At 37.9% G+C, this 57,671-nt stretch carries 49 protein-coding genes, 4 tRNA genes, 2 riboswitches and 1 other annotated feature; of the genes, 14 read left to right on the top strand and 39 right to left on the bottom strand.

From position 1 onward, the window contains the following. Positions 1 to 249 precede the first annotated feature (249 nt). Positions 250 to 2,889: a hypothetical protein gene (locus EKM69_RS12500; RefSeq protein ID WP_225423860.1), complete on the top strand. Its 2,640-nt coding sequence runs from the start codon at positions 250 to 252 to the stop codon at positions 2,887 to 2,889. A gap of 92 nt (positions 2,890 to 2,981) precedes the next feature. Here the strand turns inward: EKM69_RS12500 and pnuC are convergent, their stop codons facing one another. From pnuC to mscL, 7 genes are all read right to left on the bottom strand, one after another. Then, on the bottom strand, positions 2,982 to 3,701 hold the full coding sequence (pnuC, locus tag EKM69_RS07430) for a nicotinamide riboside transporter PnuC (RefSeq protein ID WP_125709710.1): 720 nt from the start codon (positions 3,699 to 3,701) through the stop codon (positions 2,982 to 2,984). 117 nt (positions 3,702 to 3,818) lie between these two features. After that, entirely contained in the window at positions 3,819 to 4,778 is a 960-nt protein-coding gene (locus EKM69_RS07425; RefSeq protein WP_225423859.1) for a phosphatase PAP2 family protein, read from the bottom strand. Between the two features lie 467 nt (positions 4,779 to 5,245). Continuing rightward, positions 5,246 to 5,623: a hypothetical protein gene (locus tag EKM69_RS07420; RefSeq protein WP_125709708.1), complete on the bottom strand. Its 378-nt coding sequence runs from the start codon at positions 5,621 to 5,623 to the stop codon at positions 5,246 to 5,248. A 244-nt stretch (positions 5,624 to 5,867) separates the two neighbouring features. Beyond that, complete coding sequence (locus EKM69_RS07415; protein WP_125709706.1) at positions 5,868 to 6,113, bottom strand: hypothetical protein; 246 nt, start codon at positions 6,111 to 6,113, stop codon at positions 5,868 to 5,870. A gap of 301 nt (positions 6,114 to 6,414) precedes the next feature. Beyond that, entirely contained in the window at positions 6,415 to 7,794 is a 1,380-nt protein-coding gene (argH, locus tag EKM69_RS07410) for an argininosuccinate lyase (RefSeq protein WP_125709705.1), read from the bottom strand. Next, positions 7,794 to 9,020 (bottom strand): argininosuccinate synthase, encoded by a 1,227-nt coding sequence (locus EKM69_RS07405; RefSeq protein ID WP_125709703.1) that lies wholly within the window; start codon positions 9,018 to 9,020, stop codon positions 7,794 to 7,796. Before EKM69_RS07405 ends, argH begins: the two co-directional genes overlap by 1 nt. 159 nt (positions 9,021 to 9,179) lie before the next feature. Next, a complete protein-coding gene (mscL, locus tag EKM69_RS07400; protein ID WP_125709701.1) occupies positions 9,180 to 9,572 on the bottom strand; it encodes a large-conductance mechanosensitive channel protein MscL in 393 nt (130 codons plus the stop codon). A gap of 224 nt (positions 9,573 to 9,796) precedes the next feature. Here mscL and EKM69_RS07395 point away from each other — a divergent pair, with 224 nt between their 5' ends. Continuing rightward, positions 9,797 to 10,144 (top strand): hypothetical protein, encoded by a 348-nt coding sequence (locus tag EKM69_RS07395; protein WP_125709698.1) that lies wholly within the window; start codon positions 9,797 to 9,799, stop codon positions 10,142 to 10,144. 571 nt (positions 10,145 to 10,715) lie between these two features. Here EKM69_RS07395 and EKM69_RS12320 read toward each other — a convergent pair. The 11 genes from EKM69_RS12320 to EKM69_RS07345 all read right to left on the bottom strand — a co-directional run bounded on the left by EKM69_RS12320 (position 10,716) and on the right by EKM69_RS07345 (position 20,443). Continuing rightward, positions 10,716 to 10,853, bottom strand: coding sequence for a hypothetical protein (locus EKM69_RS12320; protein WP_164505891.1), 138 nt, complete (start codon positions 10,851 to 10,853; stop codon positions 10,716 to 10,718). A gap of 309 nt (positions 10,854 to 11,162) precedes the next feature. Continuing rightward, positions 11,163 to 11,486, bottom strand: a complete 324-nt coding sequence (locus tag EKM69_RS07390) for a hypothetical protein (protein ID WP_125709696.1) — start codon at positions 11,484 to 11,486, stop codon at positions 11,163 to 11,165. Between the two features lie 13 nt (positions 11,487 to 11,499). Beyond that, positions 11,500 to 12,792, bottom strand: coding sequence for a Y-family DNA polymerase (locus EKM69_RS07385; RefSeq protein ID WP_125709694.1), 1,293 nt, complete (start codon positions 12,790 to 12,792; stop codon positions 11,500 to 11,502). Next, entirely contained in the window at positions 12,773 to 13,075 is a 303-nt protein-coding gene (locus tag EKM69_RS07380) for a hypothetical protein (RefSeq protein ID WP_164505890.1), read from the bottom strand. Before EKM69_RS07380 ends, EKM69_RS07385 begins: the two co-directional genes overlap by 20 nt. Positions 13,076 to 13,392: 317 nt before the next feature. Next, positions 13,393 to 13,593: a cold-shock protein gene (locus EKM69_RS07375; RefSeq protein ID WP_125709690.1), complete on the bottom strand. Its 201-nt coding sequence runs from the start codon at positions 13,591 to 13,593 to the stop codon at positions 13,393 to 13,395. 222 nt (positions 13,594 to 13,815) lie between these two features. Then, entirely contained in the window at positions 13,816 to 14,052 is a 237-nt protein-coding gene (locus EKM69_RS07370) for a P8 family protein (RefSeq protein ID WP_125709688.1), read from the bottom strand. Between the two features lie 129 nt (positions 14,053 to 14,181). Beyond that, complete coding sequence (locus tag EKM69_RS07365) at positions 14,182 to 16,056, bottom strand: hypothetical protein (protein WP_125709685.1); 1,875 nt, start codon at positions 16,054 to 16,056, stop codon at positions 14,182 to 14,184. A gap of 220 nt (positions 16,057 to 16,276) precedes the next feature. After that, positions 16,277 to 17,509, bottom strand: coding sequence for a hypothetical protein (locus EKM69_RS07360; protein WP_125709683.1), 1,233 nt, complete (start codon positions 17,507 to 17,509; stop codon positions 16,277 to 16,279). Continuing rightward, positions 17,451 to 17,789 carry an Ig-like domain-containing protein gene (locus EKM69_RS07355; protein WP_164505889.1) on the bottom strand — a complete coding sequence of 113 codons (339 nt, stop codon included), beginning with the start codon at positions 17,787 to 17,789 and terminating at the stop codon, positions 17,451 to 17,453. Before EKM69_RS07355 ends, EKM69_RS07360 begins: the two co-directional genes overlap by 59 nt. A 48-nt stretch (positions 17,790 to 17,837) precedes the next feature. Further along, positions 17,838 to 18,314 carry a hypothetical protein gene (locus EKM69_RS07350; RefSeq protein ID WP_125709679.1) on the bottom strand — a complete coding sequence of 159 codons (477 nt, stop codon included), beginning with the start codon at positions 18,312 to 18,314 and terminating at the stop codon, positions 17,838 to 17,840. A 197-nt stretch (positions 18,315 to 18,511) separates the two neighbouring features. Then, positions 18,512 to 20,443, bottom strand: coding sequence for an Ig-like domain-containing protein (locus EKM69_RS07345; RefSeq protein WP_125709677.1), 1,932 nt, complete (start codon positions 20,441 to 20,443; stop codon positions 18,512 to 18,514). Positions 20,444 to 20,659: 216 nt separating this feature from the next. On the opposite strand from EKM69_RS07345, the gene EKM69_RS07340 reads away from it, so the two are divergent. The 3 genes from EKM69_RS07340 to EKM69_RS07330 all read left to right on the top strand — a co-directional run bounded on the left by EKM69_RS07340 (position 20,660) and on the right by EKM69_RS07330 (position 22,888). Continuing rightward, entirely contained in the window at positions 20,660 to 21,604 is a 945-nt protein-coding gene (locus EKM69_RS07340) for a DHH family phosphoesterase (protein WP_125709675.1), read from the top strand. Between the two features lie 114 nt (positions 21,605 to 21,718). Further along, on the top strand, positions 21,719 to 22,030 hold the full coding sequence (locus EKM69_RS07335; RefSeq protein WP_125709673.1) for a hypothetical protein: 312 nt from the start codon (positions 21,719 to 21,721) through the stop codon (positions 22,028 to 22,030). A 90-nt stretch (positions 22,031 to 22,120) separates the two neighbouring features. After that, positions 22,121 to 22,888: an SDR family NAD(P)-dependent oxidoreductase gene (locus EKM69_RS07330; RefSeq protein WP_125709671.1), complete on the top strand. Its 768-nt coding sequence runs from the start codon at positions 22,121 to 22,123 to the stop codon at positions 22,886 to 22,888. 404 nt (positions 22,889 to 23,292) lie between these two features. On the opposite strand, the gene EKM69_RS07325 is transcribed toward EKM69_RS07330, so the two are convergent. Further along, the gene (locus EKM69_RS07325; RefSeq protein ID WP_263853850.1) at positions 23,293 to 24,600 is read right to left on the bottom strand and encodes a dihydrolipoyl dehydrogenase family protein; all 1,308 of its coding nucleotides are present in this window, start codon (positions 24,598 to 24,600) and stop codon (positions 23,293 to 23,295) included. A gap of 849 nt (positions 24,601 to 25,449) precedes the next feature. On the opposite strand from EKM69_RS07325, the gene EKM69_RS07320 reads away from it, so the two are divergent. Together EKM69_RS07320 and EKM69_RS07315 are read left to right on the top strand one after the other, a co-directional pair. Then, entirely contained in the window at positions 25,450 to 26,910 is a 1,461-nt protein-coding gene (locus EKM69_RS07320; protein ID WP_125709667.1) for a catalase, read from the top strand. 284 nt (positions 26,911 to 27,194) lie between these two features. Continuing rightward, entirely contained in the window at positions 27,195 to 27,629 is a 435-nt protein-coding gene (locus EKM69_RS07315; RefSeq protein ID WP_125709665.1) for a GNAT family N-acetyltransferase, read from the top strand. Between the two features lie 506 nt (positions 27,630 to 28,135). Here EKM69_RS07315 and EKM69_RS07310 read toward each other — a convergent pair. Further along, positions 28,136 to 28,219 (bottom strand) — tRNA-Leu (locus EKM69_RS07310). A 58-nt stretch (positions 28,220 to 28,277) separates the two neighbouring features. Here EKM69_RS07310 and EKM69_RS07305 point away from each other — a divergent pair. Further along, positions 28,278 to 29,126, top strand: coding sequence for an NAD(P)H-hydrate dehydratase (locus EKM69_RS07305; RefSeq protein WP_125709663.1), 849 nt, complete (start codon positions 28,278 to 28,280; stop codon positions 29,124 to 29,126). A 123-nt stretch (positions 29,127 to 29,249) separates the two neighbouring features. Here the strand turns inward: EKM69_RS07305 and EKM69_RS07300 are convergent, their stop codons facing one another. From EKM69_RS07300 to EKM69_RS07290, 3 genes are all read right to left on the bottom strand, one after another. Beyond that, on the bottom strand, positions 29,250 to 30,845 hold the full coding sequence (locus tag EKM69_RS07300) for a putative polysaccharide biosynthesis protein (protein WP_164505893.1): 1,596 nt from the start codon (positions 30,843 to 30,845) through the stop codon (positions 29,250 to 29,252). 764 nt (positions 30,846 to 31,609) lie between these two features. Further along, entirely contained in the window at positions 31,610 to 34,027 is a 2,418-nt protein-coding gene (leuS, locus tag EKM69_RS07295; protein ID WP_125709659.1) for a leucine--tRNA ligase, read from the bottom strand. Positions 34,028 to 34,065: 38 nt separating this feature from the next. Continuing rightward, positions 34,066 to 34,278, bottom strand: a binding site (T-box leader). Then, complete coding sequence (locus EKM69_RS07290) at positions 34,277 to 35,680, bottom strand: glucosaminidase domain-containing protein (RefSeq protein ID WP_125709657.1); 1,404 nt, start codon at positions 35,678 to 35,680, stop codon at positions 34,277 to 34,279. (Overlaps the previous feature by 2 nt.) A 79-nt stretch (positions 35,681 to 35,759) precedes the next feature. Between EKM69_RS07290 and EKM69_RS07285 the strand changes: the two genes are divergently transcribed. Next, positions 35,760 to 36,428 (top strand): phosphatase PAP2 family protein, encoded by a 669-nt coding sequence (locus EKM69_RS07285; protein ID WP_125709655.1) that lies wholly within the window; start codon positions 35,760 to 35,762, stop codon positions 36,426 to 36,428. On the opposite strand, the gene EKM69_RS07280 is transcribed toward EKM69_RS07285, so the two are convergent. Beyond that, entirely contained in the window at positions 36,348 to 37,844 is a 1,497-nt protein-coding gene (locus EKM69_RS07280) for an MDR family MFS transporter (RefSeq protein ID WP_125709653.1), read from the bottom strand. The two genes, EKM69_RS07285 and EKM69_RS07280, sit on opposite strands and share 81 nt — an antisense overlap. A gap of 72 nt (positions 37,845 to 37,916) precedes the next feature. Beyond that, positions 37,917 to 39,122, bottom strand: coding sequence for a methionine adenosyltransferase (gene metK, locus EKM69_RS07275; RefSeq protein WP_125709651.1), 1,206 nt, complete (start codon positions 39,120 to 39,122; stop codon positions 37,917 to 37,919). Further along, positions 39,120 to 39,201: riboswitch (SMK box riboswitch) on the bottom strand. It overlaps the preceding gene by 3 nt. 91 nt (positions 39,202 to 39,292) lie before the next feature. On the opposite strand from metK, the gene EKM69_RS07270 reads away from it, so the two are divergent. Next, complete coding sequence (locus tag EKM69_RS07270; RefSeq protein ID WP_125709650.1) at positions 39,293 to 39,967, top strand: hypothetical protein; 675 nt, start codon at positions 39,293 to 39,295, stop codon at positions 39,965 to 39,967. A gap of 304 nt (positions 39,968 to 40,271) precedes the next feature. Further along, the gene (locus EKM69_RS07265; protein ID WP_125709648.1) at positions 40,272 to 40,790 is read left to right on the top strand and encodes a hypothetical protein; all 519 of its coding nucleotides are present in this window, start codon (positions 40,272 to 40,274) and stop codon (positions 40,788 to 40,790) included. A 117-nt stretch (positions 40,791 to 40,907) separates the two neighbouring features. On the opposite strand, the gene EKM69_RS07260 is transcribed toward EKM69_RS07265, so the two are convergent. Beyond that, a tRNA-Val gene (locus EKM69_RS07260) sits at positions 40,908 to 40,980 on the bottom strand. 6 nt (positions 40,981 to 40,986) lie between these two features. Further along, a tRNA-Glu gene (locus tag EKM69_RS07255) sits at positions 40,987 to 41,058 on the bottom strand. 105 nt (positions 41,059 to 41,163) lie between these two features. Here EKM69_RS07255 and EKM69_RS07250 point away from each other — a divergent pair. Beyond that, on the top strand, positions 41,164 to 41,802 hold the full coding sequence (locus EKM69_RS07250) for a DNA-3-methyladenine glycosylase (RefSeq protein WP_125709645.1): 639 nt from the start codon (positions 41,164 to 41,166) through the stop codon (positions 41,800 to 41,802). Here EKM69_RS07250 and EKM69_RS07245 read toward each other — a convergent pair whose 3' ends face one another. From EKM69_RS07245 to lysA, 11 genes are all read right to left on the bottom strand, one after another. Next, positions 41,803 to 43,602, bottom strand: a complete 1,800-nt coding sequence (locus tag EKM69_RS07245) for a heavy metal translocating P-type ATPase (RefSeq protein WP_191988688.1) — start codon at positions 43,600 to 43,602, stop codon at positions 41,803 to 41,805. A 157-nt stretch (positions 43,603 to 43,759) separates the two neighbouring features. Then, positions 43,760 to 44,470 (bottom strand): hypothetical protein, encoded by a 711-nt coding sequence (locus EKM69_RS07240; RefSeq protein ID WP_125709643.1) that lies wholly within the window; start codon positions 44,468 to 44,470, stop codon positions 43,760 to 43,762. 597 nt (positions 44,471 to 45,067) lie between these two features. Continuing rightward, on the bottom strand, positions 45,068 to 46,132 hold the full coding sequence (locus EKM69_RS07235) for an aspartate-semialdehyde dehydrogenase (RefSeq protein WP_125709641.1): 1,065 nt from the start codon (positions 46,130 to 46,132) through the stop codon (positions 45,068 to 45,070). Between the two features lie 46 nt (positions 46,133 to 46,178). Then, positions 46,179 to 47,366 carry an aminotransferase class I/II-fold pyridoxal phosphate-dependent enzyme gene (locus tag EKM69_RS07230; RefSeq protein ID WP_125709639.1) on the bottom strand — a complete coding sequence of 396 codons (1,188 nt, stop codon included), beginning with the start codon at positions 47,364 to 47,366 and terminating at the stop codon, positions 46,179 to 46,181. 35 nt (positions 47,367 to 47,401) lie between these two features. After that, positions 47,402 to 48,598: an aminotransferase class I/II-fold pyridoxal phosphate-dependent enzyme gene (locus EKM69_RS07225; RefSeq protein WP_125709636.1), complete on the bottom strand. Its 1,197-nt coding sequence runs from the start codon at positions 48,596 to 48,598 to the stop codon at positions 47,402 to 47,404. A gap of 17 nt (positions 48,599 to 48,615) precedes the next feature. Further along, the gene (locus EKM69_RS07220) at positions 48,616 to 49,815 is read right to left on the bottom strand and encodes an aminotransferase class I/II-fold pyridoxal phosphate-dependent enzyme (RefSeq protein WP_125709634.1); all 1,200 of its coding nucleotides are present in this window, start codon (positions 49,813 to 49,815) and stop codon (positions 48,616 to 48,618) included. A 17-nt stretch (positions 49,816 to 49,832) separates the two neighbouring features. Continuing rightward, the gene (gene dapB / locus EKM69_RS07215) at positions 49,833 to 50,609 is read right to left on the bottom strand and encodes a 4-hydroxy-tetrahydrodipicolinate reductase (protein WP_125709632.1); all 777 of its coding nucleotides are present in this window, start codon (positions 50,607 to 50,609) and stop codon (positions 49,833 to 49,835) included. Then, positions 50,606 to 51,493, bottom strand: a complete 888-nt coding sequence (gene dapA / locus EKM69_RS07210; RefSeq protein WP_125709630.1) for a 4-hydroxy-tetrahydrodipicolinate synthase — start codon at positions 51,491 to 51,493, stop codon at positions 50,606 to 50,608. Before dapA ends, dapB begins: the two co-directional genes overlap by 4 nt. Before the next feature lie 11 nt (positions 51,494 to 51,504). Next, a complete protein-coding gene (locus EKM69_RS07205) occupies positions 51,505 to 52,653 on the bottom strand; it encodes an N-acetyldiaminopimelate deacetylase (protein WP_125709628.1) in 1,149 nt (382 codons plus the stop codon). A gap of 2 nt (positions 52,654 to 52,655) precedes the next feature. Beyond that, positions 52,656 to 53,360, bottom strand: coding sequence for a 2,3,4,5-tetrahydropyridine-2,6-dicarboxylate N-acetyltransferase (dapD, locus tag EKM69_RS07200; protein WP_125709626.1), 705 nt, complete (start codon positions 53,358 to 53,360; stop codon positions 52,656 to 52,658). A gap of 15 nt (positions 53,361 to 53,375) precedes the next feature. Continuing rightward, a complete protein-coding gene (gene lysA, locus EKM69_RS07195) occupies positions 53,376 to 54,677 on the bottom strand; it encodes a diaminopimelate decarboxylase (RefSeq protein WP_125709625.1) in 1,302 nt (433 codons plus the stop codon). Between the two features lie 104 nt (positions 54,678 to 54,781). Continuing rightward, a riboswitch (Lysine riboswitch) is annotated at positions 54,782 to 54,963 on the bottom strand. 163 nt (positions 54,964 to 55,126) lie between these two features. Here lysA and EKM69_RS07190 point away from each other — a divergent pair. Both EKM69_RS07190 and dapF read left to right on the top strand, forming a co-directional pair. Further along, the gene (locus EKM69_RS07190) at positions 55,127 to 56,500 is read left to right on the top strand and encodes an aspartate kinase (protein ID WP_125709623.1); all 1,374 of its coding nucleotides are present in this window, start codon (positions 55,127 to 55,129) and stop codon (positions 56,498 to 56,500) included. 2 nt (positions 56,501 to 56,502) lie between these two features. Next, positions 56,503 to 57,483, top strand: a complete 981-nt coding sequence (gene dapF, locus EKM69_RS07185; RefSeq protein ID WP_125709621.1) for a diaminopimelate epimerase — start codon at positions 56,503 to 56,505, stop codon at positions 57,481 to 57,483. A 96-nt stretch (positions 57,484 to 57,579) separates the two neighbouring features. Here the strand turns inward: dapF and EKM69_RS07180 are convergent. After that, positions 57,580 to 57,670: transfer RNA gene (locus EKM69_RS07180), tRNA-Ser, on the bottom strand. Between the last annotated feature and the right edge of the window lies 1 nt (position 57,671).

Raw genomic sequence — 57,671 nt, 5'->3', positions numbered from 1 at the left:
TAACCTGTTACAAATAATTTGATAAATAAAATTGTGAGATCCAATCAAATTTATCAACGAGGATATCGTTTCCAACAGTATCCTTTTTTTAGTACCCTCAATCACATTTTCCTCTGATTAAATTACTAATTAAAAAATACCTAATACAAAACCCGTCATTTCAGAAACAAAATCATATCTTTTTTTAGCAAAAACTGCCTGAATTAATTTGATAACCTACTAAAGTATGTTTTAGGGACGGGGGAAAATATGTTACTAATTACAAAGCTAATAACATTAGCGATTATTTGTGTTGCCTTTATTTTAGGGGTTGGTAGTGCAAATACAGCAAACGCAACAGAACTATCTACGACTGCTCATATAACCAACTTAAATAACGAAAATGACAGTTTCGATATCTTGGTGAATGCATCATTTAAAGATAAGCACAAATTACTGATAATCAATTCACCACAGTACAAAAATATTTCAATAGAAAAATTAAAACAAGATCTTGGTGAAAAGAATGTCGTTGAAGATATCGACTTTGACCAAGTAACTGTGAATTTGAAAGACTCAAACACAAACGATCTCCATATCCATTTCAATGACACAGATCTTGCCACGATAAATATTTATGACATAAAGCAAAATAAATTGGCTGCAGAATCATTTTCAAATCCTACTTACTTCACAGAAAACTCTCGAGCTGATCCATATGCATGGTCCAAACGTGATAAGTTAAAAGTCAGTTATGGGAATCCAATCAAAAAACAATCTGATGGTTCGGTTTTGAAACCTGTCATTTATTTTGGATCTATTACAAAAGCTTTGAACCAATTTTCAGTGAATGAATCAACTAAACGAGATAACTTGCATTCATCGCGAAAAAATAATATTACCGCAGCAAACTCTGGTATTTTGGTGTTAAACAATACAGAAAAAAATATTACTAACAACACCTTTTTTACTAATACTAGTGGCGATGGTCTTCAGGTAAACGGCTCTAATGGTGTTGATGATAACCGTCAATCTATTAATAATATCGTCACATCTAATTTATTCAATTATCGAGAAAAAGTAACTGATCAAACACCAAATATTGCAGGTCCCGATTATCGCCTAAGCAGCAATAATTTTAATACCAGCATGAATAAAAATACCGCATCCTTTTGGACTAGAATATCCAAAGACACGGGACTAGAAGAACAGAGAATGATCTTCGAGCAGAAGTATGAAATCATCGATTGGAACCCTCTTTCTAAAAATCTTGAATACAAGGTTCAAGTCGAAATAATTCAACGATTTACTAAAAATAATGTAGTTCAAACTGAAATCACATATAAAAATATTGGAAATCAAAATCTCAATAATTTTGTCGGCTACAGTTTCAGAAATATTACCTTTAATAATTCCATAAATGGTAAAGATTCAACTAATGCTGCTGATATTCATTCTTTAGGCAACAATCATGGATTGTACGCCTTCAACAAGGATCTGGGTGCTGATATTGAATTTGATTTATCATCTCACAAAGATTCGCCCTTTGCTTGGAAACTATCATCAAACAAGCCATCCTATTTTGGAGGATCAAATTTTGTTTATCAAAAAAATAGCGATGCACATTTTGAGAACGTTGCTGACCAAGGATATAAAACTGCATTAGATCCGGGAGCCGGCCATTTCTTCCCCAATAAAAACTTAAAAACATTGATGATGGCAACAAAAAACACGCCACTAAATATCAACGATAAAACTTATTTAGCTTATTCCACTAAATTTGATGTCATCGGTAAAATGAATCCTAATATTAGCATCAAAGAAAATACATCCAATCAAGACCCAATAGTTGTTGAAAACCATCATGAAAAAATTAAGTTAGAAGGCTCTTGGTTTGACTATCAAAATAACAACATCGATTTAATGTATACCATCGACAATGCAAACATGGATAAATCTGATTTACTACTGCATGACTCCCAAACGGAAGCAGACAGACTAGCTGGAACTACACACAACTGGAAAGAATTTATTGATATATCAAAGTTAAGCCCAGGTACACACAAGATAAGAATTTTTGCACGAGGTTTCGTCGAAGACAAGAATGGTGTAAGAACTGAACATCGTTCAGAAATTCATAAAATTGATATTTTTATCAAGCCTGCGGCTGAAGTTATTCCTGATATCTCGATACTAAGCCCTTCTTCAGATTCAACAATTCAAGAACCATTCGAGATAAATTCTGACACAATTAATCTTTCAGGAATCTGGTATGATGCAGATAGTCCCAAAGTGAATTTATATTACAGTTTTAAACAAGGAGAGAAAATTTTATTTTCTAAAGGTGCAGAAAATAAAACTCCTGGTCGAGCAAACAAATGGGTCTTAAACAATTTATCCCTAAAAAATATTACCGATACAGATCTGCATACACTTGTAATCTATGTTGAGGATGTTAATTCGAAAACTCCCAGCAATGAAGGAATTGATCTTTTCTTCTTTCAAAGAGTCAACGGGACATTCAGAATAATTGCCCCTCAAAGCATTAACTTCGGCGTCGTTCACGCAATAAACAAACAACAATATAGTTGTCAGGCTAAATTACCGGGTAAATTGAGTATCGTCGATTCTCGACTGAACAAAAAAAATCCTTTGACATTATCTTTGGAGACCGGCGAATTATCTTCAAACGATTCTGCTTCATTACAATCGGCATTGACTTATAAAAATCAATTCGTAGCAAGTGGCGGAAAAATCATTCTTGGTACTACTAAGATAAAACCTGGTTCTTCCGCAATCGACTGGACTGACTTTACTGATCACGTGGAAAAAGAATTGAGATTTCATTTTAGGCATCCGCACCGAAATAAAACATCTTCAAATCACGTAACTAAATACTCCAGCCAATGAAAATTTGTCGTAAGCGAAACCGACTCAATTTAATCGTTTCTTTCTAAAACCATCAAAAAAAGGATCCCAACAAATTCGGGATCCTTTTTGTATTATTCAGCTGTTTCCATAACTTTTTCTTTGCGTTCTGCACGAGACCAAGTCATCCAACCTACTAAATCATTTAACATGTAAATTACATACATGAAACCTAGTGGGCTCAACAAACCTGTTCCGGCTAACATTGATGCTCTGATCCAGAGGACCATTGAAACGATTCCTTGAACGAACCAGAAAATGAATTGGGTCTTGATTCTCTTAACACAGAGGATCGATGCAATCATACCGATCGAAAATCCTAGTGCATCAACTACTGGTTGAGTATCACCGAATTGTTTTAACAAGACGTATGATACGGCCCAAATAGCCAACATACCAACGATTGCATATGCCCATTGCTTGAATCCTTGAAGTGGCTTAGAAACTTCGGCGTTTCCTGTACCATCTTCATGCTTAGTCCAAGCTACTAAAACAGGAATATCTAGTACGAAAATATATGCAAATTGCAACAATGCGTCTGCGTATACTTTGTTGATCATCGCATTGACGATAATGATAATAGCGGAAATAATTCCGAAGATACCATTACTTGCCTTACGATTACTGATCATGAGGACACAAGTTACACCCAACATGGCCCCTAAAACTGTTACTAAATTCATGGCTGAATAATTACCAGAACTTATTAAAATAATTAATTGCATTACAATTCCTAGTGCAAGTAATCCGTAACTGGATTTGCTCCAGCCTTTAAAGTCGTTAATAACCATCATTCTCAATACACCCTCTAAACGTTAAAAATAAAAACGACAAAGATTAGTGTAGCATTGAGAAAATATTAATTCCACTATTTTTTACATATATATAGTGATAAATGAGCTATGAAAGCACTATATATTGTGGTCTGACAGTATCGGATCTTTTTTCCATTCGACCAAATGCATTCCGGTGATACTTAGAACAATGAAGAAAACAAACCAAACTGTCCAAAGACCTGAAGTAGCATCTGTCAAGAAGTGAGCACCGACACGGACACGTGAAGCCCACATTAGAATACAATATGCTAAGCCAAGCCAAAATGTGATCTTTTGAAGTTTGACATTAGCCCGATCAACGAACATTGGTAGCAACATGATACCAGCTGCTGCCGTTGTATGTCCAGATGGGAAACTCATGTGATCATTAGCTCCATTAGGTTGGAACCAGTTCGTGAAGTTAACGTGATTGCCAGCTAATTCATAAGGTCTCCATCTGCCCCAATAAGTCTTCATGGCACTATTCATGTCATTAGCAACGATTGCTGCTAAAGTTGCAACAACAGCGACCTTGACTAAGTAGTCCATTTGCTCATCTGACTTATGAGAAAGCCAAATTTGTGTTAAGAAGAAAATAACTAAATAAATAATAATCCAAATGGCAAAATTACCTAAAAATGATAAGTGTAAATTACCACCATCACTATTAGCTTGCCCCACTGGTAAGCCTTTTTTGATATTGTCATTTAAAGTTAAGGCATAATAAACTGTAGTCTTTAAATAATTAGCCCACAATTGCCAACCTGACAAGACAAAAGCCCCAAGGATCATGCTACAACGAACAAACCACGGCATAGTTTTACTCCGCCAAGCATAGTTAATAATTACCATGGAACTCAAAATAATAATAAATGGAATTGGCCACAAGCCAAAATCTTGGAAAATAGTACCAAACCAAGAATTTTGATCCATAATAGCCTGTGAAATCTGCCAATCAAATCCAGTACCGATCAGCATGATAACAATAATCGTCAACGCAGCCGTATAAAAAACCTTGCTGGGAGACGACATGAACTTACTTACTTTTGCACTCAAAGTACACCCCTCCTATAACAAAATTAATACGCTATTCATAATAACATTAGTTAGGAAAAGTAATCATAAAATTATCCTTTCTTAAGAATTAAAAATATATAATGTGTTTATTGGAATATTCTTAATGAATGCACAGAAACTCAGTCTGATATGCTTTACTGGGCTAAAAAAGTTATTAGAATCAAAAAAGACATTTGAATAAATTCAAATGTCTTAAATCTTATACACTATTATTTAAAATTAATTCCGCCAGGTGTAAATGGAGCTGGACTTTCATATGGATATGGAACAGTCATGTAGCCAAAGGTAAAACCAGCGTAATTCCATTCAGCTGGTGCAAAGTGCACATCTTTATTTCCATCAGCAAGCCCTCCACCGGATGTAGCTTTCTTCCAAATCCAAGATTCTGTTTGAGATCCATCCGCGGTTACTGCTGAGAAGTCGGCATATACAACGCCATCAACTCCCTAGGTGTTTTTTGTATAGTAAGAAACATTAAACGTAGAATTATCCTTCCGATATCCCACTAACGCCAGCGTAGCAACACCCGTTGGAACAGATCTATTTGTTTTACTAACTAAAGGAACAGAAATTACTTTAGTCACAATGTCACTATCATTAATTCCCGGATTCTGTTCTTTTATAGCAGAGACTTTCTCGTTCAAAAGCCCAATGCTAAAATAATCGGAATTGCTCATAAGGTCCGTTATACTTGGATCCTGATAATTAATATCAGCAGTAAGCTCAGCTTTACTAACATCTTGAGCTTTGACAACTCCTCCATTGATAAGGAACGCAATTGCAATTATTAACGATGTTAATAATGTAATGTGTTTCTTTTTCATTAAATAATCCTCCTTAAGATAAGTTACATTCAAGAGTATACCTCACTTTGTGAACCTTTTCACTAATTACTTAATAAAGTTATATAACCCAAGCAAGATATATCTCAAACATGGATATGATTAACTCTCAGTGACACAGTAATTATTTGATTGCGTGACAACGTCATCAAATGATTTAACAAAACATTACGATATAAAACATAACTAATTATAAACAACCATTCGAATCAGAAAATCATAAACGTCATCTACCAAATAAACGGGCAATGGCTTTAATGACCATTGTAAAAAAATGAAAAATATCTGGACCAAAGTCCACCGGACCTTCGATTTTATCTTTCGTATCATAATATTTATTAAACAGTTTTACCATGACATCAAAACGCTTAAACAAAGCAAATACGATACACAATATCACTGCCGCCACTAACACAAATGTATAAATACCACGATCAGCTTCTGTGACGTAAACAATTGCCAAATTTTTCAAGTAAATATCCCCCATTATTTATTAAAAAAATCGGTTATTTTCTCTTATTAACATCAGTATATCAACTTCTCTATCTTAAGCCAATTACAAAAAGGCCCTACTCCTTCGAGTAGGACCGAACCCTGATTAAAAATGGAAAATGAACTATATTCGGGAAAGATTAAGTAAGTATAGCAAATACCGGGCCAGTAATTTGCTATATATCATATTATATACTTCGGTCCATTTTTTGAAATACACAATACTAAAAAAGTGTCCAACAACTTTCAGCTTTTTCTGAAAATTATTGGACACTATTTAATTAGTGCAATTCTTTTTTCGCGTCAGCGATTTGTTTTCTTACGGAAGCAAATCCTGTTCCACCGAGAGAATTTCTTCTTTCAACAGCAACTTCTGACTTCAAAACTTCATAAACGTCTTCATCGATCTTTGGTGAGATCTCTTTGAACTCATCCATCGTGATGTCTTGAAGATTCTTATGCGTTTGTAATCCTTGGAGAACTAATTGTCCAACGATTCCGTGGGCTTCTCTAAATGGAATACCCTTAGTTGCTAGATAATCGGCCAATTCGGTTGCATTTGAAAAATCATTTTCTGTGGCATGACGCATGTTTTCTTTTTTAGGCTTAAGCGTTGAGATCATTCCATTGAACACTTTCAGGGCTGGCAAGAGCGTTTTGACGGTATCAAAGGTACCTTCTTTATCTTCTTGTAAGTCTTTGTTGTAAGCCAATGGCAATGACTTCATCGTTGATAATAAGCCGATCAAATGACCGTAAACACGTCCACTCTTACCTCTGATCAACTCAGCCATGTCAGGATTTTTCTTCTGTGGCATGATCGAGCTACCAGTTGTGTATTTGTCAGACAATTCCACGTATTGGAATTCGTAGCTGACCCACATACTGATCTCTTCACAAAAACGTGATAGATGCATCATCAAGATTGAAGCATTACTCAAAAATTCCAATGCAAAGTCACGATCAGAAACAGCATCCAACGAATTACTGTAAATATCGCTGAATCCGAGCTCTTTAGCAGTGAACTCCCGATCGATTGGGAAAGTTGTTCCAGCCAATGCTGCAGCTCCTAAGGGGCTAATATCGGCATGTTTATTATTGAACTCGAAACGTTCAACGTCTCGTTTGAACATTGAATAATAAGCCATCAAATAATGTCCATACGAAATAGGTTGGGCATGTTGAAGATGCGTATAACCTGGCATGATCGTTTCGACATTTTCTTCAGCCAATGAGACTAAAGTTTGTTGGATAGTCTTAATTTCTTCAATGATCTTAGGCAAACGATTCTTAACGTACAAGTGAAAATCAGTTGCCACTTGGTCGTTTCTAGAACGTCCAGTATGTAATTTACCGGCGACCGGTCCGATCTCATCAGTTAAAATACTTTCGATATTCATATGAATATCCTCGTTTTCAACTGTGAAATTAAGCTTCCCATCGTGGAGTTCTTGACGAACATTTTCAAGGCCAGCGATGATCTTATCGCAGTCTTCAACTGGCAAAATACCAGTTTTCTTTAACATTTTAACGTGTGCTAAAGAACCCTCGATATCTTCGTCAGCCATGAGTTGATCAAAACTTATTGATGCACCGAATTCGTCGACCCAAGCTTCAGCTTGAGCTTGAAAACGGCCACCCCATAATTTTTTGGTACTCATTATTTGCCCTCATTTACTGGATTCTTTGCATTTTTAGCATCGACTTGAGCTTGTACTTGAGTTGGAAGACCCCAAAGTTTGATAAATCCTTTGGCAGCTTCTTGATCAAATGAGTCAGCTGATGTGTATGTAGCAAGATCTTTATCGTACAATGAAACTTCTGATTTACGCCCAAGGATCCAAATATTACCCTTGAATAACTTCAATCTGATTTCACCAGTAACGTTCTTTTGACTTTCTTTCAAGAAGGCCAAAATTGAGTCCATCAATGGTGAGAACCACAAACCATTGTAGATAATCTCTGTAAGTTCTTTTTCGATAACTGGTTTGAAGTGACCTAAGTCACGTTCTGTTGTCAAATCTTCGAGCTCTTTGTGAGCTGTGATCAATACCATTGCAGCTGGGCATTCGTAAATTTCACGTGACTTGATACCAACTAATCTATTTTCAATATGATCGATTCTACCAACACCATGCTTACCAGCAATTTCGTTAAGTTTCTCGATCATAGTTGCAAATTTCATTTCTTCGTCGTTGATAGCAACGGGAACACCCTTGTTGAACTTGATTGTCATTACTTCTGGTTCATCAGGTGTTTTTTCGATTGGGTTTGTTAGGCCAAAAGCATCTTCTGGTGCTTCTACCCATGGGTCTTCAAGAACACCGGCTTCATTAGCACGGCCCCAAATGTTGGCATCGATTGAGTATGGTGAATCAAGATCGATAGGAACTGGAATGTTGTGTTTCTTAGCGAAGTCAATTTCTTCTTCACGTGACCAGTGCCAATCTCTAACTGGACTCAAAACTTCCATGTCTGGTGCTAAGGCGTGAATACCAACTTCGAAACGAACTTGGTCGTTACCCTTACCAGTACATCCGTGAGCAATAGCTACGGCATTATTCTTTTCAGCAACTTCAACTAATTTTTTAACTATCAGTGGTCGGGATAAAGCAGAGAGTAATGGATAGCTACCCTCATAGAGAGTGTTACCTAGTAATGAAACTAATGCATATCCATCAGCAAATTCATCTTTTGCGTCGATTGTTTCGGCTGAAACAGCGCCTGCGTTGATGGCCTTCTTTTCGATAAAGTCAGGATCTTTACCTTCACCTACGTTGATACAACATGCAATAACGTCATATCCTTTGTTCTTAAGCCATGGAATGGCTACTGATGTATCCAAACCTCCTGAATAAGCTAAAACTACTTTCTTTGTATCTGTCATTTTATTCCCTCCACTGATTAAAAAAAAATTAATTTTGTGTTAATTATAGTAACCCCTATTTTCATTTTTTACAAGACAATAAAGGAAAAATCTATATTTATCAGCTTTATTTAATCTTTAATGACCATTGGAAGAGTTTTAATTTTCAGAAAAAGTAGTCTATTTATTTGAATGTGATTCATCCATAGATTCAGAGATTTTTTTCAAATAAGCAATCATTTCGTCTTCTTTTGTTGGTTCTGGAGCTGCTTCTTCGTGTTTCTTGCTAGTCATCAATTTATTAACACCCTTAACGAGGAAGAAAACTACTAGTGAAATGATCAAAAAGTTAATGATAGATTCGATAAAACTACCATATTTGAAATTAGCACCGGCAACTTGGACTGACATCTTTGAAAGATCGATCTTGCCAAAAACGAGTCCGATCAATGGATTGATCAAATTTGACACTAATGAAGTAACAATAGCTGTGAAAGCAGCCCCCATAATTACACCAACGGCCAAGTCCATAACATTACCACGGGCAATAAAATCCTTAAATTCTTTTAACATCTTAAAAACTCCAATCACTTGTAAAATTAGCATTCTCAATAAATTAACAGCAAATTTGACCGAGATATACTCGCCTAGATTATGCAATTTTTTTCAGATTGATTTCAACAAAAGATGCCTTTATTAAGCCTTTTTAAATAAATTAATTGGAAAATCTTTAAAATTGCCATTCTATATTTTTTCTATTGTAAAATATTATCAAAAGATAAATGGAGGGGAATTACATGAAATCAGAAACACCAGTACAAAAATCAGGTTGGATAGTATGGTGGATCAACACCGTAATCTACTTTTTATTAGCAGTCTTATTAGTAGGTGCCCTATCCCACGTCTCAGCACTAAGCAACAACCAAATGGATAGAGCCTTAGCAATAGGAATGTCGATCGTAATCGCCTTAATGTTAATAGCCATCCAAATAATCTCATTCTTCATGATCAAATTCATCCACAAAGACAACTCATACATCTACCCAATAGTATTAGTAGTCTTAGCATTCTTCGGACCAACATTGTATCTAATACCTGGAATCTGGGGAATTATGTATGCTAATGGGAAAAAATTGAAAAAATAGAGAGTGGAGAGGCGCGGTTAGCTGCTGAGGATTAACGCGGGTGGTCGAACAAGGTGCGACGCAGTCGTGCCTCGACCACCTGTGTTAACCGGAGACCGCTGCGTCTCGGAACTCGTTTTCAACTCATAGAGCGGAAGGCTACGGTCAGCTGCTGGGGATTTAGGGACTGTCAGCACACAAGGTGCGGCGAAGCCGTGTCTGCTGACAGTTTCTAAACCGGAGGCCGCTGTCGCCTGGAGCTCGTTTCCGCATACTTGAGGATTAAAATAAAAAGCACTATCCAAAATTGCTGCAAGTTTTGCCTGCAAAAAATGGATAGTGCTATTTTATTACTGCAAATTTGAGAACCAACTAATTTAAATTCAATAAATGCTGCAAGCATCCACATTTTCAAAACCAAAAGCCACGGCGTCCAACTATAAAACAAACAACATCTAAAAAATATCGATCCAAAACTAAACCAATCAACCATTGAAAACAAAGCTCCCACAAAAAATCCCAACCACTGAAAAAAACACAAAAAAATAAACGATGCCTGAAAACAAATTAAGTTTTCAAGTATCGTTTTTTCTTAAGCAACTAACATTTTTAATTTTCCGATAGCTTCTTCAATTGTTGTACCGTTGGCTTTAACGTTTTCGTTGTTTTTATCCACGACAGTAAACAATTGTGAATCTGTATCTAAATATACACGATATTTCATATTCATTGTTTACCTCCATTTATTTTTATTCTTTTGGTAACGAATACATTTTATTTTATGTGTTTGTGATTAATTTGTCAAACTACTTTTACAAAATTTTTCATCACCTATAACATGACTATTATAACGCAATTGAATACGGTTGCATAAAATGTGACAAAAATCGCTTTCACATCAAAGTTCCACAGATTATTGAAAACGGTTTCTTAGATTATACTCATACTTCGAAAAAATTTACAAATTTTTTTTGATTTTTGCTTTTTACATATCATGATAGCGAAAAACTCCGGAATTTAGCACAATTCCAGAGTCTATTTATTTTCCATAATGTCCATGGCTTTTATCTAATTGAATATCTTTACCCGGATGGACCAAATGATCAGTATCACGATATTCAATCCTTAATTGAGTATGTTCCTTTAGATCACGGACAACCTCTTTATACAATTTCTCATCATGTTCGATCTCTAAAAGATCATAGCTATAAACTAATTTCTCGTTTTTCTTAAACGTCTGCAAGAAAAAGCTATATTTATCAAACAAATGATTATCGACAATCAACAAATGATAACGCCAATTGTATTTTCGTAAAAAATGCTTATCAAAGTTTTGAATTAAAATCTTCGATTCTTTTAACACTGTACTTCACCTTTTAGGCTTGGTGACCACCAACTAACTTGCTCCGGTCAATTGCTGTACCAGCCGATAATTTACTATATCCCCGCACGATTGCCTTATAACCATACCTATCTCTGATCTGATCGATAGTATGCTCTAAACGCAAATTGGCATCGTATTTTTGAACGTCTTCGAACAATGACATCTGTAAGGAATTAGGATGACTGACACGGTTAACTCGTACTCCTAAGCTTCGTAAAGCCTCACCTTGCCATTTCTTCTCGAATAAGTACTTAGTTGCCATGATCAGATCATTCGTCTGATTCGTCGGATCTACTTTAGTTTGAGCACCCCAACCGTTCTCACCTTCCAAGTTCGGTTCAGCAAAACCGACTTGAATACCGATGACCTCACACAGCACCTTATGCTTTCGTAATCGAGTGGCGACTTGATCAGCAATTTCAAATAAAACCGTTTCAATATCTTCTTTAGTCACGTAATCACGCATCAAAACTTGGCTGTTTCCGTAACCTTTATTATCCGATCTAGGAACATATCGTTTAGCTAAATCAGAATAATCGATCCCCCAACTGTGAAAATATAAGGCATCACCTAAAATGCCGAATTTCTTGTTGAGCTTCTTTCGATCAGCGTGAGCCAAGTCATAAATCGAATGGATCCCCATTCGTTCTAGTTTATTGGCCGTCTTAGCCCCAATCGACCAGAAATCCGTTAGTGAAGGTATCTTCCAAATAGTTTCTGGGACTTCTTCATAAGTCCAAGCAGCCCGCCAAGGTGCTTGAACTTTAGCAGCATTGTCCAGTGCCAGTTTTGCCATCAATGGATTAGGACCGATCCCGATGGTTGTCACTATTCCCGTTTCTTTAAAAACCTTATCTTGGATTTTAGCAGCGATTTCTTCATTACTACCAAACAATTTGTGACTATGAGTAACATCAATAAAAGATTCATCAACACTGTAAACGAACCAATGTGAATCATCCGTAAATTGGCGAAAAATTTGATTCACTCGATAATTCAAACGGATGTAATCAGCCATATGCGGCGATACTAATTGGATGTCCATATCTGGTTTAATCTCAAACTTACGAGTCCCTAATTTAACTCCATAGTCTTTCTTAGTATCTGGCGAGGCTGCTAAGATCAAGCCACCATTAGATTCTGCTCTCGATAAAACGGCAATTTTCGCTGCCAATGGATGTTCCGCTCGCCTGATTGCTTCCGTACTTGCGTAAAAAGACTTACAATCAATGCACATAATATCTCTGATTGGCAATCTACTAGGATCATCGAAGGGCGTTATCATCTAACCACCACTTTTGTGAAGGCGTTGCTGTCACATAGCGAATATTCTCAACATTCAGCCTGCTTGTCGTTCCTTCTTCTAACAATAGGTAAATTTGTCCGGCATTGAATCCGATCACTTGACCCTTGATTTCAGGAACAAAGGAGTTATCTTCGATCGAGTTCATCTGGATCGTAACTACTTCACCATTTTCCCAAGCAGAGGCCAAGTTCTTGCTGACTTGACGTTGATCCATCTCCGGTTTAACGTCTTTACCAGCCTCTTGAAGCTTTGATTTCTCCATAAAGGCACTATGATCAGACAATAGCCACCCCATCCATTTCATCATGCCTCGATCGTTATATAGCCACTTTTCTCGTGGGACAGTTTGCTCCATCTGTATCACCAACCTTTTAACAAACATTATACGAACATGTGTTCGTATTTTCAAGTAGTGATCGATTTTTCTTTTTATTTAATTTTTTATGTTGTTAAAAAAGACCGTCATTTTGGGATTCCCTAAAAAATACACGACAAAAAAGGCGACGATCAATTCCTAATGGAATTAATCGTCGCCTTTTAATTAGATTGAAAACTGCGTTTCAATCTCTAAGTAGCTAATTAGTCTTTAACGATGTTAGCTGCTTGTGGTCCACGGTCGCCGTCTTCTACGTCGAATGTTACGTGTTGACCTTCGTCTAAAGTCTTGAATCCTTCACCTTGGATAGCTGAGAAGTGAGCAAATACGTCACTACCATCTTCGCGAGTAATAAAACCAAAACCTTTATCAGGGTTAAACCATTTAACTGTTCCTTGTTCCATGAATGAGAACCTCCAGCGCTTGTGCGCGTTATTTTTGCATTGTTAAGCCAAGTTCAGAAAGTAACCATTCATAAAGAAAAATTAAACCTCTAACCAACTCTTAATACAATAACGAAAGTATACATGTTTTTTACCAAAATAGATAGCTATTTGATCAAATAAATAAAAAAACTCTGAAACAAACACGTTTCAGAGTTTTTTAAAATTAATATGCGTCTTGAATTACTTCTTTAAATTTTTTTCAACGTAGTCTTTTACTTCGTCTTCGCTCATGTCCAAAAATGGTTTCATGGCTTCGGCGGTCTTATCAGTACTATGGTTGTTACTCTCCATAATATGATCCCAGATTGCATCACGAACGTCGACTTTGGAATCGCTCCAGTCAAATGCATCTTTCATTGGTGTATTTAAAACCTCAGGTTCCTTTGCAATATCTGCATCAGATAGAATTTCTGTCATATTAAACAGCCTCCTTAGATTTACGACTACATTATAAGGCCATTTCGAAAAAGTGGCACATAAAAAGCTCATATTTTTTAATGATATATATTATCGAATTGATAAATTGTCATAATTAGTTTTTTTCAATCACTTGATCACCCAGAGAATTGAAGCTTTGAAACTTCCGGTAGAAGGATAATCTTTGGGAATTACGACTTTTATATTTCTTTTCCAAGTTAAAAAACTAAGTGGTTCACCATCCTGCGTTTTATAAACTTCCATCAAATCATTCGTAATTAATTTAGGAGCCGAATTTGGTGGGCAATAATAAAATTTTGGTTGTGAATTGGAATTTGTATAACCTTTCAAATGAACATAAATTGATGTTACCCCCTTGATGCGCCTGTCATCCTGAAAAGTTAATACTTTTCCATCTGGATCATTAATTTGACCATAGGCAGATGACTCAGCACCTTTAATGTGATTTACAAGGAACTTTATTGAATTTCCCGCAGCCTTAAGTTCATCCTTAACAAAGTCCATTTCCAAAGGTTCTCCATCAATTGTATAAAGGTCTGACTGATCAGATTCATCCTTTATACCTTGAAACACCGGTTTAGTAACAAATTTTTCATTTTGAATATTTTCGATAGTGTAGCTAGCATCAATATCAAAATTTTTAGTTTGCGAGAAATCAAAATTGTTAATAGTTACAGTGTTGCTTTCTTTGTCATAATCATTTGATACTGGAGATTTATTAATAAGTATTCTTAAATTTTGAATTCTGTTAGGAACTTTAAACTCCAATTTTCCATTTTTGATAAATGACGATTTATTATTTTCTGTTATTGTTCCTTTCATAAGGATATTATCTTTCGGAGCGACCCGACGTAATATCGGACGTAACATCAATTCACCTGGAAATAAATGATTTAGAGTCTCATTCACAAAAGCAAATTTCATATTAATCTGAGGTTTATCGCTATGGATAATGTTGATTGTGGCATAGTTTGTTTCCAACTTACCAACGTTTTTCCCATCCTCGTTAGTAGGCAGATGAATTCTTGCAAAATACGCATACTTTGCCTTTTCGGTATTAACTTCTTTGACAGTCAACGACTTTGAATGTTCATTGGGAATATTTGATGGCATTCCATACTTTTTCTTTTTATACCAATCAATACCTGATGCACCTTCAACAATATCCCCTTGAATTGTAAATGTCGCATTTTCTCCCTCTTCAACGGTTTGATTATCTAACCCTAATCCAATGTATAATTTTTGTGTATCAAAAAACTTGACATCAACATTATGATTCCCAATCAGCTCCCCTTTGACTGTTACAAATCCGAATTTTCTATCACTATTAGCTGAAATTAAGCCTGAGTCAGGGTCAATAGTTGCTAGATTATTATTGTCAACGGACCACTGAACAACTCCACTTGCCTTTTTTGGATGAATGATGGCTTGTGCTTGAACATGGCTAGGTGAATTCTTAAAACTATTCAAATATTTATCATCAATTTTTATGTGGAAATCACTAACATCAGTTGGAATGGGATTAACATGGACAATCATAACTTTAGAATAAAAAGTCTTATTACCTGTTAAACTTTTAACTTGAGATTTTCCTTGAAAATAATAGTCTCCCTCTTGATTCAAATTGATTGCTATCCGTTGATTTTTGACACCTTCCAATAGCCTTGGCTTCATATTATTATTTTTAAAAACTTGATATATCTTTACCGATTCTAAGTGTTCATACCAGTGATAAAAGGTTTTAAACGATACAATTGCTTGTTTACCACTTTCAATTCGTTGTTCATCTGAAGAATAATATATTCCAGTTTTCCGAAATACCAAAAACATCCCTGCTAGACCACTAGGCTTTCCAATCAAATTAAGACCACTAGTTTGATCATAATAATCAGCCTCAACAATAGTCTCCGACTTACCTAAAAAAATAATTGATGCGTACCCAATCGTTAGAATAAACAACATAAAAACAACCCGAACCTTCATAATCACTCCCCCTTAAAGCAAAAAAATGGAATTACCCCACAATGTGGTAGTAATTCCATTTTTGTTTTTTAAATAATATTTGATCTACTTACAAAATGCATCCCCAAAACATTTTGCAAGTTATCCTTCTCGTGATTTATATAACAATCTTCGAAGATAGTATAACATTTTTTCATTATAGGCAAATACCTTGACAAAAATTACTTCAAATTTGACTTATTTATCTTGAATCTGTAATTGTCCAAGTTAGTTTTGTTTTATAGACTCCTCCATTTTGAGGTTGACTAAGAAATCGTAATTTCAGCTTATTCTTCCAGTAAACAGATGGCATTTCTTCGCCTGTTTTCGTTTCGTAAATTTGTATCCCGGCCAAGTCAATCGGCTTTTCTACTCCATTATTGTCTAATACTAAACTAGTATGAAAAATCTTACCATTCTCATTAATAAAGTTAGAATCAGCACTTACGGAAAGCTCTCGAGGTGATCTTTTTTCAGGCGTTCTCAAATCAGTAACTTTCAAAATCATATAGTTTGGATCATTAATTTTTCCGATTAAAGCCTTATTCGAAGATGGTAAAATATTTCCAAAATCAATTGATCGTGCGCTTAACTGGAATTCTGGTGGAATGGGATTAATAGAATAACTAGGTCCAACATACGTTCCATATTCTACTCCGGTAGCACTAACAGGTGAATAAGTCATAGTTCCTTTAAAATTACTATTAAGCTCCGCTTTAGTTAAATAAAAAGAAACCGTATATAGCATTGCACCAAAGCCGTCAAATTCAGAATTCTTATCGGTTAAAGTTTCAATATTAGGGTCATCTGTTGCTTGTGTTTTAAAAACTTTTTTCCCCATAGGGTCGGTGTACGAATCAAATTGACTTGAATTACTTGTTGATCTGGCCTCAGTTACAACGGCACCAGCGGGTAACTGGATAACCAAGGGACCTTTATCATGGGAACCTAATAATGAATCTCGTAGCCAGAAATTCATGGTTATTTTGTCGTAATTTTTAACATTATTTAATAAAACACGAGTATTCTGTACATCGCTATTAGTCTCATTTTTCACACTGAAGCTGGAGAACTTGATCTCATTATTTTGAAGTGAATATACTGATAACAAAGCCTTATTAGTCGTTATCTGTTTAGTACTCTTTCCATTAAATGTAACAACAGCATAATAATACGCACCATTATCAGTTTTCAGTTTCGTATTGCTGACACTGAATTGAAGACTTTTTCCAGTTGCAACTAGACGCGGCTTATCAGAGTTCCCTGTGGATGGCGGATCGATCCGGTACCAATTGATTGATGCGATGCTATCCATGTTTGGATGTATACTACCTTGAATAGTAAATGTAGCGGTTGAATCAGATTTTACTTTTTTATCATTCAATCCACCTACTCCCTTTAACAATGCTTCCGTCAGAATTAGTCGCAGTGCCATAAATAGTAACCATCCTAGTCTTCCCGGTTGGGTCATATATTGGACGGACTAATCCTTGTTGATCGACCGTTGCGATTGAATCATCGCTTGAGCTCCATTTTACTGTACTTGTCGAGTTTGTTTCTTTAGGAACGGCATGCACATAAGTAGAATCTTGATAATTTTGATTATTATATAAAAAGCCATCATCTGATTTAACTGATAAATAACTAACTTTATTGGCTTGATCATAAGTATTAACTTTGACAATATTTGAATAGTCATCTTTGTTATTAATCACGATACCTAAATAATCACTATCCGTCCAACGAAGATGATATTGATAATATCAAGTCCCACCGTCATTTGGTGAGACAACTAAGTCATCATTATTGACGACCTTGGCATATGGATCAGCCGATCCTAAAACATCCCATTTCTTGGTAGTTGGATCATAAACTGTCCACTGCTTCGATTTCAAAGCATAATCATCTTTTAGTTCGCCTTCAGCTGGAACCGTGTGGATCGTCTTTGTCGGCCCACCTTTATACAAATTAACTTGTTGATCTGGCTGCAGTCTAAAACCGTCATTTGGGTAAAAAGTTAATACTTTGCCAATAGTCGGGCTCGGTTTATTGTTAGTGATATCTGGTGCGTCATCTGCCGTTGCGGTAGTGTTCATATCTGCTTCCGTGACGTGGTTATTTGATAAATTACCTCTTCCGATCCCCCAATTGAAAGTTAGTCCGATAATTAGACCAAATGTCGTCGCTAAAATAAGCGATACTATTATTTTTTCAATAAAATATCCCTTCCTCTCGCGCATATTTTAGCATCAATTTTACTAATTTCCAGAGCTAAGTTCATTTTATATAAAAATATATTACTAGATTATAAATTAATATTTCACGGTTATTAATAACGATGTAATCGAATATTCTCAAAAAAATATCGATCCAATAAAAAAGAATAAGAACTAGTATAACCACAAGTTCTTATCCTTAAATTTTTTCACTTATTTATTTATATGGGACTATTAACGACTGTCCAGTTAAGCTCTGTCCTATAATCACCACCGACTGGCGGTTGTCCATACAGCTTTAAGCGTAAATTATTTTTCCAAACCACTGATGGAAGAGATTGCCCAGCAATGGAATTTTGCACTAGCAACGCCTGATCATCCAAAGGCTTCTCCTGACCGCCTTGATCAAGCATAATATCAGCGTTCATCTTTTGACCCGTTGTCGGATCAGTCAACGGTCCAGCTAAACTAACGGTGATCTGTGCCGGATTCTTCTGGCGTCTTTGATCGTTTACTTTCAAAATTCGTGAATCAGTATCAGATACCGTCCCTAAATATTCATTTTGCAAGTTCCAAGGAACGATGGTCCCAAAATTGACATCGCTTTTTGATAGTAAAAAGTCGTTTTCTGAATAATTCATTTGTAGGAAGTTACTATTAACACTCGGCTCGATCGAATTCCCTGCTGAATCTGTCTGCAATAACTGAGCATCGCCTTTAAATGAAGTGCTCGGTAACTTTGTTATTTGAAAGATGACTTCAAAATGATGAGATTTGCTTTTAACAAAATCGATTGCAGGCATTTTTAATATTGAATGACTGTCATTAGCAGTGATCGAATAATCGTCAACCGGTTGGTCATCCAATTTGACACTACTGATTAAAATATTTTTTGCTGCTGGTAGCTTTAATGCAATCATTCCTTGGGTTAAACGTGATTTTAAGTTAGTGTCTGAAACATCCCCTTTGAGCCTGATCCAATCATTTTCAGCTACCTTATTTAAGCTGATCGGCGAATTTTGCGGATCTACAAAAGTACTATCTTCGATCGTCGTCGAAAAGTTCACGACGGGATCATTATTGGTATTGACCGTCAAATTTGCTCGTCTAGTCGTCATCGTCTGCGTTGATCCGTTCGCATTTTTAATGATTATTTTGGCATAATATTTTTTACCGCTGTCAGCTAAAGTAGTATTTTTAACGTCCAATGTGAAATCATGGTCATCTAGTATTCTTGTTTGGCCATCCTTTCCAACTTCATACCAATTGATCGAATAATCCTTAGTTGGTCTACGTCCTAAAATATCAAAAGTTGCCGTTTCACCTTCATTTACAGTTTGATCTTCCAAACCACCGCTTCCGATTGTGACCCGGGTAGTCGCTGACATAGAATGTCCGGAGGTATCCGTGAAGACACCGGTGACCGTCACGATCCCCGTCTGGCCAGTCCCATTGACGAACAGTTCACCAGAGTTATCAATCGTGGCTAAATCAGTATTATCAACACTCCATTTCACACTACCCGTAGCATTTTCAGGTGTCGTGATCGGTCGGATGGTCGTTGACTGTGAATGTTGTTGATGAAAACTTGAACTAGCAAACAAATAGTCATCGTCGGGCTTGATCTTAAAATCCTCAATTGCAATGTCATTCGGTACTACCGTCACTTTGGCAACTCGCGAATAATAATTCAAATTTTTTAAATTAGTCAACGGTTTAGGAGTTAACTCCGCATTGTCTTGAAAATAATAAGTACCTACTTTCAATTTTGAAAGCCAGATGTAATTTTGGAAATAGTTTGGATTTCTCTTCCAGCTGCCATCACTCTGCAGTTGGAACCAGTAATGAAGCAACGTATACTTGGACTCTAAATTTTGTTCGATATCATCACTAGATAATTGAAAATTAGAATACAAATAAGCTTTGGACCCTTCCTTGACCGTCATATCCTTCGGCTGCAAGCGAAATCCTGCTGTGATCCACTTTCCAAAAACTTGAACTGGTTCTGGACTCGGCGTGTCATAGCCGATAACGTCAGCGTTTGTGGCATCGGCATTCGCTGTTCTTCTACTAGAATCTTGGTGATGCTCACTGCTCAGTAAAATACAAAACAAAATTAATCCACATGATAAAAAAAGCGACCTCCATCGCATGTAATCCCTCCCTCAAGCGTTTACAGTTTATCACGTCAAATATGAAAATCTAGTAGAAATAATCAAATATTTGAAATAATATTTTTATTTATTAATATAATATTCAAACCGGTATAAATTGTTATATTATTGAAGCAGAGAAACTAATTTAATATGAATATGGCGACATTTCGAGTATATTTAAGATGGTAGAAGTTTAATTGGAGGTTCCCTGATATGATCAGTCAAATTTATAACGAAATCGTTAATAATCAAAAAATAATTATCTTGCGACATCGCAATCCTGACCCTGATGCTGTCGGTTCACAAATTGCCTTGAAGTTGATCTTGCAAAAAGCTTTCCCAAATAAGGATATTTTTGCAACAGGTGTCGATTTACCTATCTTTGATTGGATCGGCAAAATGGATCAGCTGGAACAATCTGATTATCAAGACGCCATAATTATTGCTGTCGATACAGCTAACACCGAACGGATCGATGATGAACACGATCTGTCCGTTGCTAAAAAGATCCTCAAAATCGATCATCATCCAGATGTCGATCATTTTGGCGAGCTCAATTGGGTCAAAGACCACTACTCTAGTTGTGCCGAATTGATTTTTAAATTTGCGGATAAAATGGACCTCCAAATAACTCCAAAAATCGCTGACTGCTTGTATGCCGGGATCATTGGCGACACCAATAGATTTTTGTACGCTGACACTAACTTCAGAACTTTGGATACGGCAGCTAAGTTGGTCAAATTAGGTGCAGATGCTTCAAAGATAAGTCACGAAGAAAACGAGATCAATCTTCAAACAGCCCGTTTAGAAGCTTACATGCTCGAAAACTTTTCTCTCAATGACTCAGGATTTGCTTACATCATTTTGAACAAGCAATTACTCGACATCTTCAACCTCAATCCCGGAGAATTGGATTACGCTGTACCATTGATCGGTAAGATCGACAGCGTCAAAACTTGGGCTGTTTTGAGCGAAAACGAAACAAACATCTTCAGGGTCAACCTTCGTTCCAAAAATATCCCGATCAATTCTGTCGCTGAAAAATTCGGCGGCGGTGGTCACGCTCTAGCTAGTGGTGTTTACGTTCACGGTGACGAATCGGTCAATTTATTGATCAAGGAAATGGATAACATTACTAATGAAGCAGAAAAGAACTGATGCCAATCATATCAGTTCTTTTTTTTGGTAAAAAATATTATTAAAAATAAGTAATCATAACTATTCTTTATATACTAATATGTTAATAATTATTAATCGTGGAGGTACATTGATATGAAAGCAGTCTACCCAGTAATCATGACCAAATGTAATCGAGATTATTATCCTTATTACATTGATATCCCAGATTTAAATTGTTCGCTACATGCTGAAGATCCATACACCGGTATGCGTCAAGCACGTAAAGAAATATATGATCAAATAAAACTCTTGCAAGAAAATCAGCAAAACATCCCCTCATCCAATTTCATCATCCCAACTAACCATTACGGAGATGTCATTACTTTAGTCGACATCGACACTGCTGAATTTGAAAAAGAACAAAAGAGTCGTAATTTCCTAAGATTTTTAACCGCCTCAGATTAAAAGATCCGACCACGTTACTTAAAAGTACCTACTATTATTTCTCCAGTTATTTGTTAAGATGAAGTCGATAAACAGATGAGGAGAAATAATATGGACTTACATTTGAAAAATAAAACTGCGCTTATCACCGGTTCTACTAAAGGAATCGGTAAAGCAATCGCCACACAACTAGCACTTGAAGATGCCAACGTTATCATCAACGGCCGGACTGACAGTGCTGTTGAGCAAACTATCGCGGAAATCAAAAGCAACTACCCTAACTCCAAAGTGACAGGAGTTGCTGCCGACATCTCCACAGCAGACGGACAACAAAAAATATTCAAACAAGTCCCCGAGGTCGATATTCTAGTCAACAACATGGGCATCTTCCAACCAATGGATTATTTCGAGATTGACGATGAAACTTGGGACAAATTTTTTAAAGTTAACGTCCTTTCAGGAAACGCCTTATCAAAATTTTACTTACCAAAAATGTTAGCCAAAGACTTCGGCCGGATCATCTTCATCGCTAGCGAAGAAGCCATCATGCCATCAGGAGAAATGCCCCAATACAGTATGACCAAATCAATGAACCTCTCTCTAGCAAAAAGCCTTTCGAAACTAACAAAAGCCACTCACGTAACAGTCAACACCATCATGCCCGGCTCAACCTTGACTGAAGGCGTAGAAAAAATGTTAGAAGATATGTACGAAAAAGCCGACTTCATGAAAAATCATCGCTCCAGATCACAAATCCAAAGACTAATAAGACCAGAAGAAATAGGTCGCTTCACCGCCTTCGTAGCCAGTCCAGACAGCCCTTCATTCTCTGGAGAAGCATTGAGATTGGATGGAGGATTAGTGCCTACTATTATGTAAAAGCTCAGAGAGCGCAGCGAGGTTGGTCAGCTGCTGAGGATTAACGCGGGTGATCGAACAAGGTGCGACGCAGTCGTGCCTCGACCACCTGTGTTAACCGGAGGCCGCTACCTCGCGGAGCTCGTTTCAGCATACTTGAGGATAAAAATAAAAACCACTATCCAATTTGCAGCAAGTTTAGCAGACAAGAATAAATAGCACTATTTTATATTCTTCGAACTCGTTCCTGCCGATAGTTTCCAAACCGGATCCCGCTGTACCCTGGAACGCGTTTCTACTATAAAGTGGGAAACGTTTGGTAAAAAGAATTACGTTATGACCATTCACCAAACAAATAAAAAAACCAACCAAAAAAGAGGTAACTCACATCAAGAGTTACCTCTTTTCCTATCTCCATAAAAGCCCTAAATCCGACCAAAAGCAGCTGATCCAATAGAAGGAAACAAGCTAACGATCCGACCAATTTCATCAGGATCTAACTTAAGCTCAATAATAGGCAATAAACTATTAATAACATCATCGGCATGATCACTCATTTCAGTAATACCGACCAAGTGACCTTCCCCATCATGAACTTGTTTACTTTCAGCAAGTTGTTCATTATCGACTTGATAGTACCAGTCTTGACTAAGATCTGAGTCAGTCACATCTAAGCCAGCTTTTTCAGCATCTTCAACGGACACACCAGCCTCAGCGATACGAGGTGAAGTGAAGGCGACTGAAGGAACCACTGGGAATTTGATTGAATCTGTAGTCTTACCTGAGAATAATTTCATTAAATAAACTGATTCAAAAATAGCAGTTGGTGTTAATTTTGGTTGATCTGAATCGATCACATCACCAGAAGCATAAATATTTTCAACGGAAGTTTGCAGATGATCATTGATGACAATACCACGGGCATTATACTCAACACCGATTTTTTCAAGGTTCATATTTTCAGTATTAGGAATTCTACCAGTAGCATCCAATACCCAATCAGCTACCAATTCTTGGCCATCACCGTACTGAACTTTCACTTGAGAATCGGCTTTTTCAAAACCAGCCACTTTAGAATCGCGAATAAATTTAATACCACGATCAGTCATATCTGAAATAACCTTTTCCACGAATGGTTGTTGGAAACGACGCAAAGCTTTGTCAGAATGGAGCATGACAGTAACATTCGATCCCGCAGCATTAGCAATTGTAGCAAATTCCATCCCAATATAACCAGAACCGATCACCACAATATTCTTTGGAAGGGCCTTAAGATTCATAAAGTCCTCACTATCATGAGTCAACTCTTCACCAGGAATATCCAAACGATGTGGACGAAGCCCAGTAGAAATAACAATCTTATCAGCAGAAATTTCTTTGCCATCAACTAAAACAGTATGTTGATCCTTAAAAGTAGCATAACCTTGCACCACATCGATCCCCACACTATTCATCAAACCAGTGATCATAGCAGGCAAAGAATCAATAACATCTTGCTTATGAGCAACATTACCAGCCCAATCAAGCGAAACCTCACCAGTCAAAACAGAATTCAACCGTTCAACCTCGCGCATAACCTTAACAGGTTCATCCAAAGTAATCTTAGCGTTACAACCACGGTTAGGACAAGTCCCACCAACAAGACCACTCTCAACCACAGCCACCTTGCATCCAGAAGCAGCCAAAGGAATAGCCCCATCAAAAGTACCGTGACCAGCACCGATATATAACACTTGATAATCATATTGTTCTGACGTTTGAAAACCTCCAATTTAATTTGGTACATCAAATTCATCATAAACCGTTAACTAATATTTCGTAATCAACAAACTAAATAATAACCAAAAATAATCTGAAGACAATTATTATGCTTACGATCATAAAAAATAAATACTTTCTCCTCTCAACCAACCATCGCGAGAATACGCGGAACGAGTAAGCGAGCCAAGAAAAATGAGCAAAAACATATCATTAGGTATATCAAATGGATTATTATTTTGATAAAGAAAAAATAGCTTGGGACTGACTTTTGGTTTTGGTTCTGCTTTTGGTTTTGATCTTACTATCGAGGTAAAAAGATGAGATAGACAAGTGAAAACTAAGGAGTACCAAAAGTGCCAACTTATGAACACCAGAGTGGAGCCGGCCAAAACAGAGAGAGATTATAAACTATATAGACGGAGGGGCCCGGGGATACAGACCTCAGCACCTAAATTATTCTTAGCGATTTATCGCTTAGAATAAGACCGAGTTTTGAGATGCCCGAGTGGTCTCCCCGGGTAGCTCAAAATCGCGTCAGGTGCGTTCCCGACCTCGGTTGTTCGGTGGCGTAGCCACCACCAAATTCGGTTGCGCAAGTGCGTCAGCACTTACGTTCCTTCATTGTATCCCCGGGCCCCGGAGTCGGCAGTGAACCTCAACAAAAACTACCACCACAATCCCCACAAAAATAAAAAATTTAATTTCCGAAAAAATAAATTACAATTTTTATGCACATCAATTGACTTTTAAATGAAATAATCCAATCATAGACGTATAATTTCGTTTATCACGGAATAAACTAAATGATTGGAGACATTTTTATGGCAAAGAAACTGACAACACAAACAGGACAACCATGGGCAGACAATCAACACTCCCAAACAGCAGGTCCAAGAGGTCCAGTACTAATGCAAGACTATGATCTAATCGAGAAATTAGCACATTTTGATCGCGAAAGAATTCCTGAACGTGTAGTTCACGCAAAAGGTGCTGGTGCCAAAGGTGAATTCGTACTAGAAAACGACATGAGCAAATACACTAAGGCTGATATTTTCAATGAAGCCGGCAAAAAGACTCCATTGATCATGCGTTTTTCACAAGTAGCTGGTGAAAAAGGATATCCTGATACAGTGCGTGATGTCCGTGGATTCTCAGTGAAGTTTTATACTCAAGAAGGAAATTACGACATCGTTGGTAACAACACTCCCGTATTTTTTGTAAATGATCCGTTGAAGTTCCCTGACTTCATCCATTCACAAAAACGTGATCCAAGAACTAACCGTCGGACTAATGAGATGCAATGGGACTTCTGGGCACATTCACCCGAATCATTGCATCAAGTAACTTACTTGATGGGTGACCGTGGCCTCCCTGCTTCATATCGTGAAATGAACGGCTACGGTTCTCACACCTTCAAATGGGTCAACAAAGATGGCGAACAATTTTGGATCAAGTACCATTTGATCTCCGACCAAGGTGTCAAAAATATGACCAACGAAGCAGCTGATAAGGCTGCCGCTCAAAATCCTGATTACTTGCAAGACGACTTGTTTGATGCCATCGAAAAAAACAATTTCCCTTCATGGGAAATGTACGTCCAAATTATTCCTTACGAAGAAGGATTGAACTACAAATGGGACATTTTTGACGTTACCAAAACTGTTTCACACAAAGATTACCCATTGATCAAAGTCGGAAAATTAACCTTAAATCAAAATCCTTCAAACAACTTTACTGATGTTGAAGAAGATGCTTTTTCACCTGCTAACCTCGTTCCTGGTATCGAAGCTTCACCAGACAAATTATTGCAAGGTCGACTATTCTCATACAAGGACACTCAACGCTATCGTCTCGGTGCAAACTTTGAAGAATTACCAATCAACCGCCCTGTAACTGAAGTCCACAATTATGAACGTGACGGATACATGAAGTTAAACAATCAAGGTGGCGAAGTTAACTACGAACCAAATGCCTTCGATGGTCCTAAAGAAGATCACGCTGCTAGTGTAGCTCCCGATCAATTGCAAGGAGAAACAGGTAATCAACCTTATAACTACAAGGTCGACTACACCACACAAGCCGGGGATCTATATCGTCTCTACTCTAAAGAAGAACAAGACCGTTTGATTGAAACTATCAAAGACGGACTCGGTTCATTCGATAATGATGAGATCAAGACATTAGAAATCAAACAAATGTATGATGCTGACAAGGAATACGGAACTAGAGTAGCTAACGCTTTAGGCCTAAACATCGATAGCATCCTAGCAACAAACAATTAAAAAATCAGACCCAGATTTTATAAATATTTTTGTTTAAAGATAACCTAATATACCTCATTAAATAAGTTATTATAATGTTGTTCTCAATAAAGGAGATAGGAAGCCACGCCTATCTTTTGAGATAATCCCCCTACATTATCGTATTTATTGAGATAGTTTCTCCTCATTAGGAATTAATATGAATCCCCCCTATGCGTTTCTTGACCCTCTTCGTGAAAAGAGGGTTATTTTTTTGCTAGGAAATTTAGCTCGTAAGAAATATAATCAATTTTAGAGGAAAACTAATGATTAAAAAAATAACGAACTTCACTGACGATAATATCTCAGCTCTAGCTAATATTTGGTTGACCGAGAATCTATCAGCTCACGATTTTGTTGATGAAAAATATTGGCTCGATAACTTAGCGTATTTTAAATCAGAAATCACAAAAGCCAACGTCTGGACCGCCCAAGAAAACAATGAGATCAAGGGCTTTATTGGCTTAGTCGATAGTTACATCGCAGGAATTTTTGTCATGGAAAATTTCCAACACCAAGGGATAGGTCGAAAACTACTAGAGCAAGCGAAATCAGAAAATGACAAACTAACTCTTCATGTTTATCAAAACAATCAAGTAGCAATCGAATTTTATCTCGGTCAAGGTTTCCGAAAAACTGCTCGTGACATTGATGAGGACACGAACCAAATAGAACTAGAAATGACTTGGATCAAATCATAAAAAAATGGCCGAACACTCAAAAGTGTCCGGCCATTTTTGTTTAACAAACTATTAACAGAATACGCCTGCAACTGTGCCTAACAATGATTCAACAAAATATAGTGGGTTTGCAAGTGTAATTGAATCCATTGGTGCACCAGTATTTTGTGAAATAGTAGCTCCATTATTCATAGTAAAAACCCTCCTGTATAATTATTGTTTTAATTATAGCACATTTAGGTTCATAATATTTAAATAATTAGTTCTAATTTTTAAAAGTATAATTCAATTTACCAGAAATTTATTCAAATATTTTGTAACCGAATACATTACTATAACAACACCTTTTGTCAAAGCAAATGTCACTTTGCGGTATTGATTAAATAAATAAATCACAAGTAAAGATAAACTATTTTTTGACAATTGTTTTTCATTCCATTATTCACTGATAACTTTCAGATCAATTTGCCACACATAAAAAAAGCTAACAAACATTGATATATCAAAGTTTGTTAGCTTTTTAAGAGTGCTGCTGACAAGAGTCGAACTTGCACATGGAAACCCATACAGCGACCTGAACGCTGCGCGTCTGCCAATTCCGCCACAGCAGCAAAACTTCATTTGTGATAAGCTTACCTTAAAACGATACCATAAAAATGAGGATATGTAATGCAAAAAATAGATAAATCAATCTTAAAACAAGTAATTACACCACGTGATCCAATTTCTTTTAAGGGAAACTATGGAAAAATTTTGATCATCGCGGGCTCATCTAATTTTGGCGGTGCCGCAATAATGTCCGCTTCCGCTGCGATCCATTCTGGGGCTGGTTTAGTGACAGTCGCAACTATCCCTGAAAAGTTCTCGGCCATCAACACAAGGATCCCTGAGGCAATGACCATCGACTACCACCACTTGATTGAAATCATCGATGCCATCAAAAACGCCGACGTCATAGCGATTGGACCTGGCTTAGGAACATCACAGTACAGTGAATCGCTCATTTCATTACTACTAGATCACACACATATGGATCAAACCATCATTTTTGATGCCTCTGCCCTAACCATAATCGCGCAAGCAAACATCGACATTTCAAAAATCCAAGCAAATGTAATTTTGACTCCACATCAAGGGGAATGGCAACGTCTATCCCAGCTAGAGATCCCTGAGCAATCGCCAAAAAACAATCTAGAGCAATTACACGAATTAGCACCAAATGCCCTGCTAATAGTCAAAAAACACCTTTCAGAAGTATACTACGAAGGTTCTGCCAACCAAATAATCGCCGGCAACCCAGGAATGGCTACAGGAGGCATGGGAGACACCTTAACCGGAATAATAGCAGCTTTCGTCGGCCAATTCGGCTTCTCTCAAAACACAGTCGAAGCTGCCCTATTCTTGCATAGCGATATCGCTGACAAAATCTACAAAAAGAATTACGTAGTGCTTCCTGAAAAACTAATAGAAGCAATCCCCAAAACAATGCAAAAAATAGTCACCAACAAAAAAGAATAAATCAAAAAGAGACGACCGATATCACATTTCGGAATCGCCTCTTTTTTTGTTTACCTTTGAATCATTTCGCCACTATTGTATCTCATCATATAAAAAACAACACCGATCACGATGTTGTTTTCCCTACTTGATCCTTACCAATCGACGTATCCGCTCAACTCGAGAACCAAGAATTTTATCAGCCAACTTAGTCTTCAAAACCAAGTAACCAAAAATCCCAGCCCCGACGATAGCTTCAAAAATCAGAACGAACAAACTAACGATACGGTCTGAATCACCAACGAAACGATAAACGATCCAATTGATGATCAAGACGAAGACAAACATCACAATGGAAAAAATGATGATTCCACTGATCCTGTTTTCAGTCCGTTCAATGTTGAAAGGATAAATTTGATATAGCTTACGAAGCATTAACCAGCAGATCGCTGCCATACTAATACTTGTAGCGACAAGTGGTCCAAACTCATGGAACAAGCCAATCATTGGCACTTGAATAATCACTTTAACAATAAAACCAATTACTAAATATTTAATAGCTAATTTATTTCGATACAATGCTTGTAAAACTGCTGATAAAACAGTAAATAATCCCAGTAAAATCGACATGATCGATGAAAATTGTAGCATCGAAATACCTAAAGCATCATAACGATAAAAAGTCGTCCAAAGTGGTTGTGAGACAGCGTACATCCCGATAGCCGAAGGGATCATGATGAAAAAGAATAACTCCAGCGTATTGCTGATTTGATCTTCAATATCTTTTTTATCACCTTTAGCGAATAATCCCGAAAGGATCGGAACGGCCGTAACTGCCATCGCTGTCGACAACGAAACGATGATCATGATCAATTTGTTAGCCTGGAAACCAAACAATGAATAATAGTTATCCAACTGAACTTTGGTAGCATCAACGAACATCAACATAAATTGTTGGAAAGTCGATTGGTCGTACAAATTGAAAAATGTTATCCCGGCATCCATGATAATGAATGGAAAAGCCTGTTCAAAAATTTCACGGGCAAAATTCTTATTGATCGCAGAAGCTGGCTGACCATTACGAGAAAGAGCTCGCAACTTAGGCAGCTTTTTAAAAATGTAGATCATTAAGATCCCGATGGCAAAAATTGCACCAATGAATGCAGCAAACGTCGACTGAGTCACAGCACTAACGTAACTACCCTTTTGAACTTGCATGATCAAATAAGTAGCTGCCAACATATAAAGCACACGAGCAATTTGTTCCACCAACTGTGAAATAGCCGACGGTGCCATGTCCGAATATCCTTGCATGTATCCACGCAAAATACTCAAAATAGGAATAACTAAAACAGCGATCCCTAGTGATTTAATAACGGGGATACTATTAGGATCTCCATCAGTAAAAATAAAGGCAATAGCTGAAGCACCAAAAAACATAATGGCTCCAAAAATAATACCCATCAAGGCCATTATTTTCAGCCCTTGTTTAAACAACCGATTCCCAGTAGCGTACTCATCCAAAGCATTGTAATGAGAAATCTGCTTAGAAATAGCACCAGGAATACCGGCAGTAGAAATGATCAAAAACAAACTATAAATATTGTAACCCTTGGCAAACAAAGCATTGGCTGAAGGATAATAAGACCCCATCCAAGCCATCCAAGGAATAATATAAATAGCACCAAGCACCCGAGAAAAAATACTCCCAGCAGTCATCCAGACAGAACCTTTTAACATAGTATCTTGACTAGACGCCTCAGGATTCAAAACCGGAATAGCCTCTTGACCATCTTGCTTATCCTTGTTCAAAAATTAGCACCACCTTAAAAACTATCTCAACAATTATACCAAAATTAAAGCGACTCTCAAAAATAATTATAAACTCAGAACCTTAAAATTACTCTTAATCCCCAAAAAAATCAAGAGCCACAACCATCAACAAAAAAATACAGTCCCCAGCAAAACAAGTCAACCAAAAACAACCATCATTAAAAACAACTTAAAAGAAGAAAAAACAATAGTGCACCACCCAAGTAACACTAGAAAGAAAACGGATATAACAAAACAACGCAAATTAACACTAACAAGAACTAGTTAGCACTAACTAGCAACCGATGATATCCCAAAGAAATATTAAACAGATAAATCACTCAATAAAAATCGTAAGAATAATCAAAAAATCAGTACCACAAACTAAATTAAAACAGTTTAAGCAAACAAAACTAAGTACCGTCCCCACCCACAAAAATAAGATAGTTATACTACCCTAGGTTCTGCGGGAGGGTGGAGGGAATTCGACCGTCAGCCATGAAATTCCACTTAGCGACGAAGGAGCTTAGTGGAAGGCCCAGCTGTGAGATGTCCGGGCGAACTTCCCGGATAGCTCAGAGTGGTGCCCATGGCGTTCCACGGTCGCAATTCCCGGAACCCTTCCGCAGAACCGGCAGTGAACCTCCCATCAAAAAAGCTGATCTATCCAAATAGACCAGCTCAATTTAAAACTATTTAACTACAATGTTAACGATCTTATTAGGCACAACAATAACCTTCACAACATCCTTACCATCCAAGAACTTCTGAACTTTCTCATCAGTAAGAGCAAGTTCCTTAACCTTTTCCTTATCAATATCAACCGGTAACTCAAGCTTATCACGTAATCTACCGTTAACTTGAATGATCATCTCAACTGTATCGGAAACAAGTTTACTTTCATCAAATTCTGGCCAAGCAGCATAAGTGATCGATTCGTCATGACCTAACTTATTCCACAATTCTTCCATCATGTGAGGAGCAATTGGAGCAAGCATCTTGATCAAGCCTTCAGCGTATTGCTTAGGCATTGTATCTTGCTTGTTAGCTTCGTTTACGAAGACCATCATTTGTGAGATGGCTGTATTGAAATGAAGTGATTCCAAGTCATCTGTCACTTTTTTGACAGTTTCGTTATAAACTTTATCCAAATTACCATTGTTATCGTCGGTCAAGAAGTCAGTTTTAACTGTATTGTCATCATCGTTATTGATGAACAATCTCCAAACACGTTCCAAGAACTTGTTGGCACCTGCTAAACCATCTTCTGACCAAGAAATTGAAGCATCCAAAGGTCCCATGAACATTTCATAAAGTCTCAAAGTATCGGCACCGTATGATTCAACAACATCATCAGGGTTGACCACGTTACCTTTTGATTTAGACATCTTTTCATGGTTATCACCGAGGATCATCCCTTGGTTGAATAATTTTTGGAAAGGTTCTTTAGTTGGAACAACGCCTAGATCGTACAATACCTTGTGCCAGAATCTAGCATAAAGCAAGTGAAGCACAGCGTGTTCTGCACCACCGATGTATAGATCAACTGGCAACCATTGTTTCAATAAGTCGTAGTCAGCTAATTTTTCATCATTGTGTGGATCAACGTATCTTAAGTAGTACCATGAACTACCTGCCCATTGTGGCATTGTATTCGTTTCACGACGTCCCTTACGACCGTTTTTATCAACGACATTTACCCAGTCAGTCAAGTTAGCAAGTGGGCTTTCTGGAGTTCCTGAAGGTGCAATATTGTCATCTGCAGGCAATTCTAGTGGCAATTCGTCCTCAGGTACTAAAGTAGTTTCGCCATCTTCCCAATGGATAACAGGAATTGGTTCACCCCAGTATCTTTGACGTGAGAATAGCCAATCACGTAACTTGTAGTTTACTTTCTTCTTACCGATCTTCTTATCTTCAAGGTATTGAACCATCGTATCGATAGCTTCATCTTTGCCCATATCATTCAAAAAGTCGGAATTGATATGCTTGCCATCACCTGTATAAGCTGCATTGTCGATGTTACCTTCGATAACTTGTGTAATTGGCAAGTCAAATTTCTTAGCGAATTCATAATCACGATCGTCATGAGCAGGAACAGCCATAACTGCACCAAAACCGTAAGTACTTAAAACATAATCTGAGATCCAAATTGGAATTTTTTCACCAGAAACAGGGTTAACAGCATATGCACCAGTGAAGGCACCTGTCTTATCCTTGTTCAAGTCAGTTCTTTCCAAATCAGATTTATTAGCAATCTTTTTCTTATAGGCTTCGATTTCGGCTTTTTGACCATCAGTTGTGATCTTATCAACTAAATCATGTTCTGGAGCTAAGACCATGTAAGTTGCACCAAAAATCGTATCTGGTCTAGTTGAGAATACTTGAACTGTTTCTGATGTTCCATCAACTGGAAAATCGATCTCAGAACCTACTGAACGACCGATCCAGTTACGTTGCATTTCTTTGATAGATTCTGGCCAGTCGATCAAATCGAGGTCATCCAACAATCTGTCAGCGTAAGCTGTGATCTTCAGCATCCATTGACGCATTGGTTTTCTATAAACAGGATAACCACCACGTTCAGTCTTACCATCGATAACTTCTTCGTTAGCAACAACTGTACCTAGATCAGGACTCCAGTTAACTGGTACTTTAGCTTCATAAGCGAGACCCTTTTTGTACATTTGTTCGAAGATCCATTGAGTCCACTTATAAAATTTAGGATCAGTCGTTTGAACTTCACGATCCCAATCGTATGAGAATCCTAATGAATTGATCTGGCGCTTGAAATTGTTGATATTCTTTTCTGTGAAATCAGCTGGATTATGACCAGTATCTAAAGCATATTGCTCAGCTGGCAACCCAAAGGCATCAAAGCCCATTGGATGCAACACATTGTAACCTTGCATACGTTTCATTCTAGCTACGATATCAGTAGCGGTGTATCCTTCTGGGTGACCTACGTGAAGTCCTTGTCCAGATGGATATGGGAACATATCCAATGCATAAAAATTCTTCTTGTTCTTATCTGTACCAGTCTTGAAAGTATTATTTTCTTTCCAGTACTTTTGCCATTTTTTCTCAACGACATTGTGATTATACGACATACCTTTTCCTCCATAAAAAAAGTCCTATGATCTTATGATCATAGGACGAATTATCGCGGTACCACCTAAGTTCCACTCAAATAAGAGTGACGCTTGAAATCCGTAACATGGACCAATCGTGGCAGCTTACTATTAGTTCAGCTTCCAAAAACTTAGTGGACGAGTTCAGATCAATTGAATATGCATTCACAACGACCATGCACTTTCTGAAAAATCAATTTGATCTTACTATTTCCTTTGACATACATATTACAACTTTAATTGTTGTCCGACAACTAATAAGTTAGAATCTAAATTATTAATTTGTTTTAAGTGGTCAACAGTCGTGTTATATTGACGAGCAAGACTATCCAAAGTATCGCCAGCTTTGACCGTAATCGATTCTGGTACAGAAGCACTTTGCGTGTTGGCAGTATCGTCATTATTCGATGTAGCAGCCTGTGTAGCAGCTACATTTTGATCAGGTACGCTACTTTGAACATCATTTGTTTGATCAGCACTAGTGTTATTAGTTGGTGCAACGTTCGTGTCATTACTTGAAATGTTGACAGCAACTTGGTCAGTAGCTTGCGATGGATCATAAACTGTCACACCATTAGTCTCATCTTGAACAATGATCGGTGCTTGTTGATCACCATAAACATTATTATTAGATGTTGCTTCAACGTTGTCATCAACAACGTTAGAAGTATTAACTAACACTGGATCAGAGTTAGCTTCGGTGTCACTATCGGTTGTTCCAGCTGGTGTGATCACTTGGTTAACGATCAAAGTCTTGCCAGGATAAACATAACTGGAAGTCTTCAAATTATTTAATCTCATCAATGTTTCTAAAGTAATGTTGAACTTATCAGCAACTGATTGAAGCGTGTCTCCTTGAGCAAAAACATAAGTTTCGTTTTGTTCGTCGGAGTCAGCTTCATCAAATCTAGTTAAGTTATACTTTTCGATGATATTATTTAATTTATCAGCATAAGTAGTATCTGTAGCATACTTACCAGTCAAGAAGGCAGTTGCGTCTTTGTATGAACTAGTGTTGCTCTTCCAAGTTCTCGCATACATTTGTGGGTTACCGGAAACGCCACCTCTGATCAAAGAAACATAATCTTCCAAAGATTCTTTGTAAGAAGGATATTTCTTAAAGTCAGATTGGATCGAGTACAAATTACCTGATCCATCGTCTTCTTGAGTGGGCATGTTAACGGCAGTTCCTTTGTAAGCACCTTTAATACCGAATAAATTGTAATTAGGTGCACTAGCTAGTCCTGAAGTTCCCCATCCACTTTCGATCATTGCTTGTGCAATCATAACTGAAGCATATAAATCATTATTGCCAGCTAGCTTTTGAGCTGAGTTGCCAATATATTGAATAAAACTTTGGTCACCAACGCCACGTGGGGTCAACATCCCTACTCCCGTATTAGTTGTGGTAGTAGTATCAGTAGTTTGGTCGTTGGTGTCGTTTGCATAAGTGTCCGCAAATACTCTGTGCTCTGTTAGAGCAGTTGTAGCTTGCGCAGTAACTCCACTAAAGAATAAACCTGCTCCTAAAATAGTCATGTTCTTCTTTAAATTGGCGTTAGCCTGTTTTCTTGAGTTTTGGCGGTACAACTTATTTTCTTCAATTTTGCGTTCTCGACGCGAAATAGTCATCTACACAACACCCCCTTTAATACATTAGTACTATTATATTTCTTAAACAAAATTTAAACAATACAGAAGGTAAAAATAAATGATCTCCAAAAAGTTTTTATGGACCTCCGAAATTATTTTAATAATTTTATTTATATTATGGACCTATTTAGTCGCCACCAATGCGGCTTTAATCCATGATTTCGACAATTTTTTCATCGACTTGTTTTATCAAAATCACACTCAAAACTTATTAGCTAAGGTTAAATTCTTGACCAACATCGGTGGGACTTTTTGGACGATCGTCATTTCAGTCGCTCTAGTCATTATCTTGATAGTGAAAAAATACTACTACGCAGCGATTTTTCTAGCTAGTAACAAATTGATCGTCGTAACTTTGAATACCATAATAAAAGACTTAATCAGACGTCCTCGACCTGATCACCATCACTTTGTCTTCGAAAGTAGTCTCAGTTATCCTAGCGGTCACAGCTCATCTGCATTAAGCCTTTATATTCCATTATTAATAATTTGTTGGTTTGTTTTCAAAAAAATTAGTAGCCGCGTCATCGTTTCGACGTTAGCAACTTTGATGATCATCATCATCGGTGCTAGTCGGATCTATTTAGGTGTCCACTACCCGAGTGACGTTTTTGGTGGCTACTTATTAGCCTTAGTCGTGTTAATTTTAACCATTTTGTTCATGCGCAGTAAGAATATTTTTATTCTTGATCTCAAAGGCATTAAGCAACAAGGCGATGACCAATAAAATTGCTCCAGCAACGTAAATGTTGTGCAAGCCGCTGAATAAGATCTGACGCATTTTTGGCATCAATTCAGCTGGTAATTGATTAGCTGTTTGTGGATCGATCAACTTATTCATCATATCCACGGTAATATTTTTATTATTGGCTGCACCGTTAGCTAAAGCCGTATTCAAAATAATACCGTCAACAGAGACCATCAATGATTGGCCAATGGTTCTTAGCAAAGTATTGAAACTCGTGGCTACACCGACATTTTCGGCCGGAACGACCGTTTGCGCTGTTACCGTTGTTGTGGTGATGGTCAAGCCAAATCCCATTCCGGCAATGGCTGCTAAAGCTAAGAAGTAAATAAATGGTGTTCCTACGTGGGCAAATAGTAGTAAGGCGTTAGCAATGGCTAAGAAGACCAAACTAATGTAGATCACACGGTTAGGAGCATATTTTTTCAACAAAGTTCCAGCCCAAAATGAACCAAAGATCCAAACTACTGAACTAGGCGTAACCGCAAATCCACCCATTGATGGGCTCAAGCCTAAAATACCTTGCATCCAGGTTGGGATGTAAGCTTCAAAACTGATCAAAAAACCGGCAATCAGTAAGGCAATTACGTTTTGGATCACGAAAGTTTTGTTCTTAAACAAACTAAGTGGCAAGATTGGATCACTGACTTTTCGTTCAAAACGAATGAAAATGAAAACCGAAATGACTGATAATGCCACTAAGCCGATCGGTAACCAAGCCGAACTAGTTCCAATAAATTGTAAAGCTAGCATGATCGGCAATAATACGAAGATCAATAACGTTGTCCCGATATAATCAATTTTGACCTTGGACTTTTCTCGTTTTTCCTCTTTGAAAAAGATCCAGATCAAGATCATAGTGATAATACCGATCGGTAAATTGATCAAAAATACCCAATGCCAGCTTAATTTTTCTACAATGAAACCACCTAACAGCGGTGCGATAACTGCGGCGATCCCCCATGAAGATCCGTTTAATCCTAATACTTTTGCTCTTTTTTCTAGTGGGAAAATATCGGCAATGATAGTAAATGTTAAAGGCTGGATAGCACCAGAACCTAATCCCTGGACTACTCGCGAAAGGATCAAGGTAAACATTGAATTGGATAAACTACATAAGACTGATCCTATGACGAATAAAATTAATCCAAAAATAAAGACTGGCTTTCGACCGATCATATCGGCCAATTTCCCATAAATTGGTGTGGAGACAGCTGTCATCAATAAGTAAATTGAGAAGACCCAGTTCATCAAGCTGACTCCGTGCAGACTACCGATGATCGTTGGCATCGCTGTCGAGACGATCGTACCCTCGATGGCAGTCATAAAAGTCGCAATAAAGACCGCGATAGTGACGATCATTACGTGTGACTGTGTTTGATTTTGTTTCTCGTTCATATTTCCCCCATAAAAAAAGACGTTCTTTAAAGTATATTAATACACTCTAAAGAACGCCTCTGTACTCGTTAATTAATCCTTGACCTTTGATAAAGTGTCTTTAATTGCGTCGACCTTATCTAATTGTTCCCAAGGTAAATCAATATCTGTACGTCCAAAGTGGCCATAAGCCGCTGTTTGTTTATAAATTGGTCTTTGAAGATCTAACATTTGAATGATACCTAATGGTCTCAAATCAAAGTTCTTGTTGATGCAATCAACAATTTGTTCTTCTGTATAATCGCTCGTACCAAAAGTATCAACGTGGATCGATACTGGACGAGCAACACCGATAGCATAAGCAATTTGAATTTCAATTTTCTTAGCAATACCAGCTGCTACTAAGTTCTTAGCAATGTATCTAGCAGCGTAACTAGCTGAACGGTCAACCTTAGTTGCGTCCTTACCAGAAAAGGCACCACCACCGTGGCGAGCAAAACCGCCGTATGTGTCGACGATAACTTTTCTACCAGTTAAGCCTGAATCTCCTTCTGGTCCACCAATTACGAAGCGACCAGTTGGGTTGATCAAATATTTAGTCTTATCATCAATCATGTTGGATGGAACTACTTCATCGATAACATATTTTTTGATATCTTGTTTGATTTGGTCAAGTGTTGCTTCTTCTTTGTGTTGAGTACTCAAAACGATCGTGTCGATACGAACTGGTTTATCATTTTCATCGTATTCTACAGTTACTTGTGTCTTTGCATCTGGCATCAAGTAATCGATTGTTCCGTTCTTACGTACTTCAGCAGTCTTGCGCATCAATTTGTGAGCAAGTGAGATCGGTAGTGGCATGAATTCTTTAGTTTCATCAGTTGCGAAACCGAAAACAAAGCCTTGATCTCCAGCACCGATTTGGTCCAATGGATCAACGTCAGCAGCCTTTTCTCTCTTCTCTAAGGCATCATCGACACCTTGCGCAATATCAGGTGATTGTTCGTCCAATGCAACTAGCACGGCACAACTTCCACCATCAAAACCTGGATTTTGGCCATCATAACCGATTTCCTTGATCGTATTACGGACGACGCTTTGGATATCGACATAGGCTGAAGTTGAAATTTCACCTACAACGAGCACCAATCCAGTAGTAACGGTTGTCTCACAGGCAACACGTGCATCCTTATCTTGCTTAAGAAGTGCATCCAAAATTGCATCACTGATTTGATCAGCTATTTTATCTGGATGTCCTTCTGAAACAGATTCGGAAGTAAATAAGTAATTCTTTGACATTATAATTTTCCACCTTTCGGTTACAGGGCCTCTCCTTTGTGAAACACAAAAGGATCCCATCAGGAACCTTTTAATAGACTACCACAAAAAATCGATATTTTCATAACATTTTTAAATTGACGATTTCAATTCGGTAACTTACTATTAGTTCATATGTAAAGGAGTAACTCATGGACCGTACTAGAACCAAAAACTTGATCAAAGCTTTGATCGAGCTACTCAGCTTCCACGTTTTCGCCATTTCTTTCATTTGGACGCACAATTTGCCGAGCTCACCGATCAATTATTATTTGTTATCAATGGTAGCAATGGTGGCAATTTATAAAGAATTTATGCTTCCAATGAAACCTAATCAATTTTTTAGCATTTTGTATTCGGCCGTCTTTTTGATCCTCTGTATTTTCGGATTCAAGTCGATGAATATTTTCGTGATGATCTTAATATTTGCACAAGTTTGCTTCTTGTTCATCCCTAAGTCGATTCCGCCGAAATATTACATCATTTCTGTTTTGATCAAAGACTTTGTCGTCCCTAGCTTCATCTCGATCGCCATATTATTTTATTATGCACACTTTATTTCCATCAAATTCGTTGTTCCCCTGCTCTTGATCAACATCACAGCAGTCATGATCACTTACTTCGATGGCGAAGTTACTTCTTACGTGCAAATAATTGCCGTAGCGATTGCTACTGTAGTTTTATTCTTACTAAATTACCTCAACATTTACTCTTCGATAGCAATTATCGCCTACATGTTGATCACCGTATTATTAAAAATATTCAATAAATTTGCGACTACGAATGTCATTTACCGATTCGTTGGTAATTTACTAGTCGTCGTTTAAAAAGTCGAAAGCCGGTTGGTTATCGGCTTTTTTTATCGCAAATATTCTTCAATGAATTATCGATTACTTATTTTAATTCAATATGAAATTTAACAGATAAAATAATAGGCATTATTTAGATTACATTTATGGTTATTGTTATTAGCACCGTGAACACCGAAAAAATATAAATCATTCAAAATGACTACGTCACAGCTGAATTATGTGTTTTTCAAACGTTATTTCTGGTCTCCCTTTTCACTTTGAATTAGAGCAACTATTTGGTATTTTTTAATCATCAACTGATAAGAGAGGAAGAAATAGCATGAAACGATTATGGAGCAATTCTTTACTTGTTTTAACCGTACTCTTGAGTTTTACACCTGCCCTATCACTTAATACCGCAAAGTCAGTTACTAACCCTGATGTTGATATTTGGGGATTAGTGGAAATCGCTGACACAGTAACTGTCAAAGACAAAGATGCACAGCTTTATGATGTCTTTGCAAAACCCGTTTCTCGGTCACTTGGCAAAGGAACTGGTTGGTTTGCTGATCGATACTTTGAGATCGACAACAATATTTACTATCGCGTTTCCAGAGACGAATATGTAAATGCTAAAGACGTTAATTTAACTTACAGTCAATTTAACAAAGGGACTATTGGCCCAGAAGGATGGGACGAAATTGTTGATGAAAATGGCAACCCTCTCCACAGAAGAATGCTTGCACCTAATTCAGTCTGGTACTTTGACAAAATCAAATTCATCGATGCACATCATATTATTATCAGGATTTCTAAGGACGAATGGATCAACTTAATCGCCGTTCACTATACTAAATAGTTTTCAATCACTCAACAACTTGTCTGAATGTCAAAATCACATTCAGACTTTTAAATTTCTAGACACAAAAAAATCGAACCTCACATTGAGATTCGATTCTTTGTTATATCTATTTAGTGGAGGATACAGGGATCGAACCTGTGACCTCCTGCTTGTAAGGCAGATGCTCTCCCAGCTGAGCTAATCCTCCAAATAGTGACCCCTACGGGATTTGAACCCATGTTACCGCCGTGAAAGGGCGGTGTCTTAACCACTTGACCAAGGGGTCATTTTTGCTTTCTTTCGTAAGCACAAAGAGTATTATATATTAAGAACATAAAGTAAGGCAAGCAATTTTTGCAATTTATTTTAAATTTTTTTTGAGGTGCTTAATTTGAGGGATATTGTTACAGAAACTAATCATTTTTTCCAATCTAAATCTACCATCGACACGGCTAAAGAAATGCTGGGACATGTCTTGACTTACCAGTCAGATCAAGGAACTCTTTCCGGAGTTATTGTTGAAACAGAGGCTTATTTAGGACCAGATGATATGGCTGCTCACAGTTATGGTGGTCGGCACTCTGATGCTAACGATCCACTCTATCAACAAGGTGGGACAATTTATATTTATTCGATCCACAGCTGGCTCGATATGGATATTAGTGTCCAAGAAAAAGGACTTCCTAACGGTATTTTGATCCGTGGTGTTCAACCAATTACTGGACAAGAGATCATGGAAGAAAATCGCAAGAAAACTGGATTCGATACTACTAACGGTCCTGCTAAGTGGATCAGAGCTTTTGGCATCACCGACAAAGAACTGTCCGGGACGATGCTCAATTCAGATAATTTTACCTTTGAACTAAAAAAGTCCAAAACACCTAAGAATATTTTGGAAACACCACGGGTTGGCGTCCCTAATAAAGGTGAATGGACTGATAAGAAAATGCGTTTTATTGTTGAAGGTAATCCATACGTTTCAAAAATGTATAAACGTGATATGGATCTCGATACTTTCGGCTGGCAATGATCACAGTCGATCACTTTTAGCACGTAATGCGTACAAAATAGTTACGGTATCGACTACTTCTTGAAGCAGTGCTCCAATGATCGTTGGGATCAAGCCGAATGCTGCGATAAGCATCAAGGCGATACAAATAAAAATACCGATCAAGACAGCTTGTTTAGCCACTTTCAAAGTATCATCGGATATTTTGGCAACGTCCCCTACTTTGCTGAGGTCATCTTTTAAAACAACGGCATCAGCCGACTCACTAGCAGCGTTTGCGCCCTTGTATCCCATCGCAATACCAACATCGGCTAACGCTAATGCTGGGGCGTCATTTACACCGTCTCCGACCATGATGGTTGGATGGTACTCTTTTGGCATATTTTGAATGATCTTCACTTTATCGGCAGGCAAACTTGAAGGATAAGCTTTAGTGATCCCCACTTTAGAGGCAACTTTTTCGGTTGCCTCTTTTTTGTCACCAGTGATCATTAAAATATTCTTGAAGCCGAGTGTCTTCAATCGTTCAATCGTACTCTTAGCTTCGGGTCTGATCTCATCTACCAAGGAATAAACCGCCGCAAATTTTTCATCGATCGACACGTAAACTGTCGACCCATCTAATTTGATAACGTCATCTTTAGTAACAAATTCTGGATTTCCGACTTTGACGTAATGACCATCGATCACTCCGACGATCCCTTGAGCCGTGAATTCTTTAACCTCTTTAACTTGTGGCAACTTGATATTTCTATTTTGGGCGTACTCCACAATAGTTTGTGCCATAACGTGCGAAGAGTTTTGTTCCACGGCTGCAGCATAGGCAAAAACAGTTTTTTCATCGAAGTCTTTGGCAACTTTAACGTCTGAAACAACTAATTTCCCACGAGTTATAGTTCCTGTTTTATCAAAAGCCATCGTTTTAGCTGAAGAAATTTTTTCCATAGCCGTTCCTGATTTTACGATAATGCCATTTCTACTACTCCGACTCATTCCTGAAACAAAGGCAATCGGTGCCGCCAAAATCAATGGACAAGGTGAAGCAACCACTAATACTTGGGCGATCCGAATGGGATCCTTGGAAACATACCAAGCTACCCCTGCAATGATGTAGGCAATCAAAGTAAAAGGAACTGCATAACGGTCAGCTAAACGAACGAAATGTGCCGGATGAGTTTCCGATTCCTTGACCAATTTCACGATGGCTTGATACTCACTTTCAGCAGCCACTTTAGTTGCTTTGATCTTAAAAGGAGTTTCACTATTGATCGAACCAGACATTACGTTTGAACCAGCCGAAATATCAACTGGCATTGATTCACCCGTTAAGGAAGATTCATCAACATTCGATGCACCTTCAAAAACTTGTCCATCAACTGGGACTTGTTCTTTCGGTCTGATGAGTAATTCATCGCCAACTCTAACGTCATCAATATCAATTTCTTTAACATCGCCATCAACAATTAAGTGAGCGGTCGACGGTGAGTTATCCAAAAGAGACTTTAGTTCACTCTTAGCTTTGTTAGCAGCATATTCTTCAAGCGTATCGCCACCAGTCAGCATTAATAAGACAATCCACCCGGCCCAAAATTCACCAAGTAAAATAGTTGCCACAATAGCCGTAATGGCTAACAAATCAACACCAAAATCGCCCGACTTCAATACTTTGATCATATCGACAAACATGACCGCAGCTAAAGCCATCCCTAAAACACTAATAAACATATGAGCAATAAAGGCTTGCTTGAACCCAAACTCTAAAATAAAGGCAACAATACCAATCGATAAAGTTCCGTATAATTTCACCTTATCAGAATTCATACTCATCATCCCCTCTTCATCTTTAGATTAGCATATATTTTTTGATAATAAACAGATAATGTGAATATTTTGGCAATTCTTATATAGCAATGTTTTTTAAGCATAATAGTAAAAAAAATATCCTAAGTAAAGCACAAACACTTTACCTAGGATACTTTTATTTCCAACTTTTGATTTCTGAAGGATCTTTGATCGGTGTCAATCGTTTGATTGGCATAACTGCTTGATAATCACCATTGCCATTTAGTTCGTAAGTAATAATGTGTGATGGATAATCATAAAGCATCTCAGGCTTTAATTTCATCTTAGGGTCCATCTCATTCAACTTAACGCTAGCTTTCTTAAATAACGTCTCAGCCACTTTAAAAGCAATATCTTCGTCACTAAAGTTAAAACCAACCGTACCAACACCATTGACCCGATAAACTTTTTGCAAAGACTGGTCAGCCATACCACTCTTAGTCTTCAAATAATCATCATGCCCTGCATTAGGCAACCCTTCAACAATAGCCACCATCAACTGCTGACCCACTAATTTAGTAGCATCGTCATAAGGAGACTGCAAAACCTGAGAAACATTAACCTTAAAATTGTCCAAAGTAAATTGGTCCTTAAAAGTAATCATATAATCATCAAACCAATGATCCATCCCCAAAGAAGACATCTCAACAGTAGTAGAATCAGAAATCATATTCTTAAACCGACGATCATCAATCAAATCATACTGCTTCTTAAAACGCTCAAAATTCTCAGCCGAATCCATAACCCCAAAAGTAAACTCCAAATCCATAGCCATATAAGGATCCATAACAAGATCAGAACTAATATCATCAACTTCATCAATCTTAAAATAATCAGAATTACTCATAAAACATCCCTCGATTTAATTAATAAGAACAGTATAACAAAACACAGAGAGCGTAGCGAGGCAGTCAGCTGCTGAGGATTAACGGAATAGTCTAAAAAGGTGCGGCAAGTTTAGCTAACAGTAAAAAAAAGAAAAAAACGCGAGATGCGAAGCAGCGAGCCCCCAAACGCCAAGGAAATCAAACTACCAACCGATGAAGCGAGAAGGAAAAATTTAAAAGATAAACACAACAAGCAAAGATCTCAAGACTCCAACAAGACTAAACACTACAACTAAAATCGCAGCAGTCCAAGCATATAAAACTAAGTACCGTATCCCACAAAAAAGAAGTTTTGTTCACCAACCTAGGTTCAGCGGGGGATGGAGGAAATTCGCTGTCAGGTGTGAAATTGTTGTTAGCGATTCATCGCTTACAACAAGGCTCGTATTGGAGATCGCCGAAGTGGTCTCCTTCGGTGAGCTTCAATCGACGCCCACACCGTTCCACAGCGAAATTTCCGGAATCCCCCGCTGAACCGGCAGTGAACCACACACCAAAATCAAACAACAAAAAAAGACCTAGCACTAAGCTAGATCTAAAATAAACAAAATCAAAATCTAAGGAACACGAACCAAATCATCAGCAACCAATCTCTCAGCAATCTGAACAGTATTCCAAGCAGCACCCTTAAGCAAATTATCAGAAACAACCCAAAGGTTAAATGCCCCATCATTTTCCAAATCAGGACGAATACGGCCAACAAAAGTCTCACGCTTGCCAGTAGCATTCAATGGTTGTGGATAAACTTGGTGTTCTGGATCATCTTCCAAAACAGCACCAGGGAAATTACTAATTGCTTCACGGATCTTTTCAACTGAAGCCTTGTCATGGTCGACAGTATCGATCCAAATTGATTCACCGTGACTAATTGGAACAGGAACACGAACACAAGTAGCTGTGACCTTGATGTCAGGGGCATCCATGTCGCCTAACATGATCTTCTTAGTTTCGTGGATCATCTTCCACTCTTCGTGTGAATACAAGTTATCTTCCAAAACATCAATTTGTGGTAGTAAATTGAATGCTAATGGATAATGCTTTTTATCACCTTTTGTAGGTAGGATTTCAGCCTTCATTTCTTTTCCATCGAGAAAGTCTTGGGCTTCTTGTTTCAATTCGTTCAAGGCTGATTGACCAGCACCAGAAGCGGCTTGATAAGTTGAAACGATGATTTGCTTCAAACCGAATTCACGACGAATTGGTTCCAAGGCTACCATCATTTGGATTGTTGAACAGTTAGGATTTGCAATGATCCCGTGATGATCATACAAAGCTTTTTCGTTAACTTCTGGAACTACTAAAGGAACATCTGGTTCCATTCTAAAAGCACTAGTGTTATCAACACAAACGGCTCCACGCTTGACAGCTTCTGGCAACAATTTCTTTGAAACGCCACCACCAGCTGATGCCAAAACGATGTCCACGCCATCAAATGATTCTGGCTTTGCTTCTTCAACTGTTACGTCTTGTCCTTTAAATTGTAACGTCTTACCTGCTGAACGACTTGATGCCAAAAGTCTGACCTTTGACACGGGAATCGTTGATTGTTCCAATTGTTGAATCAAACGAGTACCAACAGCACCTGTGGCACCCAAAATTGCGACCTCAAAACCTTCACTCATAATTTTCATTCCTTCGTATTTATTATCTTATTTCGTCTTTAATAGATTATTTTAATTTTTCAGTGAACTCTCTTAAGCGTTTCATGGCTTCTTTGATGTCTTCCATCGATGATGCATAAGACATTCTGAAGTGACCTTCTCCGCCTTCACCAAAGGCAACACCTGGTGTAACACCAACTTTGCCTTCTTCAGCTAATTTTTCAGCAAATTCAACTGAACTCAAGCCAAATTCTGCAGGGATCTCAGAGAATGTGTAGAAAGCACCCTCAGGCATTAATGTCTTATAGCCAATATCATTTAATTGGTCGACAATGTAGTCACGACGTTCCTTGTAAATGTCACGCATTTCTTTAGGATCATCGATACCGTTAGTCAAAGCTTCTTCAGCGGCATATTGGGCTGGATTTGATGGACAAGTTACGGTGTAGGCGTGCATCTTTCCGGCGTTTTCTACGAACTCAGCTGGTGCAGCAACGTAACCGATCCGGTATCCTGTCATAGCGTGTGATTTTGACAAACCATTAACTAAAATTGTTTTTTCAGGTAGTAATTGTGTCATTGAAGTATGTTTTGCACCATAAGTTAATTCAGCATAAATTTCATCTGTCAGAATATACATTGATTTGTCTTTGATAACATCAACAATTTCTTCAAGTTGTTCTTTACTGTACTCGAATCCTGTTGGGTTTCCAGGGAAGTTTAAGATCATTGCTTTGACCTTGTCGGCCCCTTCGCGGTCGATAACTTCTTGAAGTTTCTTGCCAGTTAAGCGGAAACCATCAGGTGTGGTATCAACTTGAACGGGGATCCCACCAAGTACTTTGATGATTGGAAGATAAAGCGCAAAAGTTGGTGTAGGAACAATGACTTTATCTCCAGGATTAATAATAGCTGCCAAAGATACAAAAATGGCTTCCGTCCCACCAATAGTTACGATAACTTCTGTTTCAGGATCATAATGAACGTCGTAACGTTTGTCTAAATATCCAGAAATAGCTTTACGCAGGCTAAGTGTTCCTCTTTGTTCTGAATAATGTGAGTCGTTTTCTTCGATACTCTTGATTGCGGCTTGTTTAACGTGTTCGGGAACGTTGAAATCTGGTTCACCTAAAGTCAATTTGATCAAGCCAGGAATTTTAGAAAACTTTTGAGCAAAATATCTAATTTGAGAAATTCCCATTGGAGCAAGAGTTTCATTTACTACATTTTTAACAGTCGGGTCTAACTTTGGCATTAATTTTATCTCCTAATTGATATTTAAAAAATTTTTTAGTTAACTTTTTCAGCGAGTGTTTCAGTAAATTTAGCGAGACGTTTGATACCTTCTTTAATGTTATCCATTGAAGTGGCATATGAAATTCTGAAATATCCTTCTCCGGCATCACCGAAGGCATCACCAGGAACTACTCCGACTAAAGCTTCTTTAGCTAAACGACGGCAGAAGGTATCTGATGAAAGGTTGAATTTAGCTGGGATCTTAGGGAAGACGTAGAAAGCGCCATCTGGCTCCACTGTTTCATAGCCTAAGTCGTTCAATTCTTTAACGATGTAGTCACGACGTTCTTTGTAAACTTTACGCATTTCGATTGGATCATCTAATCCGTTAGCAAGAGCTTCTTGAGCGGCAAATTGAGCGGGGTTTGAAGGACAAGTTACGGTAAATGAGTGTACCTTAGCTGCTTCATCAACAAAGCCTTTAGGGGCAGCAATATAACCGATCCGGTATCCTGTCATGGCGTGTGACTTCGACAAACCATTGATCAAGATTGTTTGTCCTGGTAAGACGCTGGCAAATGATGTGTGTGTTTCACCATAAACTAATTGGCTATAAATTTCGTCGGAAATTACCAATAATGGTGTATCACGGATCACGTCAGCTAAAGCGGTAACTTCTTCTTTAGTGTAAACAACACCGGTTGGGTTACATGGGTAGTTGATGATCAAAGCTTTAGCACCTTTTCCTTCATTGGCTAAAACTTTTTGCAATTTTTCAGGTGTTAACTTGAAATCGTCATCTGAAGTATCGATTTCGACTGGTTGGCCACCGAGGATCTTAACATCATCCATGTAAATTGAAAAAGCTGGTGTTGGGATCAAGATCTTGTCTCCAGGATTAATGATCGTATAAAGTGAGGTATAAATTGCTTCGGTAGCACCGATTGTTACGATTACTTCCGTTTCAGGATCATATTTGACATTGTAGTCTTTTTGCAAATAGTCACTGATAGCCTTACGCAATCCAGGAATACCCTTTTGTGGAGTATAGTGTGACTGATTGTCCTTGATACTATTGATAGCAGCATCTTTAACGTGATCTGGAACATTAAAATCTGGCTCACCTAAGGTCAATTTAACGATACCGGGAATCCCGGCGATATCGGAATTGAACATTAAGATCTTGTCATCCCCAATTGGTTTTACTAAATTATTCTCAATATTTGCAACACTCTTTGATAACTCTGGCATTACTTTCACCCCTATATTTATTTTGCTAGTTCAGATTTGAAGTCTTCAGTAAACTTCTTGATCCGACTAACAGCTTCTTTCAACTCATCAAGTGGAACGGCATACGAAATTCTAAAGTACTTGTCTCCACCCTTACCAAAGATGCTACCAGGAATAACTCCAACACGGGCATCTTTAGCTAGCTTTCTTGCAAAGCTTTCTGAATCTAAATCAAACTCTTCCGGAATCTTTGGGAACACATAAAAGGCTCCTTGTGGATTCAAAGTTTTATAACCAATTTCATTTAATTCTTTAACTAAATAATCACGACGTTCTTTGTAAACTTTTCGGGTCTCGATCGGATCATCGAGCCCATTTTCTAAGGCTTCTTGAGCCCCAAATTGAGCTGGATTTGATGCAGCTGTGGTAGTAAAGGCATGCAATTTATCCGCTTCAGCCACAAATTCTTTTGGTGCCGCGATGTAGCCGATCCGATAGCCGGTCATTGAATGAGATTTTGAAACACCATTGATCAAAATAGTTTGTTCTGGCAAAACGTTAGCGAATGAAACGTGTTTAACGTCATAAACTAACTCGCTATAAATCTCATCACAAATGACAAAAATGCTTTTATCTTTAACTACTTTAGCTAATTCTTCGATTTCTGACTCATTGTAAGCCACGCCAGTAGGATTGCTAGGGAAATTCAAAATGATAGCTTTAACTGAATCCCCTTCTTGATCAATAACTTCTCGTAACTTTTTGCTACTTAATTTAAAGCCATTGTCAGACACATCCACTTCAACTGGAATACCACCTAAGGCTTTTACAGTCGAAGCATAAAAAGAAAATGCTGGTGTCGGAATGATCACCTTGTCTCCGGTGTTAATGATCGAAGCTACCGAAACATAAATTGCTTCAGTCGCACCAACGGTAACGATGATTTCCGATTCAGGATCATATTTCAAATCGTATCGAGAATCTAAGTAATTACTGATGGCTTTCAACAACCCATCGAAACCTTTTTGTGGTGAATAATGCGAATAGTTTTCCTCAATACTCTTGATGGCAGCTTGTTTGACGTGCTCGGGAGTATTGAAATCTGGTTCACCAACGACTAATTTGATCGTTCCTGGATATTTAGAAAACTCCTGATTAAAAAGTCTGATCTTATTATTTCCAATGGTCTTTAAATATTTATTCTCAACATTTTGTAAACTCTTTGCTAATTCTGGCATTTGGCTTCACCCGCTTATTAAATAATTTTTTCTAAGCCAATGATCAGTTCGTCACGCTTCATGACTTCTGTTATGGCCAGACGAACTCCCTTCATGAAGGAAGCACGGTCGGTCGTGCTTTGTTTAATTGTGAGTGTTTCGCCAGGTCCTCCAAAAATTACTTCTTCATCGGCCACAAATCCTGGTAAGCGAACGGCATGAATCTTAATGCCGTGATAATCGCCACCTCGAGCGCCGATTTTGTCGGATTCTTGAGGATTATTTTCTTGATCTTTGCCCTGAACATCGTAGATCAACTTAGCGGTGTTCATAGCCGTACCGGAAGGTGCGTCAAGTTTATCCTCGTGGTGATATTCCATGATCTCAGAATGATCAAAATACTTAGCAGCTGTCTGAGCAAATTTCATCATCAAAACAGCGGAAACTCCAAAGTTGGAGGCAATAATGCCACCAACTTTTTTGCTATCGGCTAATGATTTTAATTCAGCAATTTGTTCTTCACTCATACCACTCGTTCCGATCACTGGGCGAATACCGTGTTCGATTGCAAACTTAGTATTTTCGAAGACTGCTGATGGGATACTGAAATCGATCCAAATATCAGCTGAGATATCGATTTGTGAAAGATCATTGAAGACTTTCACGGAATCATCCAATCCAAAATCTTTGGGGTCGGTACTTTGAACAACTGGGTTAAACGCTCCAACTAATTGTAGGTCATTCTCCCCGTTGATCATGGCCAAAACTTTTTGACCCATAGATCCTGTAAATCCTGAAACAATAGCTTTTATCACGACTTTGCCTCCTCTAAATCTAAAACATCATATAGCTTTTGCTTTTCTTCGGCATTCAATGGCAAGATAGGCAAACGGCAAGTACCAACGTTGTATCCTTGATCGTTCAACACAGCCTTGACTGGTGATGGTGACGGGAACATGAATAAGGCAGCCATCTTAGGTGTCAAAAATCTTTGTAGTTGACCGGCTGCTTGATAATCACCAGCATCTAACTTAGCGTACATTTCTGACATCTTAGCACCGTATACGTGAGCAGCAACTGAGATAACACCGTTAGCACCAATCGTCTTAGCAAATAATGCTTGAGCATCTTCACCACTGTAAACGAGAAAATCGTCATCCGTATTATCAACAATGTATTGGAGATCTTCCATAGTATTACATTGCTTGATGCCACCAATATTAGGATAGTGTGACAATTCAACTACCGTTTCCTTTTGCATCAAGACACCGGTTCTTCCAGGAATGTTATAAATAACCACTGGAATTGGTGATGCATCGGCAACAGCTTCGAAGTGAGCCTTCATCCCTCTTTGGTTTGGCTTGTTGTAATAAGGTACGACGACTAAAGCCATATCTATACCATCAATATTAGATAATTTTTCAACAAAATCAATCGTTCCTTGAGTATTATTGCTACCGGCACCTGCAATAATTGGTGCACGTCCGTCGACAATTTGAGCAAAACGACTGTATAAAGTCAGCTTTTCTTCTTCCGAAAGAGTTGGCGTTTCGCCAGTTGTTCCACCAATAACAAATCCCTTAGTACCAGTTTCCAATAAGTGATTAGTTAAATTTTCGAGTGCATCATAATTAATTTCTGTTCCTTCGTCATTAAACGGAGTAATAATTGCTGTCATTAAATCTACATTTTCAAACATAATATTCTCCTTTACATACTCATACGATAATTTAGAAATCCTTTAATTGCGTTAACACCATCAATGATGGCTTCTTCATGTGGCAAAAAGTCGACTGAGTGGAGTGCTCCAGGACTAGCTACTCCTAACCAGAACATTGTTCCAGGGAACTTGGATAGTAAGTAACCAAAATCCTCACCAGTCATAGCTGGTTCTGTTTCTTGGAATTTCACTCCATCGGCTTTTTCCATATAGTCAATAAAGTTCTTAGTAAGTTGTGGATCGTTTTCTACTGGGTAATAACCGCCTTGATTAAATTCAACATCGATATGACAGTTGAATGAAGTCTCTACGCCTTTGGCAACGTCGAGAATTCTTTGGCGAATGAACTCGATCATGTCTTGGGTCAATCCTCTAACAGTACCTTCGATTCGAGCCTTGCCTGCAATGACATTTCTGATCGTTCCTGCTTCTAATTTTCCAAAAGTGATAACACCACATTTGACAGGATCGATACTTCTAGAAATGATTGTTTGGACTTGGTCGATGAAGTTAGCTGCGATCACAACTGCATCGTTAGCTTTATGAGGATAAGCGGCATGACCACTCATTCCGTGGATCGTAACATTGACTTCCGTCGTCCCGGCAAAGAGTGTGCCATTGCGACAACCGATAATGCCTGTTCCTAAATCGGCATTATCGTGTAATCCATAAAACTCATCCGGCTTGTATTTTCCAGAAAACAATCCTAAGTCGTAAGCCTTTTTGCCACCACTCTCAGCTTCTTCGGCTGGTTGGAAGAAAAAGACTAAGTTATCATTTGGCTGATGTTCAGCAAAGTAACTGATCAAACCTAAAGCAACTGTCATGTGGAGATCATGTCCACAGGCGTGCATTACTCCCGGATTTTCGGAACGATAATACAAATCGTTAGTCTCGGTAACTGGTAAGGCATCCATATCTGCTCGATAACCGATGGTCCGTTTAGGATGAGAACCTTCGATATGAACAAACAAAGCTGTTGGTAATTCAGAAAATTCTTTAACTTCTAGATGTTCTTGTGGTAGTTGCTCAATTTTGTTTTTTAAGTATTCGTGGGTCTTAAACTCGTTTAATGCTAATTCAGGGATCTTGTGGAGATCACGGCGGATCGTGATCAATTCTTCATTCGATAAACTCATAATTATAATTTCCTCAATGTGTCTTCAATGTGGGTCTTGTCTGTGGTTTTTTGATCTTTGACTTTAATCACCTTAGCTGGTACACCAGCAACTACTTCGTTCGCAGCGACATCTTTAGTAACGATGGCTCCGGCACCAACGACGGCATTGTCACCAACTTGTACTCCTTCAAGGACAACTGCGTTAGCTCCAACGGTAACGTTATTTCCGATTCTAACTGGATCAGCGGAAGCTGGTTCAATAACTCCGGCTAAAACAGCATTGGCACCAATATGAGAATTCTCACCGACGATCGCACGGCCACCTAAAACGGCTCCCATGTCGATCATCGTTCCGTTTCCGATCTCAGCACCGATATTGATAACTGCTCCCATCATAACTACTGCGTTATCACCGATCTCGACTTGATCTCTAATGATGGCACCTGGTTCAATCCGGGCATTGATATGTTTGATATCTAATAAAGGAACGGCGGAATTTTGAGCAGCTGTTTCAATGTAGTAATCTTCGACTGCGGAATTTTTTAATAGTGGTTCGATTTCTTTGTAATCTCCGAACAAGATACCAAATGAATTAGTTGAAAAATCTTGCACATCTTCGGGAATACTTAATTTGGAAATATCTCCTTTAATAAAAACTTTTACTGGGGTAATTTTTTCAGCATTACCTATATAATTAATAATTTCTTGTGCTTCCATTTTGCTCATGTCGTTTCCTCCAAATTAAATATAACTTTCGTCTAATCTAACTAAATCTTCATAACTTTCACGTTTAACGACTAACTTGTCCTTACCTTTTTCGACGAAGACAACGGCTGGTCTAGGGTTACGATTGTAATTTGATGCCATTGAATAACCATAAGCTCCGGTATCTAGCATTGCGATGACATCCCCTGGTTCGACCTTTGGTAGTGCTTGTTTATCGATCAAGATATCACCGGACTCACAATACTTACCGGCGATATGATCTTCTTCTTCGATAGCAGCATTCATTTTGTTGGCAACGACTGCCTCATATTTAGCTTGGTAAAGTGCTGGTCGGATATTATCTCCCATTCCTCCGTCAACGTTGACGTATGAAAGTAATCCGGGAATATCTTTTCGAGAACCAACAGTGTATAAATTAAAGCCGGCAGGTCCAACAATCGAACGACCGGGCTCGATCCAAACTTCAGGAAGCTGTAATCCTTTTTCCTTAGTTTGTTCCTTTATAGTAGAAATAATTTTATCGATGAAGACATTGGCACCGATCGGTTCATCCTCGTCAGTATAACTAATTCCGAAGCCTCCGCCCAAGTTTAAGATCTCGGGAACAAAATCAAATTTATCGTGCCAGTTTTGTGAGATCTCAACCATCTTTTTAGCTAGCATTTCAAATCCTTCAACTCCAAAAATCTGTGAGCCGATGTGGGCGTGTATCCCGATCAAATTCATTTGTTTGATCGATAAGACTTGCTGTAAAGCTTCATCAGCTTGCCCTGACTCAACATCAAAACCAAACTTACTATCGACTTGACCGGTTTGATCATATTTATGAGTATGAGCTGAAATTCCAGGAGTCAAACGTAACATTACGTTGATCGATTGTTGTTTTTCTTCCAAAACTTCTTTTAATAATTTAATTTCTAAAAAGTTATCGATAATGACAACGCCGATATGATTATCAACGGCCATTTCTAATTCTGCTTTCGACTTATTGTTTCCGTGAAAACTAATTTTATCAGCGGGAAAGCCAGCCTTTAAAGCGGTAAACAATTCCCCACCGGAAACAACATCGGTGTGCAGATTTTCTTGTTTTAATACTTGATACATGGCAACTGTGGCAAAAGCCTTACTTGCGTAACTGATTTCATATTTTAAGCCACTTGCTTCAAAACTTTGTTTGAACTGTTGGATAGTTTTGCGAATCTCCTCCACATCATAAACTACTAATGGTGTTCCATATTTGTGAGCCAATTCAACTGCATCGACTCCTCCAAGGATCAAGTGTCCTTGACTACTTGAATTCAATTCACTACTGATCATATATCCAATCTACCTTCCATTTTGAAATAAAGGGATAAAAAAAGATCCCTTTGTCTGCTTAAACAAAGAGATCCAAGAATCATAAAATTTATTCTGCATCATAATTGTCGTAAGCGCACCGTAGCCGACATTTTTGCTACGACAGTCCGAGTCCTCTTATTAACTCGTCCCAGCACACTAGATTCCGTACAACCTAGCGCTTCGGCAACATCCCCTTTAAACAAGTTCTCAGTTCATACAGGAACTCCCTTGCGTACTTATGTCAGTTGCAACCTCTATTCATTTGTTGATTTAAAGATTATAACAAGTCTAATAATTCGTCAAGTATATTTTACCAAATTCACCTTCTTTTCTAACTTTTATAATGATTTGCTTGATTTCATCCGTAAAACTGCTAAAGTTTTATTAAAAACATATTAATTTTTCAAATTAATTTTGAGGTGATTTACGTGAAAGTAGTAAAGTTTGGTGGCAGTTCGCTCGCCACTGGTGAACAGTTTAATAAGGTCGTTAACATTATCAAAGACGACTCAGATAGAAAAGTCGTCGTAACTTCGGCGCCCGGAAAAAGATTCGACGGCGACGTTAAAGTCACCGATCTATTGATCAAATATGCTAATGCTGTTTTAAATGACGAAGACTATCAAGATATCGTCGACAGCATCATTGTCCGCTATCAAGAAATCAGTGATTATTTCGAATTAAAAAATAATACTATCGAAACGATCAAGCAAAAATTAACCGCACTAGTGAAAAATGATTATCCTGATGACGATCACCTCATGGCAGCTTTCAAAGCTCATGGAGAATATTTAAATGCCATTTTGTTGGCTGCGGTTTTGAACAGTCAAGATATCCCAACTAAATTTCTTGATCCCAAGGATGCCGGCTTTTTAGTGAAAGGTGAACCCAATAATGCTGATGTGATGGAAGATACTTACTTAAACCTCAGCAAACTCGACTTAGGCAATGAGCGAATCGTCTTCCCCGGATTTTTTGGTTACAGTGAAGATGGTTCCATCTATACTTTCTCCAGAGGTGGCTCAGACATCACAGGAGCAATTTTAAGTCGTGGCTTTAAAGCAGACCTTTACGAGAACTTTACTGACGTGGATGCCATTTATGTTGCTAATAATCACGTCGTCGATAATCCCGCTGCTATTCAGAAAATGTCCTACCGTGAAATGCGGGAGCTTTCCTACGCTGGATTTTCAGTCTTTCAGGATGAAGCCATTATCCCAGCAGTTCAAGGACAAGTGCCTGTCAATGTTAAAAACACAAACAATCCTAGTGCACCGGGAACGTTGATCGTACCTGAACAATTTTTATTCAATCCAGCCAATCCGATCACCGGTATCGCTAGTTCCAAACGTTTCTCAGCGCTTTATTTACACAGATATTTGCTAAATAAAGAAGTTGGTTTCACATTACAACTACTGAAGATTTTTTATAAATACGATATTTCTTATGAACACATGCCTTCCGGTATCGATAATTTGACAATTATTTTTGATAGAAGTAAATTATCACAAACAACAATTAAGAATTTATGCAACGATATTAAAGAAACACTAGATCCTGATTACATGGAGTGGATCGACGACTACGCAATCATCATGGTCGTTGGTGAAGGAATCGCTCATACTGTTGATACAATGGGTAAGATCATTGATTCCTTGACACAACACAATATTGCCATCCACATGATCAACCAAGGAGCATCCAGAATTTCCATCATGATCGGGACTAGAATGAAAGATGCCGACAAAGCTGTCAGACATATTTACAATACCTTTTTTAATAACGAAGATGACGAGGGTTAAACATGGTTGAACTTTTAAAAGTACATGGATCTGAGAATAAGTTTTTCATTCTCGATCAAACAAAGTTAGAAAATCAATTGAATGATCAAGAACTAAGTGCCTTAGGTCAAACGATCTGCGATCCAAAGAACGATATTTTAGATGGAGCTGATGGAGTTTTAGTAGTTAATAACGCTAAAGACCCTAATGCCATCGGACAAATGCGTGTCATCAATGCCGATGGAAGCGAAGCTAAAATGTGTGGAAATGGTTTAAGAACCGTCAGCAGATACTTATCAGAAAAATTTGATAAAGAAAATTTCGAAGTAGAAACTTTAGAAGCAAGTTTGGACGTTAAAAAATCAACTGACCTAGCAAATAATGTTCCGGCTTTTTCAGTCGAGATTTCACCTATTTCCTTTAAGGCAGCTGATTTACCTTTTTCATATAAAAACATGGACGAAATGATCGACGAAAAAGTGCCTGAATTCTTACCTAAGCAAACATTTACCTCCATTGCGGTTCCTAATCCACATTTGATCAGTTTCGTAGACAAGATCAGTGAAGAAGATTTGGGTCAGTTGGGTAAATACTTAAACTCACCTAACGAATACTTCCCAGAGGGCGTAAATGTCAGCTTTGCTGAGATCAGAGGAAAGAATCAACTCTTCGTTCAAACTTATGAAAGAGGCGTCGGCTTTACTAATGCGTGTGGAACCGGCATGTCAGCTACAACATTAGCCTTTGCTTTACTTCATCTAGATCAATTCGATCAAGCAAAAGACATCGAAGTTTATAATCCAGGGGGCATGGTCAAGACCCATGTTACCTTAGGAAAAACTAAAGAAGAAAGCCAGATCCATTTGATCGGTAATGCTACTTTTACAGATAAAATTGAAGTAACTGAAAATGATCTTCATAATTTAGATTTTTCAAATATCCAAATCAAACCTACTAAGGAAGAAGATTCTTATCAAGATTTTATATATTCATTAAATAAGTAAAAAATCCCCTGTTCAGGGGATTTTTTTGTTCCTGTATATCCCAAAAAAGAGCACAAAAAAAGAGACCACTTTCGTGATCTCTTCTTCCCTGCTTTACGGAGAATAAGGGATTTGAACCCTTGATACAGGTTAATACCCGTATACATGATTTCCAATCATGCTCCTTCAGCCACTCGGACAATTCTCCA

The organism is Companilactobacillus zhongbaensis, assembly GCF_003946515.1.
In the GTDB taxonomy this organism is placed as follows: domain Bacteria; phylum Bacillota; class Bacilli; order Lactobacillales; family Lactobacillaceae; genus Companilactobacillus; species Companilactobacillus zhongbaensis.
Note: the sequence above shows the minus strand (reverse complement) of the source record. Positions and strands in the feature narration are given on the sequence as shown.

Excerpts from the sequence above, each read along its gene's own strand:
- EKM69_RS12500 (WP_225423860.1), top strand. The coding sequence starts at position 250 with ATGTTACTAATTACAAAGCTAATAACATTAGCGATTATTTGTGTTGCC.
- pnuC (WP_125709710.1), bottom strand. The coding sequence starts at position 3,701 with ATGATGGTTATTAACGACTTTAAAGGCTGGAGCAAATCCAGTTACGGA.
- EKM69_RS07420 (WP_125709708.1), bottom strand. The coding sequence starts at position 5,623 with ATGAAAAAGAAACACATTACATTATTAACATCGTTAATAATTGCAATT.
- argH (WP_125709705.1), bottom strand. The coding sequence starts at position 7,794 with ATGAGTACCAAAAAATTATGGGGTGGCCGTTTTCAAGCTCAAGCTGAA.
- EKM69_RS07405 (WP_125709703.1), bottom strand. The coding sequence starts at position 9,020 with ATGACAGATACAAAGAAAGTAGTTTTAGCTTATTCAGGAGGTTTGGAT.
- mscL (WP_125709701.1), bottom strand. The coding sequence starts at position 9,572 with ATGTTAAAAGAATTTAAGGATTTTATTGCCCGTGGTAATGTTATGGAC.
- EKM69_RS07395 (WP_125709698.1), top strand. The coding sequence starts at position 9,797 with ATGAAATCAGAAACACCAGTACAAAAATCAGGTTGGATAGTATGGTGG.
- EKM69_RS12320 (WP_164505891.1), bottom strand. The coding sequence starts at position 10,853 with ATGAATATGAAATATCGTGTATATTTAGATACAGATTCACAATTGTTT.
- EKM69_RS07385 (WP_125709694.1), bottom strand. The coding sequence starts at position 12,792 with ATGATAACGCCCTTCGATGATCCTAGTAGATTGCCAATCAGAGATATT.
- EKM69_RS07380 (WP_164505890.1), bottom strand. The coding sequence starts at position 13,075 with ATGGAGAAATCAAAGCTTCAAGAGGCTGGTAAAGACGTTAAACCGGAG.
- EKM69_RS07375 (WP_125709690.1), bottom strand. The coding sequence starts at position 13,593 with ATGGAACAAGGAACAGTTAAATGGTTTAACCCTGATAAAGGTTTTGGT.
- EKM69_RS07370 (WP_125709688.1), bottom strand. The coding sequence starts at position 14,052 with ATGACAGAAATTCTATCTGATGCAGATATTGCAAAGGAACCTGAGGTT.
- EKM69_RS07365 (WP_125709685.1), bottom strand. The coding sequence starts at position 16,056 with ATGAAGGTTCGGGTTGTTTTTATGTTGTTTATTCTAACGATTGGGTAC.
- EKM69_RS07360 (WP_125709683.1), bottom strand. The coding sequence starts at position 17,509 with ATGGCACTGCGACTAATTCTGACGGAAGCATTGTTAAAGGGAGTAGGT.
- EKM69_RS07350 (WP_125709679.1), bottom strand. The coding sequence starts at position 18,314 with ATGCGCGAGAGGAAGGGATATTTTATTGAAAAAATAATAGTATCGCTT.
- EKM69_RS07345 (WP_125709677.1), bottom strand. The coding sequence starts at position 20,443 with ATGCGATGGAGGTCGCTTTTTTTATCATGTGGATTAATTTTGTTTTGT.
- EKM69_RS07340 (WP_125709675.1), top strand. The coding sequence starts at position 20,660 with ATGATCAGTCAAATTTATAACGAAATCGTTAATAATCAAAAAATAATT.
- EKM69_RS07335 (WP_125709673.1), top strand. The coding sequence starts at position 21,719 with ATGAAAGCAGTCTACCCAGTAATCATGACCAAATGTAATCGAGATTAT.
- EKM69_RS07330 (WP_125709671.1), top strand. The coding sequence starts at position 22,121 with ATGGACTTACATTTGAAAAATAAAACTGCGCTTATCACCGGTTCTACT.
- EKM69_RS07320 (WP_125709667.1), top strand. The coding sequence starts at position 25,450 with ATGGCAAAGAAACTGACAACACAAACAGGACAACCATGGGCAGACAAT.
- EKM69_RS07315 (WP_125709665.1), top strand. The coding sequence starts at position 27,195 with ATGATTAAAAAAATAACGAACTTCACTGACGATAATATCTCAGCTCTA.
- EKM69_RS07305 (WP_125709663.1), top strand. The coding sequence starts at position 28,278 with ATGCAAAAAATAGATAAATCAATCTTAAAACAAGTAATTACACCACGT.
- EKM69_RS07300 (WP_164505893.1), bottom strand. The coding sequence starts at position 30,845 with ATGTTAAAAGGTTCTGTCTGGATGACTGCTGGGAGTATTTTTTCTCGG.
- leuS (WP_125709659.1), bottom strand. The coding sequence starts at position 34,027 with ATGTCGTATAATCACAATGTCGTTGAGAAAAAATGGCAAAAGTACTGG.
- EKM69_RS07290 (WP_125709657.1), bottom strand. The coding sequence starts at position 35,680 with ATGACTATTTCGCGTCGAGAACGCAAAATTGAAGAAAATAAGTTGTAC.
- EKM69_RS07285 (WP_125709655.1), top strand. The coding sequence starts at position 35,760 with ATGATCTCCAAAAAGTTTTTATGGACCTCCGAAATTATTTTAATAATT.
- EKM69_RS07280 (WP_125709653.1), bottom strand. The coding sequence starts at position 37,844 with ATGAACGAGAAACAAAATCAAACACAGTCACACGTAATGATCGTCACT.
- metK (WP_125709651.1), bottom strand. The coding sequence starts at position 39,122 with ATGTCAAAGAATTACTTATTTACTTCCGAATCTGTTTCAGAAGGACAT.
- EKM69_RS07270 (WP_125709650.1), top strand. The coding sequence starts at position 39,293 with ATGGACCGTACTAGAACCAAAAACTTGATCAAAGCTTTGATCGAGCTA.
- EKM69_RS07265 (WP_125709648.1), top strand. The coding sequence starts at position 40,272 with ATGAAACGATTATGGAGCAATTCTTTACTTGTTTTAACCGTACTCTTG.
- EKM69_RS07245 (WP_191988688.1), bottom strand. The coding sequence starts at position 43,602 with ATGAATTCTGATAAGGTGAAATTATACGGAACTTTATCGATTGGTATT.
- EKM69_RS07240 (WP_125709643.1), bottom strand. The coding sequence starts at position 44,470 with ATGAGTAATTCTGATTATTTTAAGATTGATGAAGTTGATGATATTAGT.
- EKM69_RS07235 (WP_125709641.1), bottom strand. The coding sequence starts at position 46,132 with ATGAGTGAAGGTTTTGAGGTCGCAATTTTGGGTGCCACAGGTGCTGTT.
- EKM69_RS07230 (WP_125709639.1), bottom strand. The coding sequence starts at position 47,366 with ATGCCAAAGTTAGACCCGACTGTTAAAAATGTAGTAAATGAAACTCTT.
- EKM69_RS07225 (WP_125709636.1), bottom strand. The coding sequence starts at position 48,598 with ATGCCAGAGTTATCAAAGAGTGTTGCAAATATTGAGAATAATTTAGTA.
- EKM69_RS07220 (WP_125709634.1), bottom strand. The coding sequence starts at position 49,815 with ATGCCAGAATTAGCAAAGAGTTTACAAAATGTTGAGAATAAATATTTA.
- dapA (WP_125709630.1), bottom strand. The coding sequence starts at position 51,493 with ATGTTTGAAAATGTAGATTTAATGACAGCAATTATTACTCCGTTTAAT.
- EKM69_RS07205 (WP_125709628.1), bottom strand. The coding sequence starts at position 52,653 with ATGAGTTTATCGAATGAAGAATTGATCACGATCCGCCGTGATCTCCAC.
- dapD (WP_125709626.1), bottom strand. The coding sequence starts at position 53,360 with ATGAGCAAAATGGAAGCACAAGAAATTATTAATTATATAGGTAATGCT.
- lysA (WP_125709625.1), bottom strand. The coding sequence starts at position 54,677 with ATGATCAGTAGTGAATTGAATTCAAGTAGTCAAGGACACTTGATCCTT.
- dapF (WP_125709621.1), top strand. The coding sequence starts at position 56,503 with ATGGTTGAACTTTTAAAAGTACATGGATCTGAGAATAAGTTTTTCATT.